Origin of the sequence: Pseudomonas nunensis, from assembly GCF_024296925.1 — a bacterium.
GTDB lineage: Bacteria > Pseudomonadota > Gammaproteobacteria > Pseudomonadales > Pseudomonadaceae > Aquipseudomonas > Aquipseudomonas nunensis.
Genome location: NZ_CP101125.1, coordinates 3,616,684 through 3,673,140 on the forward strand (window position 1 = coordinate 3,616,684; position 56,457 = coordinate 3,673,140).

Here is a 56,457-nt window from a genome sequence, read left to right on the forward strand (position 1 = left end):
ATTACCCAACGGATCAATTCCCCCTCAAGGAGCTTCAATGCTGTTCACCCAACGCTCGACCCACACCCCGTTTCTGCTGTGCGTGGCGATCTTCGGCACGTTCTTGCTGGTCCAGCTCAATGTGTTCAACATCATTGTCTGGAGCTACAACTTCTGCCACTTCCTGTATGGCTTCTGCGCGGCAATGTCGTTGGGCTACGTGACCGTCCCGACGCGGTTTTTCAAGCGCTCGTTGCGGGAAAACCTTCACGTGCTGAAGGATGGAATCCCGTGGAGTCCATGGGGTGGCTTGATCATTGTGCTGTTCCTCTCGGCGTACAACGAGATGTATGTGGACCCGCGAGAAAACGGCATTCCGTTCGCCTCTGCCTACGCCAATTTTGTCGCCGACATGCTGGGCCTTGGCCTATGCCTTTTTCTCAGCCACTTCACCTTCCGCGACCGCCAGGGCAAGACCCGGACGGATTACGAAACAGCGCCAGCGATGAGTGCTGCCAGCGATCAATGCTGACTCATCAACCCATGCATCACACCAAAGCGTAACCCCGGTTCGGAGGGTGTCATGTGCGAGATGCCAAACACCTTGAACGCCGCCAGCATCACCACCAGGCCGCCGGGCAAAATGCTCAGCCGATGAGTCTGCAACCCGGCCAGTTTGAGTTGTTTGACGTGCCCGACTTCGAGCAGGCGCAATGACAGGCGCAACAGTCCGCCGTAAGTGATGCCGCTCTGGCCATCGTCGTTCAGGCCGTTGGCCTTGAGCACCTTGGCCAGCATCCGTGCGGTGCCTGACGAGCCGATGGTCTCCTGCCAGCCCAGCGCGCGATAACGTCGGGCGACTTTTTCAAACTGCAACGAGGCCACGCGCTCGGCCTCCAGCAGCGCCTGGGCGGTGATGCGACCGCCATGAAAGTAACGTGAGCCGAAGGTGCCGCTGCCGATGGCAATGCTTTCGGTCATCAGTGGCTGAGTCCCGCGCCCCAGGATCAACTCGGTCGAGCCGCCGCCAATGTCCACCACCAAACGCTGACTCTCTGCACCCGGCAGCGTGTGGGCAACCCCGGCGTACACCAGGTGCGCCTCTTCCTGGCCGGAGATGACGTCAATCCGAAACCCTAAATGTCGCTCGGCATTGGCCAGGAACAGTTGCGCATTTTCCGCCTCGCGCACCGCGCTGGTGGCCACTGCCCGCACTCGGCACGACTCAAAGCCGCGCAACTTCTTACCAAATCGCGCGAGCGCCTGCCAGCCCCGGTCCAGCGCCAACTCATCCAGCGCCCCACCCTGTAACCCTTCGGCCAGACGCACCGGCTCGCGCAGGGTTTTCACTTCCTGGATGACGAACTGCTGATTCCGCCGGACCGACTGGCCAATCATCATGCGAAAGGCATTGGACCCCAGGTCAATGGCCGCAAACAGAGAGGCGTCTCCTTTCATGGTAGGGATTCCTGGCAGATTCATTCGCCCGCAATCGGGGCCTTCAAGACGGTTTGCGAAGATCTTGCCATGGCTTAGGTGACACGAAGATGACACCGCCCTATCGCATGTCCTACAGCCTTTTCGTCACTACTTCGTCATATCTCCCGGAATACCATCGTCAACGCCACCTTCCACGGGAGCCTCCCACCATGCTTGTAAATGACCACACCCTGATGCAGCGGATCCATCGCGAGCTGCTCGACCATAACGACGAAGAGTTGGAGCTGGAACTGCTGGAGGACGGCCACGATCTCGATGCGATGTTCGACGGGCACGTCAACGACGGCAGCGAGAAGGAAGAGAGACGGCGTTATTTCAGCGAACTGTTCCGCCTGCAAGGCGAACTGGTGAAGCTGCAAAGCTGGGTGGTCAAGACCGGCGCCAAAGTGGTGATTCTGTTTGAAGGACGCGATGCCGCCGGCAAGGGTGGCGTGATCAAGCGCATTACCCAGCGGCTCAACCCTCGGGTTTGCCGGGTCGCCGCCCTGCCCGCGCCGAATGATCGCGAACGCACCCAATGGTATTTCCAGCGCTACGTTTCGCACCTGCCGGCGGCGGGTGAAATCGTGCTGTTCGACCGCAGTTGGTACAACCGCGCCGGGGTCGAACAAGTCATGGGCTTTTGCAACGCCGATCAGTACGAAGAGTTCTTCCGTACCGTGCCGGAATTTGAACGGATGCTCGCCCGTTCAGGCATTCAGTTGATCAAATACTGGTTCTCGATTTCCGACCAGGAACAGCACCTGCGCTTTCTCAGTCGCATCCATGACCCGCTCAAGCAATGGAAACTCAGCCCCATGGACCTGGAATCCCGTCGGCGCTGGGAAGCCTATACCAAGGCCAAGGAAATCATGCTCGAACGCACCCACATCGCCGAGGCGCCATGGTGGGTGGTGCAAGCCGACGACAAGAAAAAGGCCCGCCTCAACTGCATCAACCACCTGCTCGGGCAAATGCCCTACGAAGAGGTGGAACATCCGACCATCGAACTGCCCCAGCGCGAGCGACAAGAGGATTATTCCCGCAGCCCGACGCCGCCGGAACTCATCGTGCCGCAAGTCTACTGATCGTCATCATTCTGTAACCTGACGCCGTCAATACTCAGGCCATACAACGCGTGCTTTTTTTATTGCTGCCTTAACCGGCAGCATTTTTTTTGCCTGTGGTTTTTGCACCGGCAGACGCTTCAAGCCTGCCCGTCAAACCGCTTCAACGAAAACGCCGACAGATCCAGCTCACTGCTGCCCCGCACGCACCACTGCGCGAGTGCTTCGCCTAACGCGGCGGAATGCTTGAAGCCGTGCCCGGAACAGGCGGACACCACCAGCGTGTTTTTCAGATGCGGATGCTCGTCGATGATGAAATCGCCATCCGGCGTGACGGTGTAGGCACAGATCGATGACTTGGCGACGCGTGAAGTGACGCCCGCAATCTTGCCCCACACCTGGGTCTCGAACATCTCGCGTGCTTCGGCCTCGCTGACGGTTCGGTCGAGCGTGTCTGGCGAAGACGCTTCGCTGTATTGCTCGGTGGCGACTTTCAGGCTGCCTTCGCCGGGCAGCGGTGGAAAACCATAGTGCAAGTCCTCATCACCCGGCCCGTGATGCAGAATGAACGTCGGCGAAACCGGGGCAAACCGGGCGTGTTCTTCCAGTTCGAACCAGAACAGCTTCTGCCGACACACCCGCAGCAAACGGTCGAAGGGTTGGCCCAACAATTCCCGGGACCACATGCCGGCGCTGACCACGACCTTGTCGGCAAGGATCGTTCGTTGGTCGGTAGTGACGGTGACGCCCTGCTCGTCCGAGGTTATTTGCGTGACGGTTTCACCTTTGAACAGGGTCGCGCCCAGTGCTTCGGCGAGCTTGAGTTGCACGGCAATGCAGCGCTCCGGACGGACGTAACCGCCCTGCGGTTCGAAGTAGCCGATGGCACTGTCCAGCACCGGAGAAAACTGCGGGAAGCGCTCGCGGATCTGCGCAGCCGACAGCCGCTCATGTTCGATGCCGTTGCTGTGGGCGAGTTGCAGGGTGCGATGAGTGAAGTCCGTCGCGTCCTGCGCGTCATAGTCGGGGCTGGAGGTCATGACCAGCACGCCGCACTGTTCGAACAGCGACTCGCCCGACAGCGCTTCGAGTTCACGCCAGATTCTGTGGGAGTTGCGAACGATGGGCAGGTAGGCGGCACCTTCGCCGACCGAGAGCCGGGTGATGCGCGTATCGCCATGGCTTGAGCCTTGAGTGTGCGGGGGATGATAACGATCGACGCCAATCACCTTGACCCCGGATTTCGCCAGTTGGTACGCCGTGGCGGCGCCCATCGCGCCCAAACCGAGAACCGCTACTTCACACCGTTCCATTCAATCGCCTTCCAGTCATCACCCGTTGAATGCCCAACCCTATGACATTCGCCGGCTGAAAAGCCAGCCGTCTGCGCAGCACTGGCCGTAGACCCGCCATTACGCATACCATGCCGCCATTCCAAAAAAGGCAGACATGTCCATGTTCAAAGCAAGCCTGCGTAGCCACCTGACCCTCTGGTTTGCCGGCCTGTCGCTGCTCACCTTATTGAGTGTGGGCTTCTACGTCGGCCACATCGCCACCGGGCAGATGAAACAGGCGAGCGGCAATGCGTTGTTGAGCACCGCCAAATCCGCCGCCGAGTTGTTGGGTGCGCAATTGCGTGAACGTCAGCTCGAAGTGTCGCTGCTCAGCCGGGCACCGCTGTTGAAGCGTGGCAACCTCGACGACCCGGACATTTTGACTTCGATGGAACTGCGCACGCAGTCCCGCGCCGAATACGCCTGGATGGGCGTGGCCGATGCGGATGGGCGCGTGCGGCAAGCGGTAAACGGGTTGCTGGTCAATCAGTCGGTGAAGGAGCGCCCGTGGTTTCAGGCCGGACTGCGCGGTGACTACACCGGCGATCCGCACGAGGCGGTGTTGCTCGCCAAACTGTTGCCCGGAAGCGCCAGCGGCGAACCGTTGCGGTTCATCGATTTTGCCGCGCCGATCCGCAATGCCCAGGGCCAGGTGGTCGGCGTGCTGGGCGCCCACGCACATTGGAGCTGGGTGACGAAGATTGTCGATGCCGCTGTGTTGCAAAAAGGCACGGCGCCGGAAGTCGAAGCGTTGATCGTCGATCACGACGGCAAAGTGCTGTACCCGGAACAACTCGCCGGGGAACAACTGCCGAATTTGCCAGGGACATTGAAAACCCCTGACACCGCGCCGGGCTGGTCGGTGGGCAATGGCTACCTGACCAGTGCGGTCGCCGTGCCGACACCGTCGAGCGCAGGCCTGACGTGGTACATCGCGGTTCGCCAGCCACTGGATATCGCCCTGCATCCCGCGCGAGTGCTGTTTTACAAATTGCTGGCGCTGGGATTTATTGCTGCGATCATTTTCGGTCTGGTGGCGTATTACCTGGCGCTGCACCTCAGCCGGCCGATCGAGCAACTGGCACGGGCGGCCAAACAGGTGCAGGACCACCAACCCGACGTGGCCTTCCCGCTGCAGCATTCGGTACGGGAAATCGCCCAGCTGGTGCAGTCCATCCAAGGCATGACCCAGTCGTTACTCGGCAAGGAGCGTGAATTGCAGGAGGCCAATACCTCGCTGGAAGCCACCGTCGCGCAACGCACGGTCGCCCTCACCCAGGCCAATGCCAACTTGTTGAAACTGGCGACCCATGACGCGCTGACCGGCGTGTTCAACCGCCGGCGTTTCGATGAGAAGCTGGCCGAGTGCAGCCTGCTGTTTCAGCGTACGGGGCGCACGTTCGCGCTGCTGTTCATCGACGTTGACTACTTCAAGCGCATCAACGATACCCACGGCCATGCGATCGGCGATGAAGTGCTGGAACAATTGGCGAAGCTGATCCAGCGCAACACCCGCGCTACCGACTTCGTTGCACGCTACGGTGGCGAAGAGTTTGCCGTGCTGTTGCCGGAAATCGAAGAACCGGAAAGCCCCGAGGTGGTCGCCGAAAAGATTCGTGTGGCGATTGCCGAGGCGCACTTTGCCTCGGTCGGCCAAGTGACCGTGAGCATCGGCGTTGGCCTGGCGGAGCTATCGGACAGTAATGCCTCGGCGCTGATCAGGCGCGCCGATCAGCAGTTGTACCAAGCCAAAGGCGCGGGACGGAACCGGGTTTGCTGTACAGCGTAAATATTCGAAATTACTGAAACATCCTTGTGGGAGCGGGCTTGCTCGCGAAGACGGTGTGTCAGCTGACGATGATGTCGACTGACACGGCCCCTTCGCGAGCAAGCCCGCTCCCACAAGGGGATCAGTTGGGTATCCGAAAGTGTTTACGGCGCCGGATAGCCTTCGACCTGATCCGGCCAGGAGGTCAGCACTTCGAAGCCATCATCCGTGACCGCCACCATGTGCTCCCACTGCGCTGACCACGAAAGGTCCTTGGTTACCACGGTCCAGCCATCGGCCAGGGTTTTGACATGGCGTTTGCCGGCGTTGAGCATCGGTTCGATGGTGAAAATCATCCCGGTCTTCAACTTCAGGCCCTGGCCCGGATAGCCGTAATGCAACACCTGCGGCTCATCGTGATATACCTTGCCGATGCCATGCCCGCAGTACTCGCGCACCACGCTGAAACCGTCGCGCTCGGCCACGCTCTGGATCGCGTGACCGATGTCGCCCAGTGTCGCGCCGGGGCGTACGACGCGGATACCGGCGCACATCGCCTCATAGGTGGTCTGCACCAGACGCCGCGCTTCCGGGCTCGGTTCACCGACGAAGTACATGCGACTGGTGTCGCCGAACCAACCGTCCTTGACCACGGCAATATCGATGTTGACGATGTCGCCGTCCTTCAGCACCTGGGCTGAAGGGATGCCGTGACACACCACTTCGTTGACCGAAATGCACACGGTTTTCGGAAACCCGTGATAGCCGACATTGCCTGGAATGGCTTTCTGCACGTTGACGATGTAGTCGTTGCAACGGCGATCGAGTTCATCCAGCGTAACCCCGGCTTTGACGTACGCCCCGATCATTGCCAGCACCTCGGCCGCCATCTGGCCCGCCACGCCGGACTGGGCGATGTGTGCCGGACTGTTGATCACGACGCTGGTTCTCACGGCGCGGTTCATTGCACGGCTCCTGCGCGGGCTTGCGATTCATCGGCCAGTGCGCACACCTGTTGCAAATCGAGGCCACCGGCCTGTTCTGCGCGAATCAACAAACGGCAAATGTCACTGTGATCCAGGTCGGGATGCAATTCCGCGAGCATGCCGATGCGCATCCAGTGCTCAGCCTGAGCGTTGATAGAGCGACTCAGCGCATTGCTGGCGACGCGCAGATTCTCGTGCATGTCTTCTGAAATTTTAACGATTCCCACAGATCCATCCGATACGAAGTGTATATGATTCGTATACTAGCTGAGCCGCTTGATGGATCGCAACCGCCGATAGCGTTTTTCCGTCCTGCGGCGCTTTTGCTTGGGCACAATCGTTCTAAAAAGACTGGCCCTGGCCTGGGAGTTTTTGGCTATTCTGAAGTGGTAGGTGAAGACGCAGACTGATGCGCAAGAGGATAGCGAGGAAGCGTGGGGCGCGCTCCGAAGGGTACACGGTTAGAAAGATCTCCGCGCTGAGATCCAGCCCTTATGCCGTGTGAGGCAGTGAAGCACAACGCTTTGCTGTGAGAGGCCTGATAAATCTCGTAAGCCGGAGACCAGCACCGGCCACCTACTCACATTTCAAAGCCCGCCTTGTGCGGGCTTTTTCGTTTCTGCGAAAGTCGCAAAAGACACTTCTCTACCCTTCCCCCAATTTTGAAAAATCGCTTTGCGTTCTTGGCCATAACCTTAAGAGCGGCTGCGAATTAGACTGGCTGACGTCTGATCCGAGCCACGATTAAGGAAGAGAACGTGCATGACATTTTCACTATCAACTGGCTGCTTTGGCTGTCCACCATGGCACCGATGACCCTGAGTGCCGGCCCCGGCAACCTGATGGTGGCGACCTCTGGCGCGCAGAGCGGTGTGCGCCGCTCGGTGCGGTTTATCGTCGGGCTCGATATCACCTACTTTCTGCTCGCGGTACTGGTGGGGCTGGGGCTTTATCACACGCTGATGAGCCATCCGACCCTGGTTTGGTGGCTGCAAGTGATCGGCAGTTTCTACATCTTGTGGCTCGGTGTCCGGCTGCTGCGCCGCCCCTTGAAAGCCCCCGACGACAAGGCCCTGCATTTGCAATTTCGCGACGGCATCGTGGTGCAACTGGGCAATGTGCAAGGCATCGTGATGTTGCTGGTGATGTTCACCACGTTTTTGCCCTCCGGCGACACCAGCAGCAGCGTCGTGCTGATCCTCAGCGCCGCGCTGATTTCGCTAAATTTTTTCTCCCACGTCATCTGGGTATCGATGGGCTCGACGGTGCAGAAGCTGATCCGGGCACGGCCCAGGCTGCTGGCATTTCAGAACACGGTCTTCGGACTGATGCTGATCGCCGTAGCGATCTGGATTTTCCTGCGTACCGGCCCGCTGTAAGGAGCTCCAATGACCCACGCACATGGAATGGTGTTCGCCGCCCCCGGAGCCCCGGACGTCCTCGAACTGCGCGAATATGAACTGCGCGCCCCCGGCCTCGGGGAGATCACCGTCGCCATCGAAGCGGCGGGCGTGAACTTCATCGACCTGCACCGTCGCTCCGGCGTGCTGGAGGACGGGTCATCCTTCCCCCGGAACCTCGGTATGGAAGGCGCGGGCCGGGTTGTCGAATGTGGACCGCAAGTGCATGGTTTTGCACCCGGTGACCGGGTAGCGTTCGTCGACAGCTCGACCGGAAGCTATGCCAGCCATGCGGTGCTACCGGCAGCAAGGACGATCCGCCTGCCCGATGATGTGCCGAGCGAACTCGCCGCGTCATTGATGCTCAAGGGGCTGGCCGCCGAATACCTGACCCATCGCTGCGTACCGCTCAAACCGGATGACTGGGTGGTCTGGCACGCGGCGGCAGGCGGGGTCGGCAGCATTGCGACGGGCTGGCTGATCGCACGCGGCGTACGCGTCATTGGTCTGGCTTCGACTGTAGCGAAAAGGCACCAGGTGCTGGAAGCCGGTTGCAGCGCCGCCTTCGATGCCCAAGCCCCAAGGACGCCGGTGTTTATTCGTGAAATGACCGAGGGCCAGGGCGCTCACATCGTTTTCGATTCCGTCGGGGCCGCGTCCGTGGAAATGTCACTGGCGAGCCTGCGTCCACGCGGTCACCTGGTGCTGTTTGGCAATGCCTCCGGCGACGTGACCGGTTTCAATCTGTCGCGACTCGGCTACCTGGGCTCGTTGCATGTGACCCGGCCGTCCTTGAAACACTACATCGGCCAGGACAACGAACTCGCTGCCGCCTCAGATCGGGTGCTACTGGCGTTGGCTGCCGGCGCGATCCGGCCGCCACAAGTAACGCGCATGCCGCTCGCCGAGGCAGCACAGGCCCATCGCATGGTTCAGGACCGACAAACCCGGGGATCACTGATCCTCGTGCCCTGAGCGTCCGGCACAATGGCCGTCAGGGTATTTCGGTGGTTCGGCTGTGGAACAGGCCCGTCAGGTAGTCCACCACCCGATCAACCCGGCCCAAGCCCTGGGTCGCCTGATTGCGCAGCAGCCAGATATCAGAATGGCGCGAAGGCCCGTCAGGCAGCACCTGACGCAAACCCAATCGGTGCCCGACATAGGCGGGCAACGCGGCGATGCCAAGATTGGATTCGACGGCCTTGAGCTGGCCATTGAGGTTGGACACGCGCATCCAGAGCTTCTGGTCAGCACTTATTTCTCTCAACCACCGGGCGAGCGGCATATAGGACATTTCTTCAGTCCAGCCGATCAGATAGTGGTGCTTCAACTCGGCGACGTCCGCCGGCAAGCCATAAACGTTGGCATAGCCTTCGGAGCAGAACAGGCTCTGCACCAGGGTACCGACCCGGCGCATGGTGAAATTACCGTTATCGGGTCGGTGCAACCGGATAATGATGTCGCTCTGGCTTTGCGTCAGCTTTGACGAAACCGCCGAATTCATGAAGTCAAAGCCAATCCCCGGGTACTGCTCGCGAAACTCGTTCAGCGCCGGAATGATCAAGTGCGTGCCCATCAGCTCCGGGCAATCGATACGCACCTGCCCTGCCATCCGTTCGCCTGGCTGCGACATCTGCCTTTCGATCAGTTTGAAGCGTTCCTCCGACTCCAGCGCCAGCGGCAACAGCGCCCTCCCGGCTTCAGTCAGGAAATAGCCGTTGGTCTTCTTCAGGAACAACACAGTACCGAGCGATTCCTCCAGCCCGGCGATTCGTCGCGCCACGGTCGAGGCCGAAACTTTTAGCAGGTTTCCCGCCTCGGTCACGTTGTTCGATTTGGCGACAAAGATAAAAACCTTCAGATCGTCCCAGTTCATGTCATTCCCAAAAATGGAATATCGATCCCCACCTATTTCTATTCGAAGTAAGAGGAGGCCACGTTAATTTTTTCGCATCGAGCCAAACCAGGGGATACAGGGATGATACGTAACTCGATGCGCGCACTTCCGGGGTTCATGCAACCGTTTTTGAGTTGGCTCACGGCCAAGCCACTGCCTGAAGATCTCAATCAGGCCCGCCAGTTGAGGCCGGTTCACCATATTCTTGTGTCAGTGGGATTAATAGCGTTCGGCGTGCTGTTCGCCGCAATCGGTTACTTGCACGCCAGCCTCGCCCTCTGGTTGTTGGGCTTTGTCATCGCAACCGGTGGCATCAAGCAGATGCAGGTCATGATCTGCCATAACTGCGCCCACGACATGGTGTTTGAACAACGTGAGTTGAATGTTCGAGTGGGCCGGCTTATCTCTGGCGTACTGATGCTCAAGCCGTTTGATATCTACAAACAGGAACACGCCCTGCATCACAGCTCCAGAACCCTGCTGACCGACGATGACGACACACTGTCCTACCTGCGGAACGTGGTGGGCTTAACACCGTCCGACAGCATCGCCACCCTGTGGACCAAACTGGTGAGCGCCGCGTTGTCGCCACAGGCCATGCTGCGTTCTGCCTGGGGAAGATTGAAGGCGACGGCGGGCGCACCAGACAGGCCGGTGGCGCGATGGACGCTGATCTTCTGGGCGACCCTCTCGTTACTGGCGGCAGCCGTTGGGCACTTCGATCTCTTTGTGATGACGTGGGTCGTACCGGTGTTCATCGGCTATCACATCAGCACCACCTTCCGCCTGGCGGCCGAGCACACCTGGCCCAGCATCCAGGTACTGGAGCGACGCGGTATCGACTTCATTTGCGAAAGCACGACCGGGGTGTTTATCGGTGAAGAACTGCGCATACCTGAAGGCGCCGGCGCTGTTCGACGCTTCGCTCATATCGGCGTATGGCTGATCAAGATGCTGGGTTTCCACTTGTTTATCCGCTTGTTCGTCATGGTCGGCGATACACCGTGTCATGACTTCCATCACCGGCGCCCAAGATCGAAGGACTGGCCCAACTACGTGACAGCACGAGAGCGGGACAGGCTCGAAGGCGCCCGGCCTTTTCCCAGTAACTACATCGACCATTGGGGATATATCAGCGCTGTCACGACCAACTTTCGCAAGTTCCAGCAGGCACTTCCGTATTACACAAACAGGCTGGCTACCTCAGAGGGATTTTAATGATGGCGTTCAACAAGACCGTTCTTCTTATGACTGTTCCCTCCGATTCCCATAGCTGGAACTTGGTATTCATGGAGTTCCTGCTCAATGACTTCGGTTACAAGGTCGACAACATGGGGCCCAACACGCCGATGGATGAAGTGATTGAGCGGCTGCACAGTCACGGTTACGCGATGGTCGTGGTGAGCACAGTCAACGGCCACGGTTACATCGAAGGCACTGAACTCGCCCGACGCATCCGTAGCGAAACGAAGCATGCCGAGGCGCTGTATATCGGCGGCAAGATCTGCACCGAAAACGACGTCGGGACCATTGCCCGGCATAGCGATACGCTGATGGCTGCCGGTTTTGACGAGGTGTTCGACGACAGCGTGACGAACAGCTTCGATGCCTTTCAGCAACTGCTGAGCGCCCAGCTGTACCCGACATACCTGGAAAAACGGGTCGCCGGATGATCGACTTCAACCGCCACGTCCTCGAACGGTACGACTCGCACGGCCCGGTCTTGCAGCCGCGAATGGGCTTCAGTTGCCCGGGCCGGATGCAGGCCGGGCTGCAAGCCACGGCGGTCAGTCGTGCGAACACCGTGTGCACCATCACCCTCGATGCCTTCACTCGGGTGAAAGACCTCGACGCGGCACAGCGCGCGATTGATAGCGGATCCATGCTCAACGGCTATCCGATCGTCAACCATCCGGCGGCCCAGACCCGCGCCATGCTCGATCAGATTCATACCCGCTATCGTCTGCCGGTGCAGATTCGTCATGGCTCTCCCGACCCGCTGCATATTTTTAAGCGCATGGTCGAAATCGGCTCGGCCACCACCGAGGGCGGGCCACTTTCCTATTGCTTGCCCTACAGCCGCACGCCGTTGCGCCAGGCATTCAGTGATTGGGAAAAAGCCTGTCAGGTGTTGGCCAGTGGTGTCGAACACAGCCACATCGAAAGCTTCGCCGGTTGCATGATGGGGCAGATGTGCGACCCGGCTATCCTGGTCGCACTGAATATTCTTGAAGGGTTGTTTTTGCGCGCCCAGGGGATCGAGACCCTGTCCTTTTCCTACGCCCAAGGCACCTCTCCCGTACAGGACCGCGCGGCGGTGACGGCCTTGCAGCAACTTGCCGCCGAGTACTTTGCGCCGGACAGTTATCACTGCGTGGGGTATGTGTTCATGGGGTTTTTCCCGCGCACACTGGGCGGTTTCTGCCGAATCACTGGCGATGCGCTGGGCATGATCCGCGCCACCGGCGTGCAGCGGGTGATCATCAAGACGCCAGTGGAATCACGCCGGATTCCTCGGATCGAGGAGAACATCGCCGCGCTGGAATATGCCGATTATTGCCTGCGCACCGACGGTGCTTTGCCGGACATTCCTTTCGACAGGCAAGAATATGTGCGCATTTTCAACACTGCGAAACGACTGATCGAGGGCACACTGACGCGCGACGCTGACTTGTCGGAAGCGATTCTCGACGCTTTCGACAGTGGTTTCCTATCGATTCCGTATTGCCTGCACCCGGACAACAAACGGGGCGCCGGCACCGTGGTCACCGCGCAAAACTATTACCAGGGGTTCGAGGGCGAACGAGTAGAGAATGCCTTCTCGTTCCTGGCGGCGCTGCGGCACAACATCCGGACTTATGATGCGGTGCTTTGAAGTGCACCAGCTGACAATGTGGGAGCGGGCTTGCTCGCGAATGCGGTGTGACAGTCAACCTCCAGGCTGAATGACACACCGCATTCGCGAGCAAGCCCGCTCCCACAGGTGTTTTGAGGCGGGTCTTACTGAACGGTTTTCAGCTTGATCACGTCACCCGAAACCTTGGTGGTGTAACCGGTCAGGACGTAGGCCCAGAACCAGTTTTCCTGCACCTGGGTGTTGATCATGGCGTCGCCGCCCTTGGCCTTGATCGCGGCGTCTTGAGCGCGGACAAAACGGTTGTTGTGCTTGATCGGGATGCAACCGAACAACAGCATGCCGGTGGCCGTGGCTTCACTGTGGCCCAGGACCGTGTATTGGCTGCTGTCGTAATGCTGGGTTGTCATCGGGGTGCCGGTGCAACCCGCCAGAACCAGACCGAACATTGCAACGGCGACCATTTTGCTGAGGTAATTCACTGTGTAACTCCATTAGAAAACGCCCGGGATCCGTCTCCCGAGCGGCGCGTACTCTAACGAAGGTAATGGCTGATAGATATCACTTTCTAGGAAGATTCAGACCGCTTCCTGCACCACGCCCCGCTCCTCCAGCAAACGCACAAACATGGTCAGGCTTTGCGACACGGTGCCCCGGCGCCACACCAGCCAAGTGCGCAAATAACGGAAGGATTCCGACAGCGGCCAGATGCTCACCGTGGTGCAGCCGGGCATGCTTTCGAGCATGCTGCGGGGCATCAGCGCCAGGCCCGCGCCGGCACTGACGCAAGCGAGCATGCCGTGATACGACTCCATCTCGAAAATCTTGCCGGGCACCGAAGCGTCCTTGCTGAACCAGCTTTCGAAGTGGTGTCGATAGGAACAGTTGGCGCGGAAGGCGTAGATGTTCTCGCCATTGACGTCTTGCGCACGATGGATCGGCGCGTGATTGAGCGGCGCGATCAGCACCATTTCTTCCTCGAACGCCGGTACGCCTTCGAGTGCCGGGTGCAGGACCGGCCCGTCGACAAACGCGGCAGCCAGTCGCCCGGACAGCACGCCGTCAATCATGGTCCCGGAGGGTCCGGTGGACAGGTCCAGTTCGACCTTGGCGTGCTTCTGGTTGTAGGCGGCCAGCAACTCGGGAATCCGCACCGCCGCCGTGCTTTCCAGCGAACCCAAGGGAAATGATCCCTGGGGTTCTTCACCCGCGACAGTGGCCCGCGCTTCCTGGACCAGGTCGAGGATGCGCCGGGCGTAATCAAGAAAACTCCACCCGGCCGGCGACAGGCGCAGACGGCTTTTCTCGCGGATAAACAGGTCTACGCCCAGATCCTGCTCCAGTTGTTTGATCCGCGTTGTCAGGTTCGACGGCACCCGGTGGATGTGTTGAGCCGCCGCGCTGATGCTGCCGTGCTCGGCGACAGCCTTGAAAATTTCGAGCTGGACCAGATCCAAGTCATTCTCCAAACGTGAACGATAGGCTCAGTATTATTCAGTTTCCAGAAAACAACCACCCCCGTAACCTGAGCGCATTCCCACCCAGCAGGACGGTGCCATGAACCCGATTTCCAGTCTCACCCACGCCATTTCGATCAACCCCGTCAACGGCGAGCAGATCGGCCACTATGCTTTTGAATCCGCCGCGCAACTGGACGCCGCCCTCGCCCGTGCCGCCAACGGCTTCTCGGTCTGGCGCCGCACGCCGGTCGATCAGCGCGCGCAATTGCTGATCGCCCTGGCCCGTACCCTGCGCGACGACGCGCAAAAACTGGCGCAGATGATCAGCCAGGAAATGGGCAAACCCATCAACCAGGCCCGCGGTGAAATCGAAAAATGTGCGCAGCTCTGCGAGTGGTACGCCGAACACGGCCCCGCCATGCTGACCGCCGAGCCGACCCTGGTTGAAGGCGGCAAGGCCCGCATCGAGTACCGCCCGCTGGGCTCGATTCTCGCAGTGATGCCGTGGAACTTCCCGATCTGGCAAGTACTGCGTGGCGCCGTTCCCGCGCTGATCGCTGGCAACACCTATGTCCTCAAGCACGCACCCAATGTGATGGGCAGCGCCTATCTGCTGCGCGATTCCATTCAGCGCGCCGGGTTTGCCGAAGGTGTGTTTGAAGTGATCAACGTCACGCCGGAGGGCGTTTCCAAGGCGATCACTGATCCGCGCATCGCCGCCGTGACCCTCACCGGCAGCGTGCGCGCCGGTATGGCCATCGGCGCTCAGGCCGGTGCCGCGTTGAAAAAGTGCGTGCTGGAGCTTGGCGGTTCCGATCCGTTCATCGTGCTCAACGATGCCGACCTGGATGAAGCGGTGAAAGCCGCGGTGATTGGCCGTTACCAGAACACCGGGCAAGTCTGCGCCGCAGCCAAGCGCCTGATTGTCGAGCAAGGCGTGGTCGAGGAATTCACCCGCAAGTTTGTCGAAGCGACGCGCCAACTGGTGATCGGCGATCCACTGTCCACCGACACTTACATCGGTCCCATGGCTCGCTTTGATCTGCGTGATGAACTGGACCAACAAGTGCGCGACACCCTGGAAGAAGGCGCGACCCTGTTGTTGGGTGGTAACAAGGCTGCAGGCCCTGGCAACTTCTACGAGCCTACCGTGCTCGCTGATGTCACCGACCAGATGACCTCGTTCAAACAGGAACTGTTCGGCCCGGTGGCCTCGATCATCACCGCGCGGGATGCCGACCACGCACTGGCGCTGGCCAATGACAGCGACTTCGGGCTGACGGCGACTATCTACACCCGCAATCTCGAACAGGCCAAGCAGATGGCTGACGAACTGGAGACCGGCGGTGTGTTCATCAATGGCTACAGCGCCAGCGACCCACGCGTCACCTTCGGCGGCGTGAAGAAAAGCGGGTTTGGCCGCGAACTGTCGCACTTCGGCGTGCGTGAATTCTGCAACGCGCAGACCGTTTGGCTGGATCGCCGCTGAGTACATCGATAAGCCTGGGGGCATCTAGCTCCCTGGCGTTGTTCAGGCTTCAACTGACGGATTGCCTGTGGCAGGTCGCACAAACCACTGCCCGGTAATCCGCCCGCCCCATTGCTCCACTTCTTGCTCCTGCTCCAATGTGAAGCCCACGTCTTCATACAATTTGCGCGCCGCATCCAGGCCCTTGAACGTCCAGAGTCGCGTTTCGCGAAAGCCCCATTCGTCACAGAACTTGATGGCCTCGGCCAACAGACGTTTGCCCGCGCCTTTGCCCCGGGCGCTGTCATCCAGAATGAAACAGCGCAGCAGCGCGCCACCACCCTCGCCTTCACCGTCAATGGCAATCGAACCGACAATGCGCTCGCCGTCCAGCGCTGCCCACACCTCGTTGCGCGGGTTGTGCAGTCGGCCCATCAGTTCGGCCATGTCAGAGGCCACCAGGCTCTCAAATGGCTGGCCGAAATTCGCGTACCGGACGTAGTAGCTGGCATGCATTTCCACCATGCGACCGATGATCCCGGGACGGTAGCCCCGCGCAATCGCCAGCGACGCCGTGGATGGTTGTGTACCGAGGCGCTGGGTTCGCAGGGCAGTTGCGTAATGACCAAGCCCTGCACTGACCGTCTGCTGCTGCACCTCGCTCAAATGCGCCATGGCCGCGCCTACCCGCTGGACGGCGAAGGCGTCCACCGCGCGCAAGGTCTGCCGGCCCTGATCGGTCAGTTGCAGCTTTTTCGAGCGCGCGTCCTGCTCATTGGGCACTTCTTCGATCTCACCCGCCTCGATGAGTTTGCGCACCATGCGGCTGACACTGGATTTTTCCAGGCCGAGCATGCCTACCAGTTCCACGGCGGTCAGCGAATCGTGGTTCCCCAATTCGACAATGGTGTGCACGGAGGATGGCGGATAGTCCGTAGCCGCCAGCGTTGCCTGCATGAAACCCAACTCGCGCACCATCAGGCGCGACGCTGAGCGAACGTGGTGGATAAGATCGGAATCGATCACGGCGCGCACCTCATGGAAAACGGTTATTTAGTTGTATCGCACAACAAAATAATCGTCAATTGAGGATCTGCGGGATCAATTCGCGTTGCGCCCTCGACCTGCCAGGGCGATGGCGAGTGCGGCGACGATCAGCACGGTGGTGACTACAAACGTGATGCGCATTCCGCTGGCGACAAACACCGCGCCGATCACCGAGGCGCCGGTGATCAGCCCGAGGTTGCGCGACAAGCTGAGCAGCCCGGACATCATGCCGCGCTGGTCCCCCGGCACGTCCACCATCACCAGCGTGTTGTTGGCGGCCTGGAACAGTTGATAGCCGGGCGTCAGGACGGCGATGCCCGCGACATACCCCGCCACTCCCAACAGGGCAGGCAGCAGGGCCAGCGCCATCGACCCCGCCGCCATCCCCATTAGCCCGACGACGGCCATCATCGGCGCGCCAAATCGATCAACCACCCGCCCCGCCGGGAAACCGCTCAGCACGGAAATGATCGGGCCGATCGACATCACCATGCCGACCAGCGCCAGGTTCAGTCCCAGCCCCCGGGTCAGGTAAAACGGCCCGACCACCAGCGTCGCCATCATCACTGTCGACACCAACAGATTGCTGGCAAGGCTGCCGCTCAGCGCCAGATCGCGCAACAGCCCCAGGCGAATCAATGGCGATGCCACTTTCGCCTCGACGAAAACAAAAAGCCCGCCACCCACGACCGCCGCCAGCAACAGCGCAGCAAAACTGCCATGCCCTTGGGTCATGGCGAGGGCATAGGCCGCGAGGGTCAGCGCCAGCAGCAAAGTGCCCAGTGGGTCAAAATCGCCACGCACGGTGTTCGGGCCGCGACGATCGGCAGGCAGGTGAAGCCAGGCGAGCGCAAAGGTGAGGATGCCTAGCGGCACGTTGATCAGGAATATCGCCTGCCAACCGAGGCCGGCAATCAACACGCCGCCCAGTGACGGACCCAGCGCGGTGCCGATGGCTGACATCGTCCCGAGCAATCCCATGGCGCTCCCGGTCTTGGCCTTCGGCACCGTCTCGCCGATAAACGCCAGGGTCAGGGCCATCATGATCGCCGCGCCGAGTCCCTGGACGGCGCGCGCGGCAATCAACAGCGAGAGCGAGGGCGCCAATCCGCACAAGACAGAGGCCAGGGTGAACAGCGCGATACCGATCAACAACAGCCGACGACGGCCGATCAGGTCACCGAGCCGACCCGCACTCACAATTAACGTGGTAATTGCCAGCAGGTACGCGAGGACAACCCACTGTACTTGCTGAAAGGACGCACCAAACACCTGCGCCAACGCGGGCAAGCCGACATTGGCGATGCTGGTGCCCAGCGATGACAGCAACATCGATAACGACAGGCTGGCGAGCACCCAGCGCAGGGAGGGTGTTTTTTGCGCATTGGCGGTCAGGGTTTGAACTGGAGGGGTCATGCAAGTGAACTCCTTGGCAGGCCGCTCCCGAGCGGAGCTGTGAAAAGCCTACGACGCAGCCTGACCAGGCGGAAGACGCAGCGTTTGCACATTACTTGTGCGTCTGACGCGCTATCTCGATGACGCCTGTGCTACCGTCGGACCATGTCGATGCCAGATCTCAACCTGCTTATCACCCTCGATGTTCTGCTCGCGGAAGGTAGCGTTACGCGCGCGGCCCGGCGCCTGCACCTGAGCCCGTCGGCGATGAGCCGGGCACTGGCGCGGTTGCGCGAAACCACGGGGGATCCGCTGCTGGTGCGAGCCGGTCGCGGCCTCGTACCCACGCCCCGGGCGCTGGAATTGCGCGAGCGGGTCAGTCAATTGGTCCAGGAGGCCGAAGCGGTGTTGCGCCCCGTCGAGCAGCTCAACCTGAAACAGTTGGTGCGCACTTTCACCGTGCGCACCAGCGACGGTTTTGTGGAAACCTTCGGCCCGGAACTGCTGGCGCGCGTCAGCGAAGAAGCGCCGGGCGTGCGCCTGCTGTTCGTGCAGAAACCGAATAAGGACAGCACCCCGCTACGCGACGGCAGCGTGGACATGGAAACCGGCGTGGTGGGTGCGTCGATGGCGCCGGAGGTGCGGACCCAGGCGTTGTTCAGGGATCGTTTTATCGGTGTCGTGCGTTTGGAACATCCGCTGAGCCAAGGCGAAATCACCGCAGCTCGTTATGCCGCCGGCCGGCACATTGGCGTGTCGCGGCGGGGCCCGGAAAAAGGCCCGACGGCAATTGATGACGCCTTGGGCGCACTCGGGCTGGAACGGCAAATCGTCACCCTGGTCGGCGGCTTTTCCACCGCCCTGGCGCTGGTCCGCTCCTGCGACCTGATCGCCAGCGTCCCCGAACGGCATACCGCCAGCCTGCGCGGCGGGCTGCACAGTTTTGCCCTGCCGCTGTCGATCCCGCCGATCACCGTTTCATTGTTCTGGCATCCACGGCTGGACGCCGACCCGGCGCATCGCTGGTTGCGCGGGTGCATTCGGGATGTGTGTGCCGAGCCACTGTTGTAGCGCGTGGTAGAAGTATTCGGATAAAAAACTTATTCACCAGTGCCACCCATGCACTCCGCAGTCGCAGCCAGCGCCGTGCCGGCCTGCTGCACCAACTTGCGCCACTCATCACTGGTAATAAGATCGGCACGCTCCATGTCGTCGGCTCTCCTCAACAACCTGAAGTATTTTTCCTCTGGACTTATCTGATTTGCAGTCAAGGCGAATAGCTTGCGCCAGGCTGTCATGACGAGTCTTCGCTGCGCCTCTTTCATTGGAGCCCCTATTGTTGGTCTACAAGGTAGAGGTCAGGTCATCGGCCGCGTTCCATGGTGCAACACCCCCATGCGACCAATGGTGGCGGTGCGCCATGAACGGTGGTGGCATCGGGAAGAAGGAAAAGTGCGACGTGGCGAGCGGCAAAACAGAAAAGGGATCAATGAGCCCGATGCGCTTGCGCGAGCAGTTGGCCAAAGTCGCAGCTACATCTCCCTGTATTGGCAACCAGGCTCATTGATCGTTGCCCAGCTCAATGTTGGGCATATTTCCATTTCAGCAATGGAGAGGATGCAGGGGGCACGCGAATCGCGGCCCTGCACTGATTTTTTTAGCAAGGTTGCTTTTATCTGTCTAATAACCTTTTGCCGAGGCTTTATAGGTTAATGAAATAGCTGATTTGCCCAGGCGCGATGCCGTGCGGTGGACCGTCGGGAAGACCTTGAGGCGCAGGATCCTGGCTTCCCAGCGCAGCCGTTGGCGCCTCACCGTGATGAGCGCATAACCGTTCGCGATACGAGCCATGCAAGTACGCAAGCGATCAGAAGAAATACGCCACTTGCGATGAAAGTGGCTTGGAAGCCAGCGCCGTCATACAGCACACCACCCACCGTCGCGCCGAGTGTGATTGCCAACTGAATGACTGCCACCATGAGACCGCCGCCGGTTTCGGCATCCCGGGGAAGCATGCGTGAAAGCCATGTGAACCAGCCTACAGGCGCGCATGTAGCAACCAGCCCCCACGTACCCAACAGAACGGCTGTAACCCAGAACGAACTTCCACAAACAGTCAACGCCAGGGCAATTCCCGACATTACCAATGGAATGAGTATCAGCACTCGATAAAGACTTTGGCTCAGCACTGAGCCGATCACCATCGTGCCCGCCAATCCAGCCATTCCGATGATCAGCAGTAGCAGGGATAATCCAGGCACATCAACGCGGGTCACCGACTCAAGAAACGGACGCAGATAGGTAAATAGCGCGAACTGCCCCATAAACAAAAATGCTACTGCGGCCATGCCCAGAGAGACATTGGTGTTACCTAACAGCCGAAACACATCAGTTACAGATCCGGACTCATTTTGACCAGGCATTTTCGGCAACGTGAATGCTTGCCAACACAGCGCCACAGCGGCGAGCGGAACCACACAGAAGAACGCACCTCGCCAGCCGATCAGCCCGCCCATGAAACTGCCGATGGGTGCTGCAACTGCAGTGGCCAGTGCAGTACCGCCCTGGATCAAAGCGATGGCTTTGGGCACGAAACTCTCGGGTGCAATTCGCATCATGACGGCGGTCGACATTGACCAGCTGCCACCAATAGCGATCCCCAAAATGGCTCGACCCACCATCAGTGTCGAGTAGTTCGGGGCAAAAGCAACGAGCGTTCCCGAGGCAATCAACAAGGCTGTCAGGAAGAGCAAAACGGGCCTTCGGTCGAGCCGGCGAATAACTGAGGAGATGAAAAGACTGGTGACGACCGCAAAAAGCCCAGAAATGGAAATCGCTTGCCCGGCCTGCCCTTCGGTCAGCGCGAGATCGGTCGCAATCGGCGTGAGCAAACTCACCGGCAGAAACTCGGAAGTGACCAGGGCGAAAGCGCACAACGACATTGCCAATACGGCGCCCCAAACCTGTCGGCTCGTTGTTTGAATGGGTAAGGCGGTGCTGCTCATCTGGTTCCCTCAAATACTCAAATACATAAAGCGCCAGCGTCGTTCCACGACAAAAGTCACTTAAGACCGGATTGGAAGAACGCGGTCAGCTTGGCAAACGGGATCAGGTCAACCCGATCATAGAGATCCACATGGCCCGCACCGGGAATGATGACAAGCTCCTTGGGTTGACCCGCCAGTCGATAAGCCTCTTCACTGAACTCACGCGAGTGAGCATTTGCACCGGTGATGAACAACATCGGGCGCGGCGAGATCGTCTCGATATCGTTGAACGGATAGAAGTTCATGAACTTGGCGTTGCTGGTCAGCGTCGGATGGGTAGTCAGCAACGGTGACTGGTCTTGGGGGGTGAACTCACCGCGTGGCGTGCGGTAGAAGTCGTAGAATTCGCGCTCGATAGCGTTGGATGTGTCCGTCAGTTCATGGACGGTTCCGCTGGTGTATTTGCTTTTGCCACCAGTGAACTCGACATAACGCTGCTCGGCAGCAGCGGCAATGGCTTGCTTCCTTTGCTCGACAGTGACGGAATGCTGTAAGCCGTTTCGATTGGCCGCGCCCATGTCATACATGCTAACCGTGGCAATGGCCCTCATCCGAGGGTCGATCTTGGCAGCGCTGATAACAAAGCTCCCACTACCACAAATGCCCAGGACACCGATCCGGTTCCGATCAACGAATGTCTGTGTGCCGAGGTAATCCACGGCTGCACTGAAGTCTTCCGCATAAATTTCTGGCGAAACCGCGTTGCGCGGTTGCCCATCGCTTTCGCCCCAAAACGACAGATCGATGGCAAGGGTCACGAAACCTTGCTCAGCGAGCTTCTGGGCATACAGGTTCGAACTCTGTTCTTTGACCGCGCCCATGGGATGACCAACGATGATTGCTGCGCTTTTGCTACCGGCCTTCAGACCTTTAGGGACGAACAGATTCCCTGCAGTTTTCATCTGGTACTGATTTTTGAAAGTCACCTTCTGCATCGTGACCTTCTCACTTTTGTAAAAATTATCAGCTCCGTTAGACATGTCTGCTCCCAGTACGGAGAGCGACGCCATCAGAAGGCCGAGCAAGATAACGAGTTTTCTCATGAGGGTGCTCCCATCAGTGAATAGGTGCTGATCCATCTGGTTACCGGGTCTGGATCAGCGAGCGGTATGAGCCATACCTGTAGCTACAAGTGAGGCTTGCTCTATTCTCTGGGAATACGTCATGCTTGATAATCTAATGAAAGCTTGTTGTAGCTATAAGCACAGCTAATCAATCTGGATAGGCGGGCTTCAATGCCACGACATAATCTGAACGACCTCCTGGCCTTTGTGACGGTCGCCAGGGAGGGTAGCTTTACCCGCGCGGCGGCCCATTTGGGTGTTACGCAGTCCGCCCTGAGCCAGACTGTTTCCGGGCTTGAAAAGCGACTGAAGATTCGTCTGCTTACGCGCACAACCCGCAGCGTTGCGCCGACCAGCGCGGGCGAACGACTGATGCAAGCCATTGGTCGTCGTTTCGATGAGATCGAGGCCGAGCTGGATGCGTTGACCGAACTTCGTGACAAGCCAGCGGGCACGGTACGCATTACCTGCGGTGATTTTGTCTTGAAGACGATCCTCCTTCCGCGCCTTACGCCTTTGCTCCTCGAATACTCCGATATCAAGGTTGAGTTTGATATCAACTATGGCTTCCGGGACATCGTTGCTGACCGCTTCGATGCGGGCATCAGATTTGGCGACACCGTCGATAAAGATATGATCGCCGTTCCAATCGGCCCGCAGGTAAGGATGGCTGCAGTAGCATCACCAGCGTATTTCGCAGACAACCGTGCGCCAAAAAAACCGCAGGATCTGGTGACTCACCGCTGTATCGACATACGCTATCCAACCCTTGGCGGACTTGATGCCTGGGAATTCGAAAAACGTGGTCGAAAGATCAACGTACGCGTGGTGGGCCAAGTCATTGTGAACACGAGCGCACATGTCCCGGCGGCGGCAGTAAACGGTTTAGGTATCGCCTATTTACCGGAAGAAGAATTTGCACCGTACATAGAGGATGGCCGCTTGATACGGGTATTGGAGGACTGGTGCCCGTTGTTCTCGGGTTATCACCTGTACTACCCAAGCCGTCGCTTGCCAACACCCGCCTTTTCACTGGTTCTGAATGCTCTTCGAGGAGATGAATTCTCTAGAAGCAGCGCATGAGACGGGGATTGTCTTGCCGTGCCGAGTCGAATCCGTCTGACGCTTGCCATGGATTGTGGAATCGACCGGAATCAAGCCAGCAATTCAGTGATCCACCGTGCCTGCTGGGCGATCTCTTGCAGCTTCTCCTCGGGTACGGCTTGCCGCGCTTGGGCGAAGTTGGTCAGGGTTTTGTGCTTCTCACGCAGGATGCGTTGCCACTTCGACAGGAACTCCGGGCTGCGGGCCTGCATCTGTAGCGGGCCGAAGTACAGTTCCTCGGCGGTATACGTCACCGGCCCAGCGCGCTCGGCGACGATGATTTCGTAGTCGAAGCGGTTTTCCCGCAGCAGTTCCTCACAGAGGATGCAGTAGCCGTTTTCCATCAGCCATTGGCGCAGCGGCTGCTCGCCGCCGTTGGGTTGCAGGATCAGGCGCTCCTCGCCGCTCAGGTGCGCCTTGCCGCTGTCGAGGATGTCGCGGATCGTCTCGCCGCCCATGCCGCAGATGCTGATCGCGGTGATCGCGTCTCCCGGTTCGATTGCCGCCAGGCCACTGGCCAGGCGCACGCGGATCTGCTGGTCCAGGTCGTTCTCGCGCACGGTGCGTTCAGCCGCGCGGAACGGCGTCAACGCCACCTCCCCCGCCACCGCCGCCACGATGGCGCCACGGCGCATCAACGCCACCGGCAAGTAGCCGTGATCCGAGCCGATATCGGCCAGGCGCGCACCGGCAGGCACGTGCGCCGCCACGCGTTCCAGGCGCATGGACAATGTGTGTTGGTTCAACTGCTGCCCCTTTTCACCACGAACCGCCGGCATCATTGGCCGGATCGGGGCGCGACTCTGTCGAGCAACGCCGCGCATGTCAAATTTCTGCGACCGGGGCCATTTGAATGCGTGGCCTTGTATCCCAATGTATCCGGCGCCCTCCCAGACATCTTTTGCCTTAAAAGCCACGGTTTACGACACATGGCAGATACCTCGGATCGATCAAATGGGTTCCATCGAGGCAAGACGACTTGCCTCACAACAGCTACCCATCAATCCTGAGGAAATCATCATGAACTGGAAAACACTTGCTACCGCCAGCTTCTTCGCTGTCCTGAACGTCGCAGCGTTCTCGGCCCATGCCGACGATATAAACCAATCCCAGGCCCGCACCCATCTGGATATCAAGAAGGTGATTTCGATCGTCGACAACGGCGGCGGTAACTGCGGCATCGTGAACGCCCGCATGACTTACCTCGACTCCAGCGGTACGCAAAAGGTGCTGGATTACAGCAAATTCGCAGAGTGCGGCAATCAGGGCAGTTGAGGTCCAGCCATCCGATGTTGCGATCCAATTAAATGAACTGGCTGGCCAGCATTTCCCGTACAGCGCTGACCAGTTCTGATTCACCCGGACGGGGCGGCAAAAGACTGAACTCGACTTCAGGCAACAGTGGCAAATTCGGGGCTGACCGGCACACCTCGGCCCCCGGCGGTACGGCAGACGCGTTCAAGCAAGCGACGCCCAATCCGGCCACCAGCGCCGATTGCAGTCCTGCAACACCGGAGGCGGAATGTGCGACCACATAAGCCACGTCATGCTGCTCCAGCGTTTCACGGGCCAGGCGTTGCAAGCTGCATCCCTGGGGCAGGACCAACAATGGCAACGGGGTGTTTTCTTCTCGCTCGGGTTCGAATCCGGCGACCGATACCCAATGCAACGCTTCCCGTCGAACCGGTAGGCCTTCGGGAAGGCTGCGGCCGTCGAGGATGCGCATGGACAGGCCGATATCAAACTCATCCGCCTCCGCCCCGCTCTCGATCTGCATGCTTTTGCGCACGGACACATGCAGGCGCAGGCGTGGATAGCGTGTGCGCAGTTTTTTCAGCAGATCGGCGATGGAGCTGGGCAGGAAGTAGTCGGTGATGGCGAGCCGCAACTCGCCGGCAAACGTGACGCCCCGCACGTCTTCCAGGGCGCGATCACTGAAGGCGAGCATTTCTCGTGCATGCACCAGCAAGCGCTCGCCCGCCGGCGTGGGCCTGACGCCTTTTTTGCCGCGCTCCAGCAAGGTTACGCCGGTGAAAGCTTCAAGTTTGCGTAGTTGTTCGCTTAACGCCGATTGGGAGCGAAACAGTTTAGGGGCGGCGTCGGAGAGGCTGCCAGATTCCATCGCCACTGCGAAGGAGTGCAAGAGATCCAGGTCGAAGGGGCGCATGTCTTATCCTGCCGTTTTACCGATAGATAAGATCATATCTTCCGGCTTTTCAGCATTCAACCAGCGACTTAATCTGAATCCGACACTACTTCCTGCGAGGATTCAATCATGCCTGGTATCACCCTCAAACTTGCTGGCGAGCCCAATGCTGAACTGGTCCAGCGCATCGTCCCCCAACTCACCGCGTTGACGTGTGAGGTGCTGGAGAAGCGTCCGGAACTGACCATGGTGATGGTGCAATTCGTTCCCCATGCGCTGTGGTTCATTGACAGTCGTTCGCTGGCAGAACTCGGGCGCAACTCGTTCCGACTGGAGGTCACGATCACGGATGAGACCAACACCAAGGCGCAGAAAGCCCGGTATCAGAAGGAGGCTTTCGCGCTGTTGGCCGAGGAAATTGGCAACCTGCATCCGCACTCGAATATTCATGTCATCGATTGCAAGGCGAGTTCCTATGGCTATGGTGGGGTGAGCCAGGAATACAAGCTTTACCATCCTTGATGCCACACCTCTTGCGAAGGCGGTGTGTCAGCCGATATTGATTTTGGCTGGGCCGCCGTCATCGCGAGCAAGCTCGCTCCCACAGGGGATCTGTGTCGCCCCCAAATCCTGCGAACGACACCGAACTACTGTGGGAGCGAGCTTGCTCGCGATGACGGCGGTACATTCAGTATCTATGTCACTTACGAATCGCCGCCTCGATCGCCGCGATGTCGATCTTGCCCATGGTCATCATGGCGTCGAATGCGCGTTTGGCTTTGGCTTGGTCGGGGTCGGTGACGGCGTCGGTCAGGACGCGGGGGCTGATCTGCCATGACACGCCCCACTTGTCCTGGCACCAGCCACAGACATTTTCCTTGCCGCCGTTTCCGACAATCGCGCTCCACAAGCGGTCGGTTTCGGCCTGGTCGTCGGTGGCGACCTGGAACGAAAACGCCTCGTTATGCTTGATCCCCGGCCCACCGTTCAGCCCGAGGCAAGGGATGCCGATCACAGTGAATTCGACCGTCAAGATATCGCCCTGCTTGCCCGCCGGATAGTCGCCGGGCGCGCGATGCACGGCGCCCACTGCGCTGTCCGGGAAGGTCTTGGCGTAGAACGTTGCAGCGTCGAGTGCAGTGCCGTCGTACCAGAGACAAATCAGGTTTTTGCTGACCATTTTGGTTCTCCAGAATTGGGAATGACCGGTTTATTCTAGTGCGCCTTCTGACGCCTTCGCGAGCAAGCCCGCTCCCACAAGGGCCAGCGTCGACCGTAAGTCTCCCAAACAACACCGCCCCCCTGTGGGAGCGTGGCTTGCCCGCGAAGAACGATGACGCGGTGTGTCAGGCAATACGCCTTCGCGAGCAAGCTTCGCTCCTACAGGGGATCGAGACGTTATTTTTCCCACTCAGCCTTGGGAATCAACAAGCCATGGTTGCCGTTATAGGCCGCCCGCTCAGGCTGCTTCCAACCCTCCAGCAGCGCCTCATCAAGACGATAAATCTCCACGCCCAATGGTCGGCAAACCTTCAACGGATCTTCCGCATCCGGCCCCCACATCGGCAATGACAGGTCACCGCCCGGACAAGTGGACAGCGCACACAGCAAATCGATTTCCGCAAAGAATTCCAGGTAATCGCCCTGCTTCGCCGGGCACGCCTTCATGAAGTACATGTCGTCGTGATTGAGGCCGGTGCACTGGAAAATGTTCAGCACATCGTGCACGTCGAACTCGGTCAGACCATGCGGCAACACCGCGCGGGTCAGGTTGGAGTGGCAATGGTGATGGAAGTCCTCGCCGGTGAGCATCTTGTTCACGTAAGGGTCGCAACGGGTGCCGAGCAGGTCGTGCAAACGGCCGCCATGCTCGTCGATGCCGTAGCTGGCCAGGCTGTCGTCGGTGATGGTCACCATCGGCCGCAGGAACGGCAGGTTCGACCACAAGCGGTCGTAAGTGGTGACGTGCGCGCCTTGCAGCTGGCGGGTGCGGGACGCCCACATGCGTTCGCGGGGATCGTTGGCGCTCCACACGTTGAAGTCGCCAACCTGCGGCCCCACCGGCGTGGTCACGCGAAACACATGCCCCGCCGGCACTTTCCAGGCGCGGCCGGTGCGGATCGGCACTTCGAATTTCTCGACCAAGGTGCGGCCGTCCTTGCTCTCGCGCACACGGTCATAAAACGCTTTATCGACCTGCAGGGCGGCGCCTTTGCTGACTTGGTAGGCCGCTGGATAATCCTTGTACATGATGGATCCTCTCTTCAGTGTTTGGGTTGGCTGCTCAAGATGTGCAGCAGCTCCGTTTCGGAGTCGTTGAGGTAGCTGCTCATGGCTTCCTCGGCGTCTTTCTTGCGACCATCGCCCAGCAGGTCGTGAATGTGTCGATCGCGTTCGAGCCAGGGTTTCTGGAAGGTTTCCTCGCTGGGCGCGTTGGAAAACACCAAGCGCATCTGCGCCGCCACATGGGTGAAGAATTCGTCGAACAGCGGGCTGCGCATCAGGCCGACGATGTGTTGGTGAAAGCGTAGGCTGTGGGTGCCGAAGGCTTGCCAGTTCTCGCGATCCTGGGCCAGTTGCGCCGCCTCGATGGCATCGAGCATCAGGTCGGATTGGTACTCGCGCAGCGGCTTGCTCGCAGCGATCGCCTGCAATTCAAGGGTGCGGCGGACCTTGAAGATGTCGCGCACATCGTCGATGCCCATCCGGCGCACCATCACTCCTTTGTTGCGCACATAACTGGTCAGGCCTTCGCGACCCAACTGGTGCAGCGCCTCGCGCACCGTATTGCGCGAGGCGTTGTAGGCGTTGACCAGCTCGCTTTCGACCAACGCCATGCCCGGCAACAGGCGTCCGCCAATGATGTCTTCGCGCAGTTCGATGGCAACCTGGTCCGGCAGCGACAGGCTTTTTTCCTTGGGTTGACTCACCGTTGCACTCCTCCGCTCACGCCAGTTGTACGTCTTTGAGGAACTTGGTCATGCGCTCGCTGCGCTGCTCCAGCATTTCCCGTGGCGCGGCGTTCTGGATAATCTCCCCGGCTTCCATGAACACCACTCGATCAGAGAGCCGGAAGGCGAAGTTCATTTCATGGGTCACGATCACCATGGTCATGCCTTCGCGGGCCAGTTCCTCGATCACGGCCAGAACGTCGCCCACCAGTTCCGGATCGAGGGCCGAGGTCGGCTCGTCGAACAGCATCACCGACGGTCGCATGGCCAGCGCCCGGGCAATCGCCACCCGCTGTTGCTGACCGCCGGACAGTTGATGCGGGTATTTGCCGGCATGCTCCAACATGCCCACTTTGCGTAACAGCGCCAGGCTCAACAAGCGCAGCTCATCGCCGCCGCCATGGGCGTGATAGACCGGTGCGAGCATGACGTTTTCCAGGGCGGTCTTGTGCGGGAACAGGTTGAAGCTCTGGAACACCATGCCGACCTGCACGATGCCTTGCATATGCACCTTGTGACCCAACGCGCCCTGCGGTTCTTTCGTGCCACGCAGAAAAGGTTGGCCTTGCAGGGTGATTTCGCCGTGGTCGAGGCTTTCCAGGCCATTCATGGTGCGGATCAGCGTAGTCTTGCCCGAGCCGGATGGGCCGATGATCGACACCACTTCGCCCCAACGCACATTCAGTTCGACGCCTTTGAGCACTTCCAGCTCGCCATAGGACTTGCGCAAGCCCCGCGCCTGCAACGCAAACTCGCCAGGCTCGGCCTGCCCGGCCGCACGCTGGGTCGCACGCCGGGTCGCTACCTGCCCGAGTTCGACGGCGGCGATGTGCTTGGGTTTGCGCCGGGTCACGTCCAGATGGTTTTCCAGCAGCCGCAGCAGACGGCTGAACACCGTGACGATAAACACGTAGTAGAAGGCCACCGCGAACATAGTCTCCATGACCAGGAAGTTCTGGGTGTAGAGCTGTTGGCCGACCAGCAGGATTTCCGACAGCGAAATCACCGAGACCAGCGAGGTCAGCTTGACGATGGTGATGTATTCGTTGGCCAGGGTCGGCAACGCGACGCGCAGCGCTTGAGGCACCACGATCAGCCGCTGCACGCCGCGATAACCGACGCCCAACGCCTTCCCCGCTTCCAGTTGACCCTTGGCCACTGCCAGCAAACCACCGCGATGGATCTCGGCGATGTACGCCGCTTCACTCAGCACCAACGCGATCAGACCGGCCGAGTACGGGTTGGACAGCAATGCGCTGGTGGACGGATACGCCTGGGGCAAGTTGTAGACGAAGATCAACAGTACCAGCAGCGGCAGGCTGCGGAAGAACCAGATATAGAGGCCCGCCGCATCCCGCAGCAAACGTCGCTGCGACTGTCGCGCCAGGGCCAGGAAGAAACCCAGGACGATGCCCAGCAGCCAGGTTTCCAGGCTCAGTTCGACCACTGTCGCCACGGCGCGCCAGAAGTCGCCGTTCCACAACAGGCCCAAGGTGTAATGCCAATCGAATTGCATGTACGTACTCCGCGTTGCTGTGAGGTTTCCACAGCCTGGAAAGAATCGATGAATCGCCTACCGGATCGCTCAGGGTGCAGGGGTGCCCAGCGCCGTGTTGATTTCCTCGGCACTCGGTTCGTCCAGGTTGTAGCGGGCGAGCAATTCACCGTAACTGCCGTTCTGTTTGATCTGGCCGAGTGCCGTGGTCAGTTCCCCCAACAGCGCCTGATTGCCTTTGCGCACGGCCAGGCCGATGACCACCGGGTAGATCAGTTCGGTGGAGCTGATCACCGTTTTGCCCTGCAGTTTTTGCACGGTGATCTTGGCCACGGCAGGGTCTTCCATCTGCACGTCAACGGCCTTGGCCAGCAAGGCCTGGGCCGCTTCCGGCGAGGTCGGGAACTCACGGGATTCGATCGCCGGTTTGCCCGAGGCCAGGCAATAGTCGGCGGACACTTTGTTGAGTTTTGGCACCCAGGACGCGCCTTTGATCGAGCCCACGCGTTTGCCGCACAGGTCTTCCGGGCGCTGTGGCCGGAAGTCACTGGCGGTGAGCACCATCAGCGAAGACCCGGTCTTCAGGTAGCTGAGAAAATCCACCTGTTTGGCGCGTTCCGGGGTGACGTACAGCGCCGAGGCGACCAAGTCGAAACGCTGGGCATTCACGCCCAGGATCAGGTTGGCAAACCGCGTGTCGAGAAAGCGCGGCGCCAGCCCCAGTTGTTTGCCGATCAACTGGATGAATTCGGGATCGAAGCCGCTGGGCTGCTTTTGTTCCAGATAGGTGTACGGCGGATAGGTCAGGTCGGAGCCGACCGACAGCTCGCCCGGCTTGAGCGTGCCCTTGATCTCGGCGGCAGACAGCAGCGGCGCCACGCACGCCAAGGCGATGGTTAACGCCAGGTTGCGCTTGGTGTTCTTGCCAGTCAGACCTTTTTGCATGTTCTTATCCTCGGTTGGCGGGGGATGACGATTGTTCAACAATCGTCTAACCACACATATGCGTTTAGCGTGCCAAATCCAGAATCGAAGGTCCGATGGAAAGTTTTTTATCGGTGAATTGTTCTTTTTCGACGGGCGCGCATGCCAATCCAGTGCATTTGGTTACCGAAGGCCACGTCGCGGGGCAAAAAGCAGCGGTTTTTCAGGCGGGGATTTAGTTTCAGGCTGTTACCCATCGCGCACGTCCCGGACCGATGGTCACCGGCTCGGGCCTGTCGCCATAGGCGATCTATACTCATGAGTTCGATATCTGAGCGTCACGCAACACGTCGACACCTGTGCGCTGTGCAGCGCACCCGTGCCAATCGCCAACGTAACCAGCCCGAGCCCCAGCGTCGGATCGTTCGACCGACCGTGCTCGATGGCTTTGCGGCTGATGGGTTATGGAGAACATCATGAAATACAAGTTTTTTTCAGGCGTTGTATTGGCACTTGCGGCCACTGTGGTAATGCCGGGTGCGTGGGCGGCAGAGGCACGCGCCTTGGCTTCGGATGGTGCGGATCATGTCGGGGCTGGGTCGGTTGCTTCCGATGGTGCCGATCATGTCGGCGCTGGAGCTGTTGCGTCGGATGGCGCAGATCACGTCGGTGCTGGCGCAGTTGCCTCCGATGGCGCAGATCACGTCGGTGCCGGCGCAGTCGCCTCTGACGGTTCCGACCACGTCGGGGCTGGGGCAGTTGCTTCCGATGGGGCTGATCATGTTGGTGCTGGAGCTGTTGCCTCCGATGGTTCTGATCACGTTGGCGCTGGAGCAGTCGCCTCCGACGGTTCCGATCATGTCGGCGCTGGAGCTGTTGCGTCGGATGGCGCAGATCACGTCGGTGCCGGCGCAGTCGCCTCCGATGGTGCCGATCATGTCGGCGCCGGCGCAGTCGCCTCTGACGGTTCCGATCACGTCGGTGCCGGAGCCTTGGCCTCCGACGGCGCGGATCACCTCAATGCTGCTCGCCTCGCTTACTCGCGCAGTGGAATAGGTTCTGATCGCGTGGCATCCTCGCTCATGGACGGCAGTTACTCCGACCAGTTCAACAGCCCGATCGGTAACCAGTAAACGGGCCACTTCACCAAGGGGAATGACTATCCATGACGACGCAAACCGAAACCGCCATCCTGGCCGGTGGTTGCTTCTGGGGCATGCAGGATTTGCTGCGACGCTATCCCGGCGTGGTGTCCACGCGGGTCGGGTATTCGGGCGGCGATGTGCCGAACGCGACGTATCGCAACCACGGTAATCACGCCGAAGCGATCGAGATCGTGTTCGACCCGGAGCAGATCAGCTACCGCCAGATTCTCGAGTTTTTCTTCCAGATCCATGACCCGACTACCCAGAATCGCCAGGGTAACGATATCGGCGCCAGCTACCGCTCCGCCCTCTTCTACCTCAGTGATGAGCAGAAACGGGTCGCCGAAGACACCATCGCCGACGTCGAGGCTTCCGGCCTGTGGCCTGGCAAAGTCGTCACCGAAATCACCCCGGCCGGCCCGTTCTGGGAAGCCGAACCGGAACACCAGGACTACCTCGAACGCCTGCCCGACGGCTACACCTGCCACTTCATCCGCCCCAACTGGAAACTGCCGCGACGAGCGTAATCACCCAACAGAGGCGACTCGAATGAGTCGCTTCTGTTACACCCGTTGCCACCTCACCCGACTGCTTTATCAAAACGGCATGCGGCTTTAACGCGTGACCGGATACCTTTGACTATCTACACTGCCAAAGACGCCAAAAATGCCTTTGGCCAGATAGAGAAAGCACGCATGGATCTTCAACACCGCAACAACGTGAAAGTGCTGGGTGAAGGTCCGTCGACACTGGTCTTTTCCCACGGCTTCGGTTGCGACCAGACCATGTGGCGTTATCTCGTCGACCACTTCACCGGTCGTTTCAAGGTCGTGCTGTATGACCTGGTCGGTGCGGGCCAGTCGGACCTCGATGCGTATGATCGGGAAAAATACAACTCGCTGGCCGGGTACGCCCGGGACCTGAACGAGATCATCGATCAATACGCCAGCGGCCCGGTGATTGTCGTCGGCCACTCCGTCAGCGGCATGATCGGCGCCCTGGCTGATCGACTGTCCCCCGGCAAAATCGCCGCGCATGTGATGATCGGCCCTTCGCCCTGCTACATCGATGTCGACGACTACGTCGGCGGTTTCAAACTCGAGGACATCCATTCGCTGCTCGATACCCTCGACAGCAATTACCTCGGCTGGTCCAGCACCATGGCCCCGGTCATCATGGGCGCACCCGGGCAACCGGCGCTGGGCGAAGAGCTGACCAACAGTTTCTGCCGCACCGAACCCGAGATCGCCAAGCAATTTGCGCGGGTGACGTTCCTGTCCGACAACCGCCAGGACATTGCCGGGCTGACCACCCCGACCCTGATCCTGCAATCCACCGACGACCTGATCGCCCCAGTCGCCGTCGGTGAATACCTGCACGCCGTCCTGCCCAACAGCACGCTCAGCCTGGTGGCCAACGTCGGCCATTGCCCGCACATGAGCGCGCCGAGTGCCTGTTCCGAAGCGATGGACCAGTTCCTGTCGCCGTGGATGGGCGCCAATGTCGACTGAGCAACCGTCGCTGCCCGACGCGCAGGCACTGTTCGAACAAGCCCCCTGCGGATTGGTGGTGACGAAAGAAGATGGCACGATCCTGCGCAGCAATCAGACGTTCAGCCTCTGGATCGGCTTCGACGCCCAAGCGTTGATCGGTCGGCGTTTCCAGGATCTGCTGACCATGGGCGGACGGATTTTCCATCAAACCCACTGGGCGCCGCTGATGCAGATGCAGGGCTCGGTGGCCGAGGTAAAACTCGATCTGATCCATCAGGAAAAACGCACCGTGACCATGCTGCTCAACGGTGTCCGCCGCGAACACGCTGGCGGTGCCTATTATGAACTGGCGCTGTTCGGCACCACCGATCGCGACAAGTACGAGCGCGAACTGCTCAACGCCCGGAAAATCGCCGAAGACCTGGTGCGTGAAAAAACTGCGGCTGAAACCGCCCTGCAACGTGCCCAGATCGAACTGAACGACGCCTACGAAAAATCCCTGCGCCGCGCCACGTTCGCCGAGCAAATGGTCGCCATCGTCAGCCACGACCTGAAAAACCCGCTGACCGCCATCAAGATGGCCTCCGAGATCCTCGCCCGAGCTGAGCGCACGCCCAAAGAAAGCAAAATGCTCGGCCACATCAGTCAGTCGGCGGACCGTGCGGAACGGATGATCGCCGACCTGCTGGACTTCGCCCTGGCCCGAGTCGGACGCGGCATTGCGATCTCACCTGACTGGCTGGATCTGCACCGGTTTATCAGCCATAGCATTGATGAACTGCGCGTCGCCTTCCCGCAAGCGACGCTGCTGCATCAGTCCATCGGTTCGGGCAACGCGTACCTGGATGCTGACCGGGCGCAACAGATTATCGGCAACCTGGTCGCCAACAGCGTGGCTTATGGTGATTTGCAGCAGCCGATTACCGTGACGTCGGAATGGGTCGATGATCACGCCGTTATTGCGGTGCATAACCACGGAACGGTGATCCCGGACGCGTTGCTGGCGGTGCTGTTCGAACCCATGACCCGGGGCACGGAAACCGACAGTGACGTGCGTAGCGTCGGGCTTGGTTTGTTCATTGTCCGGGAAATCGCCAGGGCGCATGGCGGCGATGTTTCGGTGGTTTCAAAAACCGGCATTGGCACGACATTCAGCGTGCGTTTTCCGGTAGTCGACACTCAGCATTGAACGCGCTCCCCGCCTGATCAAACTCGTCAACGCCATCAGTTCGAATCTGCAACCCCTCCTTGGCGTTGCTCCAGGACACCTGCGCCTTAAAGCACCGGGCGCGCCCTCAATCCATGTGCAACCACCCCTCCTATCGCCCCAGCCAACGCTGCGATTGACACTTATAGACTTAACTGTCTATTGTGGAAAAAAATAACAGAAAGCACGTTTTCATGGGCCACGCCAAGGTTGTCTTCAGTCGTCTATCTGCCCGTCCACCTCAATCAATCAACAAGGGGCCCGTCCGTCGATGGTCTGCGGCCTGCCCCGGAAACAGGAGAGACACCGTGAACAAAGCACTATGGCTGGGACTCGCATTGGCAGCGTGCACCTTGGGTGCCCAAGCGGCGGACAAGCCGTTGCGGATCGGCATCGAAGCGGCTTATCCGCCGTTCGCGTTCAAGACGCCTGACGGCAAAATTGGTGGCTTCGACTACGACATCGGCAATGCCCTGTGCGCAAAAATGCAGACCCAATGCGTGTGGGTCGAGCAGGAGTTCGATGGCCTGATCCCCTCCTTGAAAGTGCACAAAATCGATGCGGCGATTTCCTCGATGCTGATCACCGACGAACGCAAACGCTCGGTGACCTTCACCGACAAGTACTACGCGACCCCGGCCCGTCTGGTGATGAAAGAAGGCGCGCAAGTCGATGACAGTTTCAGTTCACTCAAGGGCAAGCGCATCGGCGTGCAGCGCGGCGCAACCCAGGATCGTTTCGCGACCGACAAGCTGCAACCGCTGGGAGTGGAAGTGGTTCGATACGGCTCGCAGTCGGAAATCTACCTGGACCTGGTGTCTGACCGCCTCGACGGCACCATCGCCAATGCCGCGCCGCTGGAAGAAGGCTTCTTGAAAACCCCGCGCGGCAAGGGTTTCGCTTTTGTCGGACCGGAGCTGCGCAGCAAGGAATACTTCGGTGAAGGCGCCGGTATTGCGGTGGCCAAGGACAACACCGAACTGGCCCAGCGTTTCAATGCGGCGATCCAGGCCCTGCGTGCCGACGGGACTTACTTGCAGGTCCAGCAGAAGTACTTTACCTACGACATTTACGGCAACTGAAACCTGCCGCGCGGGAGTCCCTTGCATGACAGTCATTCAAACGCTGATCCGCAATGCCACCCTCATCGACGGCACGGGGGCCGCTCCATTTATCGGCGATCTCGCGGTGGTGGACGGGCGCATCCATGCCATCGGCGATTTGTCCGGGCTGGAGGCGCTGAACGTGATTGACGCGGGTGGCAAGATCCTCAGCCCCGGCTTCATCGACGTGCACACTCACGATGACCTGGCACTGCTCAACCAGCCGGCGATGCTGCCGAAAATCTGCCAGGGCGTGACCACGGTGATCGTCGGCAACTGCGGCATCAGCGCGGCCGGGGTGCGTCTGCGTGGTGAGCCACCGGACCCGATGAACCTGCTCGGTGGCGCCGCGGAGTTCAAATACCCGAGTTTTGCCGATTACGCGACGGCCATCGAAGCGGTCCGGCCGGCGGTGAATGTCGCGGCGCTGGTGGGGCACACCGCGTTACGCGCCAACCACATGCAACGCTTCGACCGCCCCGCCACTCCCCGCGAGCTGGAGGGCATGCGCGATGATTTGCAGGCGGCTCTGGATCAAGGTGCGCTGGGCCTGAGCACCGGGCTGGCCTACCGTAATGCGCTGCAAGCACCGACAGTGGAAATTGATTATCTGGCGGCGACTTTGCAGGCGGTCGGCGGGATTTACGTGAGCCACATCCGCTCCGAAGATGACGCGATTATCGAAGCCATTGACGAGGCCATCGACATCGGTCGAGACGCCGGGGTGCCGGTGATCATCTCTCACCTCAAGTGCGCCGGGCGGCAGAACTGGGGGCGCAGCACGGCGATTCTGGGCCGGCTCGACACGGCTCGGCAGCAGCATCCGGTGGGCTGTGATTGCTATCCCTATGCGGCGAGTTCGACCACGATTGACCCGGCCATCGTTGATGACGGTTTCAAGATCCAGATCACCTGGTCTACACCGCACCCGGAAATGGCCGGCAAAACCCTCGAGGAAATAGCCGGGATCTGGAACCTGCCCCAAGTTGAGGCCGCGCAACGGCTGGAACCGGGCGGTGCGATTTATCACGAGATGGAGGAGCGTGATGTGCAGCGCATCCTGGCGCATCCACAGACCATGATTGGCTCGGATGGTTTGCCGAACGACCCGCGTCCGCACCCTCGGTTATGGGGCACTTTTCCTCGGGTGCTCGGCCATTACAGCCGCGATCAGGCGTTGTTTACGCTTGAAGAAGCCGTACGCAAGATGACCGGGCTGCCAGCCGAGCGTTTCGGGCTGCGCGATCGTGGTCAACTGTGCGTTGGGGCGCATGCCGACTTGGTGTTGTTCGACGCCGCCGCTATCCGTGACTGCGCCACCTTCGACGAGCCGACGCTGCAACCCCAAGGCATCGACGCGGTGTGGGTCAACGGTGAACTGTCTTTTAGCCAGGGAAGCAGCACCGAGGCGCGCAGCGGGCAGTTCATTCGCCGCTAGGGCGTAGCGGCCGCGCGCAATGCACGGCCGCCAGATCAGTCCGCAGACTCAGCCCTTCGCCGCCATCGCGGTGACTTCCACACGCATGCCTTCCACCGCCAACGCGGCCACGCCCACTGCGGCGCGTACTGGCCACGGCTTGGCGAAGAAGCGCTGGTAAACCTCGTTGAACGCGGCGCGATCGGCCATGTCGGTGAGGTAGATGGTCAGGTGCAAGACCCGATCCATGGAACTGCCGGCGCCTTCCAGCGCGACTTTCAGCGCCTGCAAGGTGCACTCACTCTGCTCGACAATCCCGCCCAGCTCCAGGCTGCCATCGGCACGCGTGGGGATCTGCGTGGAAACCAGCAGGCCACCGAAACCGGCGACGTCGGAGGAAATGGAGTCCGCATCTGGGTCGGGGATGAAGGTGATGTCTTGGTTTGCCATTGAGGATCTCTTGAAGATGTATCGGGCGATGAGTTTACAGCCCCATCGCCAGACTGTTCGAGCGATGCCTTCGAAATACCGCGCGAAGCCACTCGTCGGCTAGCCCCTAAATTCCCTGTTGACATGTCTCTGCATCTGGAGGAATATTATTCCATCGGATGCGATATAAGCGTATACGATAACAAACCCAAACCTAATGCAATTTTTGAGGATTCATCCCATGAGCAAGATCGAAAAAGTCCTGGCCAGCGGCAAAACCCACACCACCCTGAGCAGCGCTGGCACCACTTCCCGTGGCCATAACGGCAGCGTCGATATCCAGCTCTCTTCGCCTGGCAGCACCCAACCGGCCCACGTGTTCACCGCCATCCAGCCACATCCGACCGCCGAGCAACTGTTCTCCGGCGCCTGGTCTGCCTGCTTCATCGCCGCTGTCGGCCTCGCCGCCAAGCAATTGAACGTTGAGCTGCCAGCCGATCACGCAGTCGACATCGAAGTCGATCTGGGCCAGACCGGTCAGGCTTACTTTCTTCAGGCTCGCTTGACCCTGCGCGTTCCAGGTCTGTCGGAAGACACCGCCAACGCACTGGTACACGCCGCCGACAGCATCTGCCCGTACTCGAAAGCGATCAAAGGCAACATCGACGTGGCCCTGAACGTTCTCACGGCGTAACGCCCTGAGCAGAATTGATAACACCTCACCTTCTAAAAGCAACATATATATCGCATGCGATACACTCGCATGCGAACATCGCTAAAAACATTGAGAATCCATCATGAGCAAGATTGAAAAAGTATTGGCCACCGGCAAAACCCACACCACGATCAGCAGCACTGGCACCACCTCCCGTGGGCATAACGGCAGCGTAGATATCCAGCTCTCGTCGCCCGGCAATGCGAAGCCAGCTCACGTGTTCGCGGGCACCCAACCACACCCGGCCGCCGAGCAACTGTTCGCCGGCGCGTGGTCGGCCTGCTACACCGCTGCTGTTGGTTTGGTGGCCGGTGAGATGAACGTAGTGTTGCCGTCGGATTTCTCCGTGGATATCGAAGTCGACTTGGGCCAGACCGGTCCGGCCTATTTCCTCCAGGCGCGTCTGACGTTGCGGGTACCAGGCCTGGCGCATGATGTGGCGACGACCCTCGCGCACACTGCCGACCAGATCTGCCCGTACTCGAAAGCAACGCGAGGCAATATCGACGTGGCTCTGAACGTTCTCACGGCGTAACACCCCGTGTGGCCGGTTCGGCGCTGCCCTGCGCGTCGAACCGACCGCCCACCATCGAAGGCCGCGCTAATTTTGAGCATTTCCGACACCATCGCACACGATGTATATTTCACGCATTCAAGCCATAAAACTGGCCAAAGAGGATGCCCATGGAACCCACCGACAAATTCAATCCCGCCGACCTGAAGCTCTCCGACTTCCTGTGTTTCGCGGTCTATTCCACCAACCTGGCCTTCGGCAAAGCCTACAAACCGGTGCTCGAACGGGTCGGGCTGACCTACACGCAATACATCACCATTGTTGCGCTGTGGGAGGCAGATAATCAGACCGTGGGCAGCCTCGGTGAAAAGCTGTTTCTGGAATCGAACACCCTCACCCCCATCCTGAAAAAACTCGAAGCCATGGGCTATGTCCAGCGCCAACGCGATCCCGAAGACGAGCGCCAGGTGCGGATCAACCTGACCCAGGCCGGTCGTGATCTACGCAAGGACCAACCGCAATTGGGCGCCGATACCACGGGCCTGACCCAGGACGAGTTCACCCAACTGCAGAAAGCCATCGTGCGGTTGCGTAGCAATGTCATCAAGTCGACGAAAGACGGGGAATGAACGCACACCACCCTGCCCTGACCGCCCGCGAGGTCTGCCAGTTATTGCGCGACGCCGCCCTGGGCGTTCGTCCTTTGCAGCGCCTCTATCCACCCGGCACGTCCGAGCAGATGAAGATCGATATCGAGGGCTGGCACCTGACCCTCGACCTTGACGGTCAACGCCTGCGTCACTGCCAAAGTTGTCAGAGCCCGGACGGCCGCGAGGGTGTTTTCGACAGTTGGCAACGCTACGGCACCGACCCGGTGAGTTTGCTCAGCACTTGGGAATTGGCGCAGATCGAGCGGCTGCTGAGCACCGAACCCGGTCAGGTGGATGACGCGTCCGACTCCAGGTGACGGATGATTTGCTCGACAAATCGGCTGACCGCCAGCGGCACCTGCCGACGACTCGGGTACACGATGTTCAGGCCATTCTTGAAACGTCCGTTGTCCGGCAGTATCTGAATCAAGCGTCCGGTTTGCAGGCTCTCGCGCAAGAACGGCAGCGGTAGCAGGCAGATACCGAGCCCCGCCAGCGCCGCCTTCAATTGTGCTTGCGCGGCGTTGGCGCAAAAACGCCCCGAGACTTCGACACTGACGGTGCCCTGTGGCCCGTCGAGGTTCCACACGGTACTCGCGGCGGGCCTCACCGGGCGAATGCATTCGTGGGTCGACAGTTCTTCTACCGTCTGCGGGATGCCATGGGTTTGCAGGTAATCCGGGCTGGCCGCCAACACCTGAAACACTGTGTTGATCCTGCGTGCCACCAGACTCGAATCCGGTAAATCACCGCCTCTGAACGCGACGTCGATGCCCTTGTCGATCAAATCGTCCCGGCCATCGCTGAGGAGAAAATCCAGCTGCACGCCGGGGTACTGCTGGAGAAATTCGGCGATCCGCTCCATCGGGTACACGTCGAAAAAATCCGCCGGTGCGGCTACCCGCACCGCGCCGCTCGGTTCCTGGCTGTCCCCGGCCAAATGACGCGCCGCGTCGATCAACTCATTGACCTGGGCCGCGCTGCGATCGTGCAAGGAACGGCCCGCGTCGGTCAGCACCAGTTTGCGCGTGGAGCGCTGCAACAACCGCACCCCCAAATGCTGTTCCAATTGGCCCACGCGCCGACTCAAGGTATTGGCCGGCATTCCCAGCCGTCGCGCCGCCCCGGCAAAACTGCCGGCCTGCACCACCTGGACAAACATCGCCACTTCATTCAGATCCAGCACGGCATTACTTCCAAAAATGGACGGGTTCAAGCCAATCATAGCGACTTATCAACGTATTACACGCTGGATACCCTTGGCTTCTCTTTTTCGAAGTCCGAGACATGAAGATGAATTCGCTCAGCGCTCGCCTGCCCGATAACACCCGTCGCATCAGCCACAGCACTCGCGGTCATGGCCACGGCCCAATCGTGCGACTCATGAGCCCTTCAGACTTCGGGCAGTTGCTCAAGCCGTTCGTGTTCCTGGACCTGTTCGAAACCGATCTGCGGTTGTTTGGCAGCATGCCGCTGCATCCTCATTCCGGGATCGCCACCATTACCGTTATCACCGAAGGCAACTTGCGATTCGACGACCCGGATTCCGGCACCGGTCTGATCGGCTACGGCGGCGTCGAATGGATGCGCGCTGGCGCGGGTGTGTGGCACGGCAAGGAGTTGTCGGCCGGCACCTCGTCGCGGGTTCAGGGATTTCAATTGTGGATCGCACTGCCCGCCGCACTTGAACTAGCGCCCGTCGACAGCCAATACCTGGAGGCCGATGCGATGCCTCACGCAGGTCCGGCCCGGGTCATTCTCGGCGAGTATCAAGATGTGCGCAGCCCGGTGCGCGCGCCTTCGGGGATCACCTATCTATTGGTGACCCTGGCTGCCGGCCAGCGCTGGGAATACCAGCCACCCGCAGGCCATGAGGTGCTGTGGTTGAGCGTCAGCCGTGGCACGCTGCACTCGCCGGAGCCAATCCTGGAGGGCGAACTGGTGGCTTTCGAGCCTGGCAACGGTGCGTTGACGCTTGAGGCGGGCGATCAGGGTGACGCGGTGTTCGTGCTCGGTTCGGCGGTGCCTCATCCTCATGAGCTGAAAATGGGCAGCTATTCCGTGCACACCAGCGTGCAAGCGTTGAACACCGGGGAAGCCAATATCCAGCGGTTGGGCGAAAGGCTCAGGGCGCAATCATCACCGGAGCCTGGAACACGTTCGACCCCAATCTACAAATAACCACCTTTGTAGGAGCGAGGCTTGCCCGCGAAGGCGTCCTTTCATTCAACATTGATATCGACTGAAAGGACGCCTTCGCGGGCAAGCCTCGCTCCTACAAGGTTAGGGTTCCCACAGGGAGAATTGCGTTCAGGCCACGACGCCGATCACGCCTTGCGCATGCATCTGCTGCAATAACGCCAAGCCGTTGTCCATGAACTCCTGAGACCCGGCAGCCCCCGCCTCCTCCGCCAGCCCTTGCAGCTGCGCACGCCCGTCCAGCTCGGGAAACTCGCCAATCCGCTGCAACAGACGCCACGCCAACGGGCTCAATTCAGAGAACTTCACACTCCAATCCGCCGTACGTCGAACCAGCAGCAACGTCGGCTGATCCGGCACGGTTTCCGGTTGATAATCCGGCCCCACCAATTGCACCGGCCATCCATACGCCAACGGCCAGGCCAATGGCGAAAGCTGCAACGGACGCTCCAACAGCAACCCGGCATCACTCGCCGGTAACGGCCCGTCATCCGACTGTTGCAACGCCATCTCGACCCACTCGTAATGCGCCAGCTCGACCATGAACGGCGGCCAGGTTGTTTCGCTCAAGCCTTGCGGCTCACCCGCGAGAAACTCGACAAACTCCTTTGCGATCTCGCCAAACTTTGGCGTGTGGGCGCGGTAGTCCCGCAGGAAGATCCGCATCAACAAACGCCAATCCTCATCCCCAAGAATCTTCACCAGCACCGGAAACGTGCCGCTGAGCAACAGCGACAGATTGTTGAACACCAGATCGCGATAAACCTGCACCCGTGCAGCGTCCATCCCAGCCGGCGGCGCGCAGTGCTCGGGGTCGCGCAGGTAGCGAGTCAGGGCATCCTGTTGTTGATGCAACGATGATTTATCCACGCTTCACCTCCGCGCCTTGCAAGCGGCGAATGGTCTGCAATTCGGCCAGCAGTTCTGAAAACGCCGGGAAATTGAAGTCGCGTTCCAGCAGCGTCGGTTGCGCGCCGAACCGTGCGTAAGCCTCGGCCAGCAGCTTCCACACCACCGGTTTTACCGAGGCGCCGTGGGTGTCGATCTTCAACGTTTCGGACTCATCGAAATGCCCTGCCACGTGCATCGCCACCACACGCCCGGCATCGATCCCGGACAGGAAAACCTGCGGATCAAAACCGTGATTGATCGAGTTCACGTACACGTTGTTGACGTCCAGCAACAGGTCGCAATCGGCTTCCCGCAGCACGGCATTGGTGAAGGTCAGTTCGTCCATGTCTTGTCGAGGCGCGGCGTAATAAGAGACGTTTTCCACCGCCAGGCGCCGACCGAGAATGTCCTGGGACTGACGAATTCGCGCGGCGACGTGATGCACCGCTTCTTCGGTGAACGGCAGCGGCAGCAGGTCATACAGATGACCGTCATCGCTGCAGTAACTCAGGTGCTCGCTGTACAGCGGCACGTTGTAGTGATCGAGGAAAACCCGCACTTCCTGCAAAAAACCGACATCCAGCGGCGCCGATCCGCCCAACGACAAAGACAAGCCGTGGCAGGACAACGGATAGCGTTCGGCCAAGGCTCGCAACGCTGCGCCATGGGCACCGCCGATGCCGATCCAGTTTTCCGGGGCGACTTCCAGGAAGTCGAAACTGCCCACCGGCGTGGCCTGGAGATCTTTCATCAAACCGCGACGCAGGCCCAGGCCGACGCTGGCTTTCGTGGATGGAATGGAGGTTTGCATGCTATCGATCTCGTCCGGGTTCAAATGAGCGGGAGCACCTGGGGTGCCCCCACCAAGCGGTCTCAGGATGCTTCGGCGGCGCTGCCGCACTTGCCTTCGCCACACTTGCCTTCAGCGGTCTCTTTCGCAGCATCAGCAGAAGCCTGGGCCTGGCTGTAACCCGACGCCAGGTCGGTCATGCTCATCGCGGAGGCGGCGGTGGACAGACCCAGGCCGCCCACCAGGGCCAGACCGATTGCCAGGGACGAAACTTTAGTGAAATTGAACATGGGTGAGACTCCTGCAATGGATAACGGTGAACCGGTCTCCAGCACCGAGGGTTCGGTGCTGGCCGGTGAGTCCATTTAAACGAAGGGATGTATCGGGTCTGTGTGCGGTTTGGCTGGAAAATGCCAGCGGATGTATCGTCGGCGGGCCTGTACACAGTTCGGTACAAACCCGCCGATTGGCGTTACGGCAAGTCGTACTTTTCCCGCACCAGATGGCCGATGCCGATGCGATCCAGCACTGGCATCGGGCACAGGAAGGTCACGCGCACGGTGCCCGGCAAACGGCTGATGTCGATCGAACCGGTGATGGTGGCGCGGTTGAGCACTTCGTCATAAGGCAACCCGGTCACCGCAGCGGCGCGTTGCAAACCGTTCTCCACCGCCAGGTTGAGGTTCTCGCCGCTGCCGATAAACGTGATCGGGCCGCTCTGTTCGATCTCGTGCTGGCCCCAACGGGCGCCGAGTTCACGGACTTTTTGCTGCTGCGCGGCATTCATCGGGCGGGCCATGGGCGGCAAATCGTCGAGGTTTTGCAGCAGGATCGGTCCCTCTAAACGCAGGTGTTTGATCACGTGCACCTGCACTTCAGTTTCCCCGGAGCAATCGGTGGCATGCCCGGCGATCTCGCCGTTGCCCTGCTGGGCGTGCATGTCACCCATGTACACCCCGGCGCCCGGCACTTTGACCGGGCAGATCAGCACACAGCCTTCGCGGATCGAATTGGTGTCCATGTGGCCGTCGGTCTTGGCCGCGTGCAGTTCTTCGCGGGTCATGCCGTAGCGGTGCGGCGCATCGATCAGGTACTGGCCGAAATCGGCGCAATTGTGCGAATCCGGCAGGTCCCGGGACGGCGTGGTGCCGATGTTGCCAAGGAACGGACGCATGTGCGCCGCGACGCCGGGCATGTCGGCGCGGGCCAGGGACAGGATCGAATGCTGGGCGGCGAACTCCGGCAACGCCGCCATTTCGGAGGCATTGCCGGCCAGTTGATTGGCGATGTCCTGATTGACGGTCAGGCTGACCTGATGCTGCGCATCGAACACGATCACATAGCCATGGCTGAAGCGAAACGCGCTGACCTCGGCGCCGCAGTTGTTGCAGCGAATCGCGTCATCGCCGATGCCTTCGACATGGCTGGCCGGGTGTTCGGTGCCGCACTTGCCGCAGAATTTAGAGACGAAGGGATCGCCGTGATAACGCCCTTCCACGAAGCTCATCACCCCGGACGAGGTGGCCAGGGACGTGACGCGCATGCTTTTGATCTTGATCGCCACCGCATCGCCGATCTCGGCGCCGGCAATCGCCACCGGTTGCGTGACTTCATGGCCGCCCTGGAAGGCCGGCGTAATCATCGGTCCCCAACAGCCCGGCGGCGTGCCGGTGATCAGGGTGCCGCCGTCGGCCAACGGGCCGAGCATCGGTTGGCTCGGGCCGATAATACCGTTGGTGTAATGGTCGACGCGCAGCCGATCCAGCGGTGCCGGTTGCAGATCGGATTGAGGCAGGAGCGTTGTCATGGAAGGTCCCTTCACAGTCAGGAGCGAACGGCCGCCGATTGTGTGGCGACCCTGGGATGCCATGGGCGAACCCGTTTGCGGGGCAGCCGTTGGCCTTCACAGTTCATCGCAGGTTTGTATCTGGTCTGTGTTCGGCAGGGGCTGGTGTTGAGGGGAACTGTATCGAGAGGCGCGTTTTATACAGTGGGATACAGGCGGGAAAACGCGGCTCACCCCTTGTGGGAGCGGGCTTGCTCGCGAAAGCGGTGTGTCAGCCAACATCAATGTTGAATGACACACCGCTTTCGCGAGCAAGCCCGCTCCCACAGGTTGACGGGTGTTTGTCTGGGGTTACGGGGTTGGGATGTTGAGCGGTTCGGACATGAATTGGCTGATGCGCGAACGCAGCCATTTCTCCGCCGGATCGTTGTCATGCACCCCGCTCCAGGCCATCGACAACTGTGCGGCTTCGATGGGGAACGGTGGGTCTTCAGCGCGCAGGGCACAGCCTTCGACCAGGGCACACGCGGCGTAATCCGGCACGGTGGCGATCATTTCGGTGCCGGCCAACAAGGCGCGCAAACCGCTGAATTGCGGCACGCCCAACACCACTCGCCGACTGCGACCGATCTTGGCCAAATCGAGATCGATATTGCCGCTCAAATCCCCGGAGAACGACACCATCGCATGCGGGCGTTCGCAGTACTCATCCAGGGTCAGCGGACCGGGGCGTTTGTCACCGCGCAGCACTTTGCAGGGAATATCCCGCAGTTTCTTGCGCTTGGCATTGGCCGGCAAATCAGTGGTGTAGCTGACACCGACGGAAATTTCCCCGGACGCCAGTAACGCTGGCATCAGCAGGTAATTGGCCCGACGCACGACGACGATGATCCCCGGCGCCTCTTCGCGCAGCTGACTCAGCAGCGGCGGAAACAAGCCGAACTCGGCGTCGTCCGACAGGCCGATGCGAAACACATCACAACTGCTCTGCGGTTCGAATTCCTTGGCGCGGCTGACCGCACCAGAGATCACGTCCATCGCCGGTTGCAGTTCCTTGAGAATCGCCAGCGCCCGCGCCGTCGGCTCCATGCCGCGACCGTTGCGCAGCAGCAACGGATCGTCGAACAGATCGCGCAAACGCCCCAGCGCCGCACTCACCGCCGGTTGGCCCATGAAGAGTTTTTCAGCGACCCGGGTCAGGTTCTTTTCGAACATCAGGGCTTCGAAAATCACCAGCAGGTTCATGTCGACGCGGCGCAGATCGTTACGGTTCATCAGCATGGTTCCTTTGTGTTTACACCAAGGCTAAGTCGTCAGCGCCAAACCTTGTGGCTAGAGGGCTTGCCTGTGGCGAGGGGGCTTGCCCCCGTCGGGCTGCGCAGCAGTCCCTCTTTTGGGGCCGCTTCTCAGCCCAGCGGGGGCAAGCCCCCTCGCCACAAGCAAGCTCCCTCGCCACAGGGTTTGTGTTTGCCCTGACATTGAGCTCAGTGCTGGGGACTTTACTCGATCAACGGCACTTTCGCCGCTCGTTTGTAAGGACCGTACTCCACAGGCACCCATTGGAAATGCTTGCCCTCGGCGGCGATGTGGCCGATGCCCGGGAACGGCAAGTGCGCGGCGGTGACCCAGGTCTTGCTGGTCGCGGCATCGGTGAAGACCTGGTTGCGGCTCTTGATCGCTTGCTGGCCGTTGACGTCAAAACCGATCGACACCTCAGGGTGCAAGAACTGCACCGCCAAGTTATGCACCAGATCGCCCATAAACAGAATGCTCTGCCCTTGGGAGGTGAAACGGTACGTGGTGCTACCCGGCGTGTGCCCGGCTTCCAATGTGGCCTCGACACCCGGCACCGGCGACTGGCCGGCGTCGAAGGTTTTGAAGCGACCCGCCGCGACATAAGGCGCGGTGGAGTCCTGGGCGATTTTGAAGTACGGCTTGGCGCCTTCGGGCGCTTTGGCGAGGGCTTGCGGGTCAAGCCAATAAGCGGCTTCGGCCTTGGCGGCGTAGACCGTGGCGTTGGCGAACACCGGTTTTTGCTCGGCGTCGACCAGACCACAGACGTGGTCGAGGTGCAAGTGAGTCAGCAGGATGGTGTCGACCTGTTCCGGCGAATAACCCGCCGCTTTCATGTTGTCCGAGAGCATGCCGGCGGTGGCGCCGATGCACTGCCCTGCCCCGGTGTCCACCAGGATCAGTTGCTTGCCGGTGTTGATCAAGAAGGCGTTGAACGCGGTTTGCACACCCGGGGTTTCAATCGAACGACGGGCCAATAGCGCGCGAATCTGGCTTTGAGTCAGACCCTTGAGCAGTTTCGGCGACAAGTCGTTGTAACCGTCAAACAACGCGGTGACTTCGTAATCACCCACCGCCAATCGGTAGTAACCAGGCACTTGGGTGCCGACCTGCGACGGCGCCGCCGCGAGGGAAATACCGGAGGCCAGCGCAACCGCGAGGCCCAGTGTGCAAACCAGAGAATGCTTCATGCGTTCACCTTTGATGTCCAGAGGAAAGCGGCCCGCCAAGGACCGCCATGCGTATCCCATGTTGCACCGTCCGGCCCCTGCCCGATTGCAGCGATGTGCTGAGTTAGCGCGGTTTCTTCGCCCGGACCGAGCGCGGAATTAACAACGTTTAACTCGCCTGCCAGACCCTCGCGCCCAAGAATGAAGCCTTCTGCGCAGACCTGTTTTCTTCAAAAGGGAAGGTGCTGACCCACCGTGCAGTGCGCCCGCGCATTCCCACCGACACGGATATTTGTCATGGCCCATGTTCAGCACTACGCCGTCAGGGCGTCCGCCACGCCGGCCCATAAAACCACCACCGGCGGCCTTGCCCCCTGGCGCGAAGCCTTGGTCAAGCAACTGATTCTCGAAGGCCTGAGCGACACCCTGGAAGTGACCGAACTGGCCCGGGCCTGCGCCCTGTCGCGCAGTCATTTTTCCCGAGCATTCAAGTGCAGCACCGGGTTGTCACCGCAGGACTGGATTCGCTGCCAGCGCATCGCCAAAGCCAAGCAATTGATCCGCGATACCGACCTGACCCTGACGCAGATTAGTCTGGAATGCGGATTCTGCGATCAGGCGCATTTCTGCCACATCTTCACCCGCAGCGAAGGGATTACCCCGTTTGCGTGGCGGTGCAGGGTTGTGCGTGCAGTGCCATTCAGCAGCAAAAGATCGCAGCCTTCAGGGTTGTGCGCACACCCTTAACTCCTGTGAACACAGTCCCTGTGGGAGCGGCGGTGCGACGATTCGACTTGCTCGCGAAGGCGTCGTGTCAGCCAACATCAATGTTGAATGACACACCGCCTTCGCGAGCAAGCCCGCTCCCACAGGTTTTTTCGATCCTGATCAGGCCTTGAGGAATGCCAACAGATCTTCGTTGAGCTGATCCTTATGCGTATCCGTCAGGCCATGCGGCGCGCCCGGATAGACCTTCAACGTCGAGCCCTTGACCAACCGTGCCGAAGCAATCCCCGCCGCTTCAATCGGCACCACCTGATCCGCATCGCCATGCACCACCAGCGTCGGCACGTCGAATTTCTTCAGGTCTTCGGTGAAGTCGGTTTCCGAGAAAGCCTTGATGCAGTCATAGGCGTTCTTGTGGCCCGAGGTCATGCCTTGCAGCCAGAACCAGTCGATCATGCCTTGCGAAGGCTTGGCATCGGGTTTGTTGAAGCCAAAGAACGGGCCGGCGGCGAGGTCTTTGTAGAGTTGCGAACGGTCCACCAGCGAAGCCTGACGAATCCCGTCAAACACTTCCAGAGGCAAGCCACCCGGATTGGCTTCGGTCTTGAGCATCAGCGGCGGCACCGAGGAAATCAGTCCGGCCTTGGCAACGCGAGCGGTGCCGTGGCGACCGATGTAACGCGCCACTTCGCCGCCACCGGTGGAGAAGCCGAACAGCACCGCGTCTTTCAGGTCCAGTAACTCGATCAATTGCGCGAGGTCGTCGGCGTAGGTGTCCATGTCGTTGCCCGACCATGGCTGGCTGGAGCGGCCATGACCGCGACGGTCGTGGGCGATGACCCGATAGCCCTTGGAGGCAAGGAAAATCATCTGCGATTCCCAGCTGTCGGCGTTCAGCGGCCAGCCGTGGCTGAAGACGATCGGCTGACCAGTGCCCCAGTCCTTGTAGTAAATCTCGGTGCCGTCGCGGGTGGTGAATGTGCTCATGTGGCGTGCTCCTTTTTGGGGGGATGTTTCAAATCGGGGTGTGATGCAGACGTTCGGCCAGACGCGCGACCCGCTCGCCCAGAAGCGCGGCGGTGCAACGGTCCTCGGGCGGCGGCGCATCGTCGGGGGATTGCTCGACATTCGACTGGGCCATGGCCCCGAGGGAGCTGCCGAGGCGATTGAGTTGCCCATCGAACAGGCCGGTGCCGCTGCGTGCCGGTAACACGTCGAGGCCGACCCAGATCATCGAATGCTGGGCCGCGAACACGGCCATTTGCAGCAAGGTGTTGAGTTTGTCGCCGCACAGGCAGCCGGAGTTGGTGAACCCGGCGGCGAGTTTGTCGCGCCACGGTTGGGCGAGGTAGAACGCCGCCGTGGCTTCCATAAATCCTTTGAAGGCTGCCGAGGCGCTGCCCATGTAAGTCGGTGCGCCGAAGATGATCGCGTCGGCCCGGTGCAGGTACTCCCACTGGGTCTCGACGTCTTCCACCGCAATCAGCCGACAGGTGCTGCCCAAGTGTCGTTCCACGCCCAGCGCCACGGCTTCGGCCATGACTCGGGTGTGCCCGTATCCACTGTGATAGACCACCACCACATCGCTCATTCCGGCATCCTCCAGAGGTGTCCATTCCTTTGCAGCGCGAAGACACCGGTCTTCGTTGGACTTGAAGCTCCAGAGTTTTGGGCGTAGACCAGAGTCTCGACGAGTTAAACGTTGTTAATTTTCAAAACCGCGCCCAGCGCCCCGCCGTGCTTTTTGTCACACTCGAGCGCAATAAATACACAGCAGCGACCCCCACTGCGAACGCGACAGTCGCAGTGAACACCTGGCAGTCAGTCGAGCCGTCATTGCGTTGATCGACAATCCTTAGGAATATGCTCGGAAACCGCGATCTAGACGGATGCAAGCAGGAGTGACCCGTTGACCCTTTCCCCCGAACAGGCCGTACTTTTCGGCCCTTACCGGATCTATCCCGGACAACGTCTGATCCTCGAAGGCGACCAGCCTTTGCGCCTGGGCCGGCGCGCCATGGACATTCTGTTGATCCTGCTGGAGCACGCCGGGAATGTGGTCAGCAAGCAGCAATTGATCGCCGGGGTTTGGCCGAAAAGCGTCGTCGAAGACATCAATTTGCGGGTGCACATGGCGGCACTGCGCAAGGCGCTCGGCGACGGTCAGGCCGGCCAGCGTTTCATCGTCACCGTGGCGCAGCGCGGCTACAGTTTTGTCGCGCCGTTTTCCCTGGAGGCCGCCGGGCCACATCCTGACAATGGGGTGCCCGAACCGCGTCGGCATAACTTGCCGGTGCGTCGCACACGCATGATCGGGCGCCAGCATTTGGTCGACAGCGTGGTGACGCAACTCGCCCGCCAACGTTTCATCACCCTGGTCGGGCCCGGCGGCATCGGCAAGACCACCGTGGCCTTGCGGGTGGCCGAGCAGTTGATCGGACACTACCGCGACGGCATTCGCCTGTTGGACCTGGCGCCGATCAACGACCCGGGGATGATTACCGCGCACCTGACGACGCTGCTGGACCTGGCCCTGCACGACGGCGAGCCGACGAGCGGCTTGGCGGCGTTCCTGCGCGAACGGCAAATGCTGCTGGTGATCGACAATTGCGAACACTTGCTCGACGCGATCGCGCTGCTGTGTGAAAGCATCCTGCGCGGTGCGCCACAGGTGCATATCCTGGCCACCAGCCGCGAGAGCCTGCGGGCCGAAGGCGAATACGTGCAACGCCTGGAATCCCTCGACTGCCCTCCGCCCATTGCCGTGCTCGACCGCGCCCAGGCCCTGAGTTTTTCCGCGCTGCAATTGTTCGTCGAGCGCGCGATGGCCAGCCACGACAGTTTCGAACTGAGTGATGCAGAGTTGCCGCTGGCGATTGATATCTGCCAGCGCCTGGACGGTATTCCGCTGGCCATCGAACTGGCGGCGGCGCAAGTCGCCGACCTCGGCATCAGTGGATTACACACGCAACTGCAAGGCAGTTTTCGCCTGCTGACCCAAGGCAGCCAAACCACCTTGGGCCGCCATCAAACCCTGCGCGCGACACTCGACTGGAGCTTTGAGCTGCTCAGTGCCTGCGAGCAAACCTGCCTGCGTCGATTGGGGATATTCCGCGACAGTTTCACCCTGGAATCGGCAGCGGCGGTGATCGTCGGCACATCCATCGAGCCCGGCGAGGTGTTCGCCTCGATCACGCAACTGGTGGCCAAATCTTTACTGAACGTGGAAGTCGGTGACGACGAGGTGTTCTATCGGCTGCTGGACACCACTCGCAGCTATGCCCTGGAAAAACTGCATCTGGCGGGCGAACTGTCGGGCACCCGCCAACGGCATGCCGAGCGCTGCCTGGCCTTGATGCACCAGGCCCAGAACGATTGGGAACAAACCCCCACGCACCTGTGGATCGAGCGATACGCCCGAGGTCTGGAGGACATTCGCGTCGCCCTCGAATGGGGTTTGAACGCCAACGGCCCGCAGGACCTGGCGATTCGCTTGACCGCCAGCTCGACACCGCTGTGGCAGGAGCTGTCACTGCTCAAGGAGCACGGGCTCTATGTACGCCGGGCCCTGGCGTTGCTGGCGGCCAGCCCCGCGCCCTGCCCTCGCCTGACCATGGCCCTCAAGCTGGCCCTCGGCAGTTCCTGCTACCACGCCCAGGGTGGCAGCGCTGAAACCGTCGACGCGTTTGTCAGCGCCCGAACCCTCGCCGAACACTGCGAGGATGTCGCCGGTCAGTTGCGCGCGGTGTCCGGGCACATGGCGGTCAATCTCTGTAGCGGCAACTATCAAATGGCCCTGGAGCAAACCCGGCAATTCGACCGATTGGGCCTGCACGGCGACGCGGTGCTGGCGCTGAGCGCTCATCGCTTGCGCGTCCTGGCCCTGCACTTTTGCGGGAATCAGCACCAGGCGCGGGTGGATGCCGAGCAGGTCATCCAGCGCATGGCCCAGAGTGGGCACCTCAACCGCTTCACCCACGGCTTCGGCGTGCAGTACGACCAGAGCGTCGCGTCATTGACGATTCTGGCGCGGATCCTCTGGCTGCAAGGCCTTCCGGAACAGGCTTGGCGTACTGCGCGCCAGGCGTTGGACATCGCGATCCAGATCAACCACGGCACGTCCATCTGCTACACCCTGGCGCTGTCCGGTTGCCTGATCGCCCAGTACAACGGCGACCTCACCACCGCCCGCGATCTGGTACGACTGTTGTTGGAGCAAGCGCAAAAGCATTCGGTGCTGCTGTTCTACAACTGGGCGCGGCAATACGCGCGGGTGATTGATGGTGTCGAGGGACCTGCGCAGCCGAGTGTCGGGCTGGTGAAAGAGATTATGGTGACGCTGGACGGCAGTTTTGTGGATGAGGGGTTGTTGGAGCGCGCTGAAAGTGGTGCGGCGGGTTGGAGTGCGGCGGAGATTTTTCGGGCTAGGGGGGAGGCTTTGTTGGCTGAGGAGAATTTATCAGGAGTGGGTTGTTTGGAAGGACGCCATCGCGAGCAAGCTCGCTCCCACAGGGGGGAAGCGGTGTTGCTTAAAGCGCTGGGGGTGGCGCGTGAGCAAGGGGCGTTGGCCTGGGAGTTGCGCAGTGCGACTTCACTGGCGCGGCTTTGGCAGGGTCAGGGACATTTTCAGCGAGCTTATGAGTTGCTGGCGCCGATTTACGGGCGATTCACTGAGGGCTTCGCCACGCCGGACCTGACGAAAGTCCGGCGTTTACTCGACGAACTCAGCGGCCAATGGCACGCCTGAGAACCAGCGTGCCCTGCTGGTGTACTGCGCATGACTGCGTTCGAGTGCACGCAGGTGGCCGCTGTTTTCGAGTTTCTCCAAGGCATAGGTGCGCGTGGTGTTGAGGAAGCGATAACGGGGCGTGACGTTGGCCTGTTCGACCGACAGCAGCGATTTGCGCACCAGGCGTTCCACGATGGCCAACAGGTGCATGGGCGGCAGCACGGCGCTACTGATCACGCCAATCGCCGCATCGAGAGTGAAACCCATTTTGAACACCGCCAAATGCTGCAAGACCATTTGCTCCAGCGGGCTCAAGCGTTCGTAGCTCCAATCCAGCGCGGCTTTCAGGGTTTGATGGCGCGGCACGGCGGTGCGACGGCCCTGGGTCAGCAGCTGTAAGCAGTTGTCCAGTTGCGCTTGCAGCCCCACCAGCGCCAATGCATCGATCTGCGCCGCCGCCAATTCGATGGCCAGGGGCAGACCGTCGACCCTGCGGCAGATGTCGCGCACGGCGTTGAGGTCTTGTTCGCGCAGGGTGAAACCTTGCTGGCGTGCGCGGGCGCGGCTGACGAACAGTTGCACCGCCGAGTAGCTCATGGTTTCGGCGACGCTGTACAACGCCGAGGCCGGCGGCACCGCCAGGGGAGGCAACCGCAGAACGCTTTCGTCCCGGGCCAGCAGCGGTTCGCGACTGGTGGCCAGGATCGACAAACGTGGTGCCATGGCCAATAAGTCGTCCACCAGGGTGCGGCAGCGTTTGAGCAGGTGCTCGCAATTGTCGAGCACCAACAAGGCATGCCGAGAGGTCAGACCCGTGTCGAATGGCAGGCTGTTGGTCAGGTAATCGGCCACTTGCGCCGGATCGTCGAGGCTCGCCAGGTCAATCAACCAGACGCCGTCGCGGTAGTGCTGCAGCAGCAATTCGGCCACGCGCAACGCTACGGTGGTCTTGCCGATGCCGGCCGGGCCGGTCAGGGTCATGAATCGCCGAACCGGCAACTGGCGCACGATGCTGCCAACGATTGAGTCGCGACCGATGACCGGCGTGAGTCGCGCAGGCAGGTTGTGCTGGGGCGCGTGCACGCTGTCGATGAACACCGGCGTCGCTTCCAGCGTGCGCTGCACCGGGGCGATAAAGCTGTAGCCGCGCTGTGGGATATTGACGATATAGCGCGCGCCGTTCTGGCCATCGCCGAGTGCCCGACGCAGGGCGGCGATGTGCACGCGCAGGTTGATCTCTTCGACCACCGACGTCGGCCAGACCCGGGCGATCAATTCGTCCTTGCTGACCACATCGCCGGCGCGCTCAAGCAGCACCTGCAAAATATCCAGCGCCCGGCCCCCCATGCGCAGCGGCCGATCACCTTCAAGGATCAGGCGTTGGCTGGGGTGAAACGCGTAGGGGCCGAACCGCAGCACCGCATCGCTGGTTAAATCTCTGAGGCTGTTCATGCACGTTCACGCGCTGAAACCTGGCCGGGCTCAAGGTTTGAAACATCCGTTGCGCCGTCTATCCAGGTCCCCGCACCTCCATTGCAAAACATTCACAGCTATCTTGGCAGGCATCCGTGACCGTACAACGTCCGCGCGGTGAGCAGTACGGACATCACGGTGCGCAATACAGCCACAAGCGCTCTAGCTGAACTGTTCGCGGTACTGCGCGGGGGTCAGGCCGAGTTTTTCACTGAACAGAAAGCGCATGTGCCGCACGCTGCCGAAGCCGCTTTTGTAGGCCACGGTCTTGAGCGGTGCATCGCAGGTTTCCAGCAGATTGCGAGCGTGGTCGATGCGCGCACTTTGCAGGAATTCCATCGGCGTCATGTTCACCTCTCGCGCAAACAGACGCGCGAAGTGCCGCGAGCTCATGTTCGCCAAGCTCGCCATGCGTTCGATGCTGAAGGCTTCATCGAGGTGTTCCAGCACGTAGTTCTGCACACGCGTGATCGGCGTTTCCTGGGGCGCGACCGTCGCCATCAACGGACTGAACTGCGCCTGCCCGCCCTGGCGTTTCATCACCACCAGCAGCACTTTGGCCACGTCCTGCGCGACTTTCTTGCCATGGTCCTGAGCGACAATCGCCAAGGCCAGGTCGATGCCGGCGGTGACCCCGCCGGAGGTGATGAGTTGGCGATCCTCGACGTAGATCTGATCGGTCTCGACCATCGCCTTGGGAAAGCCTTTGATCAGCCGTTCGGTGTAGTGCCAGTGAGTGGTCACGCGATAACCGTCGAGCAACCCGGCATGCCCGAGCACGAACGCGCCGGTGCAGATCGAGCCATAACGTCCGGCACGGGTCACGGCGCCGCGCAGCCAGTCCAGCAAGGGTTGCGGTTTGTCGTTATAGGCGCCGGGACCGCCAGGGATCAGCAACAAGTCGTAGGGCTCGCTGGCCTGATCGATATGCAGGTCGGCCTGAACGCCGACGCCATTGGAGGCGCGAAGAGGACCGTGCTCGGTACCGATCATCGACAACACATAGTGGTCGGCCGGCTTGAGGTAACGGTTGGCGATGGAAAACACCTCCATCGGCCCGGCCATGTCGAGCAGGAGAAAGTTGGGGAACAGCACCATTGCCACGGTTTTCATGGGATCAACATCATTGAAGTCATAAGAAGGTCTGCTTGCTGAACACAAAACCCCTGTGGGAGCGAGCTTGCTCGCGAAAGCGGTGGGTCCGCCAAAGCAGATGTCGACTGACACGACGCCTTCGCGAGCAAGCCCGCTCCCACAGGGTTGTGTGTTGTGCATTATGGCCAAGTACGGCGAAGGTGTCGGATAAGAATGCGTGATCGCCCGCACAAACTGTCAACCTGAAAGGGACAGTATTTCAATTTCCATCTACTTTTTGCATCGATCGGTAAACATTAACCTTCTCCTCACTCGGACGAATTCACGTCCTGACAGGAGATTTCATCATGCTGACCCTTCGCAAAGCCTCGGATCGCGGCGCCGCCAATCACGGTTGGTTGAAGTCGTTCCATACCTTTTCCTTCGCCAACTATCGCAACCCGAAAGAACAGGGTTTTTCCGACTTGTTGGTGATCAACGATGACCGCGTGGCGGCCGGCAAAGGCTTTGGCCAGCACCCGCACCGGGACATGGAGATTTTCTCCTATGTGCTCGAAGGCGCACTGGAACACAAAGACACCCTGGGCACCGGTTCGGTGATCCGTCCCGGCGATGTGCAACTGATGAGCGCCGGTAGTGGCGTGGCGCACAGCGAGTACAACCACTCGGCCACCCGTGGCGTGCACTTCCTGCAAATCTGGATCGTGCCGGAAGTCAGCGGCGCCAAACCGCGTTATCAGCAAGAGCACTTCAGTACCCAGAAAAAAC

The 56,457-nt window shown here is 60.3% G+C and carries 58 protein-coding genes (1 of these 58 only partly in view); 27 read left to right on the top strand and 31 right to left on the bottom strand.

From position 1 onward, the window contains the following. Window positions 1-37: 37 nt before the first annotated feature. Window positions 38-511: a hypothetical protein gene (locus NK667_RS15520; protein WP_054615350.1), complete on the top strand. Its 474-nt coding sequence runs from the start codon at window positions 38-40 to the stop codon at window positions 509-511. Here NK667_RS15520 and NK667_RS15525 read toward each other — a convergent pair. Beyond that, on the bottom strand, window positions 502-1,437 hold the full coding sequence (locus tag NK667_RS15525; protein ID WP_054615351.1) for a Ppx/GppA family phosphatase: 936 nt from the start codon (window positions 1,435-1,437) through the stop codon (window positions 502-504). The two genes, NK667_RS15520 and NK667_RS15525, sit on opposite strands and share 10 nt — an antisense overlap. A 215-nt stretch (window positions 1,438-1,652) precedes the next feature. Here NK667_RS15525 and ppk2 point away from each other — a divergent pair, with 215 nt between their 5' ends. Next, complete coding sequence (ppk2, locus tag NK667_RS15530; RefSeq protein ID WP_177331458.1) at window positions 1,653-2,546, top strand: polyphosphate kinase 2; 894 nt, start codon at window positions 1,653-1,655, stop codon at window positions 2,544-2,546. A 119-nt stretch (window positions 2,547-2,665) separates the two neighbouring features. Here the strand turns inward: ppk2 and solA are convergent, their stop codons facing one another. Then, window positions 2,666-3,838 carry an N-methyl-L-tryptophan oxidase gene (solA, locus tag NK667_RS15535; RefSeq protein WP_054615352.1) on the bottom strand — a complete coding sequence of 391 codons (1,173 nt, stop codon included), beginning with the start codon at window positions 3,836-3,838 and terminating at the stop codon, window positions 2,666-2,668. A 142-nt stretch (window positions 3,839-3,980) separates the two neighbouring features. Here solA and NK667_RS15540 point away from each other — a divergent pair, with 142 nt between their 5' ends. Then, window positions 3,981-5,648 carry a diguanylate cyclase gene (locus NK667_RS15540; RefSeq protein ID WP_054615353.1) on the top strand — a complete coding sequence of 556 codons (1,668 nt, stop codon included), beginning with the start codon at window positions 3,981-3,983 and terminating at the stop codon, window positions 5,646-5,648. Window positions 5,649-5,791: 143 nt separating this feature from the next. On the opposite strand, the gene map is transcribed toward NK667_RS15540, so the two are convergent. Then, entirely contained in the window at window positions 5,792-6,592 is an 801-nt protein-coding gene (map, locus tag NK667_RS15545) for a type I methionyl aminopeptidase (RefSeq protein ID WP_283777353.1), read from the bottom strand. Next, window positions 6,589-6,840, bottom strand: a complete 252-nt coding sequence (locus tag NK667_RS15550; RefSeq protein WP_054615354.1) for a ParD-like family protein — start codon at window positions 6,838-6,840, stop codon at window positions 6,589-6,591. The genes map and NK667_RS15550 overlap by 4 nt, the downstream gene beginning before the upstream one ends. Before the next feature lie 576 nt (window positions 6,841-7,416). On the opposite strand from NK667_RS15550, the gene NK667_RS15555 reads away from it, so the two are divergent. Continuing rightward, window positions 7,417-7,992: a LysE family translocator gene (locus NK667_RS15555; protein ID WP_054616278.1), complete on the top strand. Its 576-nt coding sequence runs from the start codon at window positions 7,417-7,419 to the stop codon at window positions 7,990-7,992. Window positions 7,993-8,001: 9 nt separating this feature from the next. Beyond that, on the top strand, window positions 8,002-8,988 hold the full coding sequence (locus NK667_RS15560; RefSeq protein ID WP_063869676.1) for a quinone oxidoreductase family protein: 987 nt from the start codon (window positions 8,002-8,004) through the stop codon (window positions 8,986-8,988). Window positions 8,989-9,007: 19 nt separating this feature from the next. Here NK667_RS15560 and NK667_RS15565 read toward each other — a convergent pair whose 3' ends face one another. Continuing rightward, a complete protein-coding gene (locus NK667_RS15565) occupies window positions 9,008-9,889 on the bottom strand; it encodes a LysR family transcriptional regulator (protein WP_054615355.1) in 882 nt (293 codons plus the stop codon). Between the two features lie 102 nt (window positions 9,890-9,991). Between NK667_RS15565 and NK667_RS15570 the strand changes: the two genes are divergently transcribed. Genes NK667_RS15570 through NK667_RS15580 form a run of 3 tightly spaced genes read left to right on the top strand, consistent with a single transcriptional unit; the run spans window position 9,992 to window position 12,785 of the window. Continuing rightward, a complete protein-coding gene (locus tag NK667_RS15570) occupies window positions 9,992-11,128 on the top strand; it encodes a fatty acid desaturase (RefSeq protein ID WP_083471335.1) in 1,137 nt (378 codons plus the stop codon). 29 nt (window positions 11,129-11,157) lie between these two features. Further along, a complete protein-coding gene (locus NK667_RS15575; protein ID WP_177331439.1) occupies window positions 11,158-11,583 on the top strand; it encodes a cobalamin B12-binding domain-containing protein in 426 nt (141 codons plus the stop codon). Then, entirely contained in the window at window positions 11,580-12,785 is a 1,206-nt protein-coding gene (locus NK667_RS15580) for a methylaspartate mutase (RefSeq protein WP_054615357.1), read from the top strand. The genes NK667_RS15575 and NK667_RS15580 overlap by 4 nt, the downstream gene beginning before the upstream one ends. 125 nt (window positions 12,786-12,910) lie before the next feature. On the opposite strand, the gene NK667_RS15585 is transcribed toward NK667_RS15580, so the two are convergent. Next, window positions 12,911-13,246, bottom strand: a complete 336-nt coding sequence (locus tag NK667_RS15585) for a hypothetical protein (RefSeq protein WP_054048860.1) — start codon at window positions 13,244-13,246, stop codon at window positions 12,911-12,913. Window positions 13,247-13,342: 96 nt separating this feature from the next. Then, window positions 13,343-14,221, bottom strand: a complete 879-nt coding sequence (gene ptrR, locus NK667_RS15590; RefSeq protein WP_054048863.1) for a putrescine utilization regulator PtrR — start codon at window positions 14,219-14,221, stop codon at window positions 13,343-13,345. Between the two features lie 100 nt (window positions 14,222-14,321). On the opposite strand from ptrR, the gene NK667_RS15595 reads away from it, so the two are divergent. Then, window positions 14,322-15,713 carry an aldehyde dehydrogenase family protein gene (locus tag NK667_RS15595; RefSeq protein WP_054615358.1) on the top strand — a complete coding sequence of 464 codons (1,392 nt, stop codon included), beginning with the start codon at window positions 14,322-14,324 and terminating at the stop codon, window positions 15,711-15,713. Between the two features lie 42 nt (window positions 15,714-15,755). Here NK667_RS15595 and NK667_RS15600 read toward each other — a convergent pair whose 3' ends face one another. Together NK667_RS15600 and NK667_RS15605 are read right to left on the bottom strand one after the other, a co-directional pair. Further along, window positions 15,756-16,670, bottom strand: coding sequence for a bifunctional helix-turn-helix transcriptional regulator/GNAT family N-acetyltransferase (locus NK667_RS15600; protein ID WP_054616281.1), 915 nt, complete (start codon window positions 16,668-16,670; stop codon window positions 15,756-15,758). Window positions 16,671-16,793: 123 nt separating this feature from the next. After that, on the bottom strand, window positions 16,794-18,155 hold the full coding sequence (locus tag NK667_RS15605) for an MFS transporter (protein WP_054615359.1): 1,362 nt from the start codon (window positions 18,153-18,155) through the stop codon (window positions 16,794-16,796). A gap of 144 nt (window positions 18,156-18,299) precedes the next feature. On the opposite strand from NK667_RS15605, the gene NK667_RS15610 reads away from it, so the two are divergent. Beyond that, complete coding sequence (locus NK667_RS15610; protein WP_054615360.1) at window positions 18,300-19,205, top strand: LysR family transcriptional regulator; 906 nt, start codon at window positions 18,300-18,302, stop codon at window positions 19,203-19,205. A gap of 29 nt (window positions 19,206-19,234) precedes the next feature. On the opposite strand, the gene NK667_RS15615 is transcribed toward NK667_RS15610, so the two are convergent. The 3 genes from NK667_RS15615 to NK667_RS15625 form a co-directional block, all read right to left on the bottom strand. Next, on the bottom strand, window positions 19,235-19,459 hold the full coding sequence (locus NK667_RS15615) for a hypothetical protein (RefSeq protein ID WP_054048871.1): 225 nt from the start codon (window positions 19,457-19,459) through the stop codon (window positions 19,235-19,237). Window positions 19,460-19,945: 486 nt separating this feature from the next. After that, window positions 19,946-21,139, bottom strand: coding sequence for an MFS transporter (locus NK667_RS15620; protein ID WP_054615361.1), 1,194 nt, complete (start codon window positions 21,137-21,139; stop codon window positions 19,946-19,948). Between the two features lie 56 nt (window positions 21,140-21,195). After that, entirely contained in the window at window positions 21,196-22,224 is a 1,029-nt protein-coding gene (locus NK667_RS15625; RefSeq protein WP_054616282.1) for an alpha/beta hydrolase, read from the bottom strand. Window positions 22,225-22,416: 192 nt separating this feature from the next. Between NK667_RS15625 and NK667_RS15630 the strand changes: the two genes are divergently transcribed. Next, a complete protein-coding gene (locus NK667_RS15630) occupies window positions 22,417-23,328 on the top strand; it encodes a LysR family transcriptional regulator (protein WP_054048875.1) in 912 nt (303 codons plus the stop codon). Between the two features lie 71 nt (window positions 23,329-23,399). Here the strand turns inward: NK667_RS15630 and NK667_RS15635 are convergent, their stop codons facing one another. Continuing rightward, a complete protein-coding gene (locus NK667_RS15635; RefSeq protein WP_283777352.1) occupies window positions 23,400-24,095 on the bottom strand; it encodes a tRNA (adenine(22)-N(1))-methyltransferase in 696 nt (231 codons plus the stop codon). A 274-nt stretch (window positions 24,096-24,369) separates the two neighbouring features. On the opposite strand from NK667_RS15635, the gene NK667_RS15640 reads away from it, so the two are divergent. Continuing rightward, window positions 24,370-24,624, top strand: coding sequence for a DUF2790 domain-containing protein (locus NK667_RS15640; RefSeq protein WP_054615363.1), 255 nt, complete (start codon window positions 24,370-24,372; stop codon window positions 24,622-24,624). Between the two features lie 28 nt (window positions 24,625-24,652). On the opposite strand, the gene NK667_RS15645 is transcribed toward NK667_RS15640, so the two are convergent. After that, the gene (locus NK667_RS15645) at window positions 24,653-25,516 is read right to left on the bottom strand and encodes a LysR family transcriptional regulator (RefSeq protein WP_054615364.1); all 864 of its coding nucleotides are present in this window, start codon (window positions 25,514-25,516) and stop codon (window positions 24,653-24,655) included. A gap of 108 nt (window positions 25,517-25,624) precedes the next feature. Here NK667_RS15645 and NK667_RS15650 point away from each other — a divergent pair, with 108 nt between their 5' ends. Continuing rightward, complete coding sequence (locus NK667_RS15650; protein WP_054048883.1) at window positions 25,625-26,017, top strand: tautomerase family protein; 393 nt, start codon at window positions 25,625-25,627, stop codon at window positions 26,015-26,017. A gap of 178 nt (window positions 26,018-26,195) precedes the next feature. Here NK667_RS15650 and NK667_RS15655 read toward each other — a convergent pair whose 3' ends face one another. The 5 genes from NK667_RS15655 to NK667_RS15680 all read right to left on the bottom strand — a co-directional run bounded on the left by NK667_RS15655 (window position 26,196) and on the right by NK667_RS15680 (window position 30,886). Beyond that, window positions 26,196-26,675, bottom strand: coding sequence for a VOC family protein (locus tag NK667_RS15655; protein WP_054615365.1), 480 nt, complete (start codon window positions 26,673-26,675; stop codon window positions 26,196-26,198). A gap of 218 nt (window positions 26,676-26,893) precedes the next feature. Further along, window positions 26,894-27,745, bottom strand: coding sequence for an urea carboxylase-associated family protein (locus NK667_RS15660; RefSeq protein ID WP_054615366.1), 852 nt, complete (start codon window positions 27,743-27,745; stop codon window positions 26,894-26,896). Between the two features lie 14 nt (window positions 27,746-27,759). Further along, a complete protein-coding gene (locus tag NK667_RS15665) occupies window positions 27,760-28,425 on the bottom strand; it encodes a GntR family transcriptional regulator (RefSeq protein ID WP_054615367.1) in 666 nt (221 codons plus the stop codon). 16 nt (window positions 28,426-28,441) lie between these two features. Beyond that, entirely contained in the window at window positions 28,442-29,962 is a 1,521-nt protein-coding gene (locus tag NK667_RS32565; RefSeq protein WP_054615368.1) for an amino acid ABC transporter permease/ATP-binding protein, read from the bottom strand. Window positions 29,963-30,031: 69 nt separating this feature from the next. Beyond that, window positions 30,032-30,886 carry an ABC transporter substrate-binding protein gene (locus NK667_RS15680; RefSeq protein ID WP_054615369.1) on the bottom strand — a complete coding sequence of 285 codons (855 nt, stop codon included), beginning with the start codon at window positions 30,884-30,886 and terminating at the stop codon, window positions 30,032-30,034. Window positions 30,887-31,450: 564 nt separating this feature from the next. Between NK667_RS15680 and NK667_RS15685 the strand changes: the two genes are divergently transcribed. From NK667_RS15685 to NK667_RS15710, 6 genes are all read left to right on the top strand, one after another. Continuing rightward, complete coding sequence (locus NK667_RS15685) at window positions 31,451-31,921, top strand: hypothetical protein (protein ID WP_054615370.1); 471 nt, start codon at window positions 31,451-31,453, stop codon at window positions 31,919-31,921. A 109-nt stretch (window positions 31,922-32,030) separates the two neighbouring features. Next, on the top strand, window positions 32,031-32,537 hold the full coding sequence (gene msrA, locus NK667_RS15690) for a peptide-methionine (S)-S-oxide reductase MsrA (RefSeq protein ID WP_054048897.1): 507 nt from the start codon (window positions 32,031-32,033) through the stop codon (window positions 32,535-32,537). Window positions 32,538-32,705: 168 nt separating this feature from the next. Next, complete coding sequence (locus NK667_RS15695) at window positions 32,706-33,521, top strand: alpha/beta fold hydrolase (protein WP_054615371.1); 816 nt, start codon at window positions 32,706-32,708, stop codon at window positions 33,519-33,521. After that, window positions 33,511-34,692 carry a PAS domain-containing sensor histidine kinase gene (locus tag NK667_RS15700; protein WP_054615372.1) on the top strand — a complete coding sequence of 394 codons (1,182 nt, stop codon included), beginning with the start codon at window positions 33,511-33,513 and terminating at the stop codon, window positions 34,690-34,692. Before NK667_RS15695 ends, NK667_RS15700 begins: the two co-directional genes overlap by 11 nt. Window positions 34,693-35,018: 326 nt before the next feature. Continuing rightward, window positions 35,019-35,792: an ABC transporter substrate-binding protein gene (locus tag NK667_RS15705; RefSeq protein ID WP_054615373.1), complete on the top strand. Its 774-nt coding sequence runs from the start codon at window positions 35,019-35,021 to the stop codon at window positions 35,790-35,792. 25 nt (window positions 35,793-35,817) lie between these two features. Then, a complete protein-coding gene (locus tag NK667_RS15710; protein WP_054615374.1) occupies window positions 35,818-37,251 on the top strand; it encodes an N-acyl-D-amino-acid deacylase family protein in 1,434 nt (477 codons plus the stop codon). 48 nt (window positions 37,252-37,299) lie between these two features. Here NK667_RS15710 and NK667_RS15715 read toward each other — a convergent pair whose 3' ends face one another. After that, window positions 37,300-37,680: a RidA family protein gene (locus tag NK667_RS15715; RefSeq protein ID WP_054048905.1), complete on the bottom strand. Its 381-nt coding sequence runs from the start codon at window positions 37,678-37,680 to the stop codon at window positions 37,300-37,302. Between the two features lie 220 nt (window positions 37,681-37,900). Here NK667_RS15715 and NK667_RS15720 point away from each other — a divergent pair, with 220 nt between their 5' ends. The 4 genes from NK667_RS15720 (at window position 37,901) to NK667_RS15735 (ending at window position 39,855) form a co-directional block, all read left to right on the top strand. After that, window positions 37,901-38,353 (top strand): Ohr family peroxiredoxin, encoded by a 453-nt coding sequence (locus tag NK667_RS15720; RefSeq protein WP_054048907.1) that lies wholly within the window; start codon window positions 37,901-37,903, stop codon window positions 38,351-38,353. 103 nt (window positions 38,354-38,456) lie between these two features. Further along, complete coding sequence (locus NK667_RS15725; protein ID WP_054048909.1) at window positions 38,457-38,909, top strand: Ohr family peroxiredoxin; 453 nt, start codon at window positions 38,457-38,459, stop codon at window positions 38,907-38,909. Between the two features lie 149 nt (window positions 38,910-39,058). Then, on the top strand, window positions 39,059-39,517 hold the full coding sequence (locus NK667_RS15730; protein ID WP_054048912.1) for a MarR family winged helix-turn-helix transcriptional regulator: 459 nt from the start codon (window positions 39,059-39,061) through the stop codon (window positions 39,515-39,517). After that, window positions 39,514-39,855, top strand: coding sequence for a DUF7693 family protein (locus NK667_RS15735; RefSeq protein ID WP_054615375.1), 342 nt, complete (start codon window positions 39,514-39,516; stop codon window positions 39,853-39,855). Before NK667_RS15730 ends, NK667_RS15735 begins: the two co-directional genes overlap by 4 nt. On the opposite strand, the gene NK667_RS15740 is transcribed toward NK667_RS15735, so the two are convergent. Then, the gene (locus tag NK667_RS15740) at window positions 39,825-40,724 is read right to left on the bottom strand and encodes a LysR family transcriptional regulator (RefSeq protein ID WP_054616283.1); all 900 of its coding nucleotides are present in this window, start codon (window positions 40,722-40,724) and stop codon (window positions 39,825-39,827) included. The genes NK667_RS15735 and NK667_RS15740 overlap by 31 nt on opposite strands. A 107-nt stretch (window positions 40,725-40,831) precedes the next feature. On the opposite strand from NK667_RS15740, the gene NK667_RS15745 reads away from it, so the two are divergent. After that, complete coding sequence (locus NK667_RS15745) at window positions 40,832-41,719, top strand: pirin family protein (RefSeq protein WP_201783201.1); 888 nt, start codon at window positions 40,832-40,834, stop codon at window positions 41,717-41,719. A 129-nt stretch (window positions 41,720-41,848) separates the two neighbouring features. Here NK667_RS15745 and NK667_RS15750 read toward each other — a convergent pair whose 3' ends face one another. The 6 genes from NK667_RS15750 to NK667_RS15780 form a co-directional block, all read right to left on the bottom strand. Beyond that, on the bottom strand, window positions 41,849-42,607 hold the full coding sequence (locus tag NK667_RS15750; protein ID WP_054615377.1) for an HvfC family RiPP maturation protein: 759 nt from the start codon (window positions 42,605-42,607) through the stop codon (window positions 41,849-41,851). Then, on the bottom strand, window positions 42,600-43,439 hold the full coding sequence (locus tag NK667_RS15755) for an HvfB family MNIO-type RiPP peptide maturase (RefSeq protein WP_054615378.1): 840 nt from the start codon (window positions 43,437-43,439) through the stop codon (window positions 42,600-42,602). Before NK667_RS15755 ends, NK667_RS15750 begins: the two co-directional genes overlap by 8 nt. Before the next feature lie 62 nt (window positions 43,440-43,501). After that, window positions 43,502-43,708, bottom strand: coding sequence for an HvfA family oxazolone/thioamide-modified RiPP metallophore (locus NK667_RS15760; protein WP_054615379.1), 207 nt, complete (start codon window positions 43,706-43,708; stop codon window positions 43,502-43,504). A 182-nt stretch (window positions 43,709-43,890) separates the two neighbouring features. After that, on the bottom strand, window positions 43,891-45,225 hold the full coding sequence (locus tag NK667_RS15765; RefSeq protein WP_054615380.1) for an acetamidase/formamidase family protein: 1,335 nt from the start codon (window positions 45,223-45,225) through the stop codon (window positions 43,891-43,893). 330 nt (window positions 45,226-45,555) lie between these two features. Continuing rightward, entirely contained in the window at window positions 45,556-46,479 is a 924-nt protein-coding gene (locus NK667_RS15775) for a LysR family transcriptional regulator (RefSeq protein ID WP_054615381.1), read from the bottom strand. 224 nt (window positions 46,480-46,703) lie between these two features. After that, window positions 46,704-47,687: an MBL fold metallo-hydrolase gene (locus NK667_RS15780; RefSeq protein WP_054615382.1), complete on the bottom strand. Its 984-nt coding sequence runs from the start codon at window positions 47,685-47,687 to the stop codon at window positions 46,704-46,706. Window positions 47,688-47,963: 276 nt separating this feature from the next. Between NK667_RS15780 and NK667_RS15785 the strand changes: the two genes are divergently transcribed. Continuing rightward, complete coding sequence (locus tag NK667_RS15785; protein WP_054048929.1) at window positions 47,964-48,413, top strand: helix-turn-helix domain-containing protein; 450 nt, start codon at window positions 47,964-47,966, stop codon at window positions 48,411-48,413. A 141-nt stretch (window positions 48,414-48,554) separates the two neighbouring features. Here the strand turns inward: NK667_RS15785 and NK667_RS15790 are convergent, their stop codons facing one another. Beyond that, the gene (locus NK667_RS15790) at window positions 48,555-49,379 is read right to left on the bottom strand and encodes an alpha/beta fold hydrolase (RefSeq protein ID WP_054615383.1); all 825 of its coding nucleotides are present in this window, start codon (window positions 49,377-49,379) and stop codon (window positions 48,555-48,557) included. A 28-nt stretch (window positions 49,380-49,407) separates the two neighbouring features. Further along, the gene (locus NK667_RS15795) at window positions 49,408-49,983 is read right to left on the bottom strand and encodes a flavodoxin family protein (RefSeq protein ID WP_054048933.1); all 576 of its coding nucleotides are present in this window, start codon (window positions 49,981-49,983) and stop codon (window positions 49,408-49,410) included. 318 nt (window positions 49,984-50,301) lie between these two features. On the opposite strand from NK667_RS15795, the gene NK667_RS15800 reads away from it, so the two are divergent. Then, window positions 50,302-53,139: an ATP-binding protein gene (locus NK667_RS15800; RefSeq protein ID WP_054615384.1), complete on the top strand. Its 2,838-nt coding sequence runs from the start codon at window positions 50,302-50,304 to the stop codon at window positions 53,137-53,139. Here the strand turns inward: NK667_RS15800 and NK667_RS15805 are convergent. Further along, complete coding sequence (locus NK667_RS15805) at window positions 53,104-54,573, bottom strand: ATP-binding protein (protein WP_054615385.1); 1,470 nt, start codon at window positions 54,571-54,573, stop codon at window positions 53,104-53,106. The genes NK667_RS15800 and NK667_RS15805 overlap by 36 nt on opposite strands. A gap of 183 nt (window positions 54,574-54,756) precedes the next feature. Then, entirely contained in the window at window positions 54,757-55,707 is a 951-nt protein-coding gene (locus tag NK667_RS15810; protein ID WP_054048939.1) for a GlxA family transcriptional regulator, read from the bottom strand. A 329-nt stretch (window positions 55,708-56,036) separates the two neighbouring features. Between NK667_RS15810 and NK667_RS15815 the strand changes: the two genes are divergently transcribed. Further along, window positions 56,037-56,457: the 5' portion of a pirin family protein gene (locus tag NK667_RS15815; RefSeq protein WP_054615386.1), read on the top strand. It continues 302 nt past the right edge of the window; 421 of the gene's 723 nt are visible here — the first part of the coding sequence; it begins with the start codon at window positions 56,037-56,039; its stop codon lies beyond the right edge, outside the window.

Coding starts and splice junctions, on each gene's coding strand:
- NK667_RS15555 (WP_054616278.1), top strand. CDS start 7,417: ATGGCACCGATGACCCTGAGTGCCGGCCCCGGCAACCTGATGGTGGCG.
- map (WP_283777353.1), bottom strand. CDS start 6,592: ATGAACCGCGCCGTGAGAACCAGCGTCGTGATCAACAGTCCGGCACAC.
- NK667_RS15735 (WP_054615375.1), top strand. CDS start 39,514: ATGAACGCACACCACCCTGCCCTGACCGCCCGCGAGGTCTGCCAGTTA.
- NK667_RS15745 (WP_201783201.1), top strand. CDS start 40,832: ATGAATTCGCTCAGCGCTCGCCTGCCCGATAACACCCGTCGCATCAGC.
- NK667_RS15640 (WP_054615363.1), top strand. CDS start 24,370: ATGAACTGGAAAACACTTGCTACCGCCAGCTTCTTCGCTGTCCTGAAC.
- solA (WP_054615352.1), bottom strand. CDS start 3,838: ATGGAACGGTGTGAAGTAGCGGTTCTCGGTTTGGGCGCGATGGGCGCC.
- NK667_RS15780 (WP_054615382.1), bottom strand. CDS start 47,687: ATGAAGCATTCTCTGGTTTGCACACTGGGCCTCGCGGTTGCGCTGGCC.
- NK667_RS32565 (WP_054615368.1), bottom strand. CDS start 29,962: ATGCAATTCGATTGGCATTACACCTTGGGCCTGTTGTGGAACGGCGAC.
- NK667_RS15760 (WP_054615379.1), bottom strand. CDS start 43,708: ATGTTCAATTTCACTAAAGTTTCGTCCCTGGCAATCGGTCTGGCCCTG.
- NK667_RS15680 (WP_054615369.1), bottom strand. CDS start 30,886: ATGCAAAAAGGTCTGACTGGCAAGAACACCAAGCGCAACCTGGCGTTA.
- NK667_RS15755 (WP_054615378.1), bottom strand. CDS start 43,439: ATGCAAACCTCCATTCCATCCACGAAAGCCAGCGTCGGCCTGGGCCTG.
- NK667_RS15560 (WP_063869676.1), top strand. CDS start 8,002: ATGACCCACGCACATGGAATGGTGTTCGCCGCCCCCGGAGCCCCGGAC.
- ppk2 (WP_177331458.1), top strand. CDS start 1,653: ATGCAGCGGATCCATCGCGAGCTGCTCGACCATAACGACGAAGAGTTG.
- NK667_RS15685 (WP_054615370.1), top strand. CDS start 31,451: ATGTCGGGGCTGGGTCGGTTGCTTCCGATGGTGCCGATCATGTCGGCG.
- NK667_RS15615 (WP_054048871.1), bottom strand. CDS start 19,459: ATGAAAGAGGCGCAGCGAAGACTCGTCATGACAGCCTGGCGCAAGCTA.
- NK667_RS15795 (WP_054048933.1), bottom strand. CDS start 49,983: ATGAGCGATGTGGTGGTGGTCTATCACAGTGGATACGGGCACACCCGA.
- msrA (WP_054048897.1), top strand. CDS start 32,031: ATGACGACGCAAACCGAAACCGCCATCCTGGCCGGTGGTTGCTTCTGG.
- NK667_RS15625 (WP_054616282.1), bottom strand. CDS start 22,224: ATGAGAAAACTCGTTATCTTGCTCGGCCTTCTGATGGCGTCGCTCTCC.
- NK667_RS15575 (WP_177331439.1), top strand. CDS start 11,158: ATGACTGTTCCCTCCGATTCCCATAGCTGGAACTTGGTATTCATGGAG.
- NK667_RS15620 (WP_054615361.1), bottom strand. CDS start 21,139: ATGAGCAGCACCGCCTTACCCATTCAAACAACGAGCCGACAGGTTTGG.
- NK667_RS15700 (WP_054615372.1), top strand. CDS start 33,511: ATGTCGACTGAGCAACCGTCGCTGCCCGACGCGCAGGCACTGTTCGAA.
- NK667_RS15775 (WP_054615381.1), bottom strand. CDS start 46,479: ATGAACCGTAACGATCTGCGCCGCGTCGACATGAACCTGCTGGTGATT.
- NK667_RS15605 (WP_054615359.1), bottom strand. CDS start 18,155: ATGACCCCTCCAGTTCAAACCCTGACCGCCAATGCGCAAAAAACACCC.
- NK667_RS15810 (WP_054048939.1), bottom strand. CDS start 55,707: ATGAAAACCGTGGCAATGGTGCTGTTCCCCAACTTTCTCCTGCTCGAC.
- NK667_RS15730 (WP_054048912.1), top strand. CDS start 39,059: ATGGAACCCACCGACAAATTCAATCCCGCCGACCTGAAGCTCTCCGAC.
- NK667_RS15570 (WP_083471335.1), top strand. CDS start 9,992: ATGATACGTAACTCGATGCGCGCACTTCCGGGGTTCATGCAACCGTTT.
- NK667_RS15540 (WP_054615353.1), top strand. CDS start 3,981: ATGTTCAAAGCAAGCCTGCGTAGCCACCTGACCCTCTGGTTTGCCGGC.
- NK667_RS15645 (WP_054615364.1), bottom strand. CDS start 25,516: ATGCGCCCCTTCGACCTGGATCTCTTGCACTCCTTCGCAGTGGCGATG.
- NK667_RS15720 (WP_054048907.1), top strand. CDS start 37,901: ATGAGCAAGATCGAAAAAGTCCTGGCCAGCGGCAAAACCCACACCACC.
- NK667_RS15600 (WP_054616281.1), bottom strand. CDS start 16,670: ATGGTGCGCGAGTTGGGTTTCATGCAGGCAACGCTGGCGGCTACGGAC.
- NK667_RS15785 (WP_054048929.1), top strand. CDS start 47,964: ATGGCCCATGTTCAGCACTACGCCGTCAGGGCGTCCGCCACGCCGGCC.
- NK667_RS15790 (WP_054615383.1), bottom strand. CDS start 49,379: ATGAGCACATTCACCACCCGCGACGGCACCGAGATTTACTACAAGGAC.
- NK667_RS15660 (WP_054615366.1), bottom strand. CDS start 27,745: ATGTACAAGGATTATCCAGCGGCCTACCAAGTCAGCAAAGGCGCCGCC.
- NK667_RS15525 (WP_054615351.1), bottom strand. CDS start 1,437: ATGAAAGGAGACGCCTCTCTGTTTGCGGCCATTGACCTGGGGTCCAAT.
- NK667_RS15710 (WP_054615374.1), top strand. CDS start 35,818: ATGACAGTCATTCAAACGCTGATCCGCAATGCCACCCTCATCGACGGC.
- NK667_RS15725 (WP_054048909.1), top strand. CDS start 38,457: ATGAGCAAGATTGAAAAAGTATTGGCCACCGGCAAAACCCACACCACG.
- NK667_RS15655 (WP_054615365.1), bottom strand. CDS start 26,675: ATGGTCAGCAAAAACCTGATTTGTCTCTGGTACGACGGCACTGCACTC.
- NK667_RS15595 (WP_054615358.1), top strand. CDS start 14,322: ATGAACCCGATTTCCAGTCTCACCCACGCCATTTCGATCAACCCCGTC.
- NK667_RS15695 (WP_054615371.1), top strand. CDS start 32,706: ATGGATCTTCAACACCGCAACAACGTGAAAGTGCTGGGTGAAGGTCCG.
- NK667_RS15715 (WP_054048905.1), bottom strand. CDS start 37,680: ATGGCAAACCAAGACATCACCTTCATCCCCGACCCAGATGCGGACTCC.
- NK667_RS15765 (WP_054615380.1), bottom strand. CDS start 45,225: ATGACAACGCTCCTGCCTCAATCCGATCTGCAACCGGCACCGCTGGAT.
- NK667_RS15565 (WP_054615355.1), bottom strand. CDS start 9,889: ATGAACTGGGACGATCTGAAGGTTTTTATCTTTGTCGCCAAATCGAAC.
- NK667_RS15630 (WP_054048875.1), top strand. CDS start 22,417: ATGCCACGACATAATCTGAACGACCTCCTGGCCTTTGTGACGGTCGCC.
- NK667_RS15580 (WP_054615357.1), top strand. CDS start 11,580: ATGATCGACTTCAACCGCCACGTCCTCGAACGGTACGACTCGCACGGC.
- NK667_RS15805 (WP_054615385.1), bottom strand. CDS start 54,573: ATGAACAGCCTCAGAGATTTAACCAGCGATGCGGTGCTGCGGTTCGGC.
- NK667_RS15650 (WP_054048883.1), top strand. CDS start 25,625: ATGCCTGGTATCACCCTCAAACTTGCTGGCGAGCCCAATGCTGAACTG.
- NK667_RS15610 (WP_054615360.1), top strand. CDS start 18,300: ATGTCGATGCCAGATCTCAACCTGCTTATCACCCTCGATGTTCTGCTC.
- NK667_RS15520 (WP_054615350.1), top strand. CDS start 38: ATGCTGTTCACCCAACGCTCGACCCACACCCCGTTTCTGCTGTGCGTG.